This window comes from Rhabdobacter roseus, assembly GCF_014202275.1.
Lineage (GTDB): Bacteria > Bacteroidota > Bacteroidia > Cytophagales > Spirosomataceae > Rhabdobacter > Rhabdobacter roseus.
In genome coordinates, this window is record NZ_JACHGF010000002.1 from 688724 (window position 1) to 746031 (window position 57308).

Sequence of the window (57308 nt, forward strand, 5' to 3'; positions counted from 1 at the left end):
ACTGACACCCCTACCTTGGGTGGTATTGCCTTGTTTGCCTGTACGCTTATCGCTTTTTTTCTTTGGCCTCACGCCGAAGAAACCCAAGACTCCAATCTTACGAGTTTGTCGATGGTAGGTTTGACCATTCTGTTTTTTCTGGGATTGAAAGATGATATTTTAGCCCTGGATTCAGCCAAGAAGCTGATCGTACAGATAGGAGCCACTCTGACGCTCGTAGTCATGGGAAATTTCAAGGTAGATTATCTTTACGGAATTTTTGGCTGGCATTACATTCCTGACTTCGTCAGTATTCCCTTAACGATATTCATTTTTATTGCTCTGATCAACGCCATTAATCTCATTGATGGCATCGACGGGCTAGCTGCGGGCATCAGTCTTATTACGGGCTTAGGCTTGGGTACCTGGTTTATTATCAACCGTCACTTTACGTTTGGCTGCCTGGCTTTTTCCATGTCAGGAGCGCTACTAGGTTTCCTACGCTTTAATTTTTCCAAAACCAGCAAGATTTTCATGGGGGATACCGGTTCTCTCGTCATAGGCTTTTTACTCTCTTTTTTTACCATTGAATTTCTACGCCTCAACGTGGGTTACCGCAACGACCCCACCGTGTTTTTCAATGCCCCGATCATTGTTATGGTTATGCTCATCGTCCCGATTTTTGATACGCTGCGGGTCTTCATTGTTCGCTTGATTCAGGGTGGTTCCCCTTTTATAGCGGACCGCAATCACCTGCATCACATTCTGGTTGATAATGGCCTCAACCATTTCCAAGCTTCATTTACTTTGTGGATGGTCACCATTGTTAACATGATCCTCTTCTTCTCATTCCACGGGGACGTGTCCAACACCGATTCCCTCTACATATACATTGGCTTGTTTGTGCTGTATATGTTTGCGGCTTACTTACTAAAAAGACGCGCTACTTTTGTTAAAGAAAAAAAAGGGATGGTTAAAAGCCCTAGCTATTCAGGATCCAGCCTCTCTCCAACCAAAAAAATACTAAGAAATCTTTAAAGCATTTCTTCATAAAGCACAATATCTTCGCAATAAAATAAAAGTTTGGTTTCTTGTGTTCCTACTAATGTTTGTACCTTAGCGGCAAAACAGTCCCTAATACGTATGAACAAGAATATTCGCAAAGAAGACGCACTTCATTATCACTCAAAGGGAAGGCCTGGTAAAATTCAGGTCATTCCTACCAAAGAGACCAACACGCAGCGAGATCTTTCTCTGGCTTACTCGCCGGGCGTAGCCGAACCCTGCCTGGAAATTGCCGAAAATCCTGAAGATGTGTATCGATATACCGCCAAGGGAAATCTGGTGGCGGTGATCAGTAACGGTACCGCCGTACTGGGCCTTGGCGACATAGGTCCGGAGGCCTCCAAGCCCGTCATGGAAGGAAAAGGCCTTCTCTTTAAAATATACTCCGACATTGACGTCTTCGACATCGAGCTAAACACGAAGGATGTGGACGAATTTGTCCGTACGGTCAAAATCCTGGAGCCTACCTTCGGAGGAATTAACCTGGAAGATATCAAAGCGCCCGAGTGCTTTGAAATTGAAGCCCGGCTCAAAAAAGAGCTCAATATCCCCGTCATGCACGACGATCAGCACGGGACGGCTATCATCAGTGCGGCCGCCTTGCTCAACGCCCTGGAAATAGTAAAAAAGGATATTGGTTCCGTACGTGTGGTAGTATCGGGGGCAGGTGCTTCGGCCGTTTCCTGCACCAAGCTCTATCTTTCGCTGGGCGTGAAGCCCGAAAACGTAGCCATGTTCGACCGGAAAGGGCACATCCATACGGGCCGCACCGACCTGGACGAGCTCAAAAGTGGATTTGCTACCAACCACGCCTATGACTCCCTGGAACAAGCGCTGGAAGGCGCCGACGTATTCCTGGGGCTTTCGGTAGCGAACGTAGTATCACAGGATATGGTACGTTCTATGGCCAATGATCCAATCGTTTTTGCCATGGCCAATCCAGATCCCGAAATCGCTTATCCGGATGCCGTAGAAGCCCGCGCTGACATCATCATGGCGACGGGACGCTCCGACTATCCCAACCAGGTCAATAACGTACTTGGTTTTCCCTATATATTTCGCGGAGCCCTGGACGTACGCGCTACGGAAATCAACGAAGAAATGAAGCTGGCGGCTGTGCATGCCTTGGCAGACCTGGCCAAAAAACCAGTACCGGACATCGTTAACCTGGCGTACAACGAGCCTAACCTGGCCTTTGGTAAAAACTATATCATTCCCAAGCCCGTTGATCCACGCTTGCTTACCAGTGTGGCACCTGCCGTAGCCAAGGCCGCTATGGATACGGGCGTAGCGCGTACCATGATTACCGATTGGGATGCGTACGAGCAGGAACTGCACCGGAGGCTGGGCCGACACGAACAGCTCACGCGGGTACTCCTCAACAAAGCCAAAACAGATCCCAAAAGAGTGGTATTTGCCGACGCCGAAAATATCCAGGTACTTAAAGCAGCTCAGCAGGTTAGGGACGAAGGGATTGCCACACCAATTCTTCTTGGTGATAAAAAGGCCATACATGGGCTTATTTCTGAAAATAACCTGGACTTGAGCGAAGTCGTTATTCTTGACCCACGGGCCGACGAGAGCGAGGCCGCCATTGAGCGTTACACGCAGGTACTTTACGATAAAAGAAAGCGTAAAGGCGTTACGCCTAGTGAAGCCCGGCGGATGATGTATTACCGCAACTACTTCGGATCCATGATGGTAGAGACCGGAGAAGCCGATGCTTTTATTTCCGGCTTAACCCGCACCTATCCGGATACCATTCGTCCGGCCCTGCACGTCATAGGAAAAGAAGAAGGAGTGAGCCGGGTGGCCGGTATGTACATACTTCTCACGCCCCGAGGGCCACTTTTCTTCTCTGATACCACCGTCAACCTCGACCCATCGGTAGAAGACCTGGTCGAAATCACGGAGCTCACGGCTCAGGCTATCGAGCGTTTCAACATCAAGCCCCGCATTGCCATGGTAACGTACTCAAACTTTGGCAGCGCCCGCGGAAAAGATGCCGAGAAGATGAGCGAAGCAGTGGCAATTCTAAAGAAAAAGTACCCATCCATGATTATCGACGGGGAAATGCAAGCCCATTTGGCCTTCGATACGGATTTGTTAAAAAACAATCATCCGTTTAGTGACCTGATCGAGGAAGGTGCCAACACCCTAATTTTTCCAAACCTTTCGGCTAGTAACATTGCCTATAACTTATTAAAAGAAGCTGCTCAGCTCGAAACCATTGGGCCCATCCTCCTGGGTCTCAAAAAGCCGGTGCACGTACTACAGCTAGGTAGTTCCGTACGTGAGATCGTAAACATGGTAGCAATTGCCGTAGTGGAGGCTCAGATGAAAAACTAGCCGTGCTCTTTTATTGACTTTCAAGCGCTACAAAAACGGTCAGGAAAATTTCCTGACCGTTTTTGTAGCGCTTGAAAAAATAGTCATTTCCCCCCGGCTACTTCTACTTCCGAAAGGTCGATGGTAATCGATTTCTCGTTATAGCTGTTGATACGAAGAATCATTTCCTTGAGCAAGTCAGCGTGGGAAAAGGTAATCATGTGGCCCGCGTTGGGGAGCAGAATGAATTGCGTTTGAGTGCTGGCAATATGCTTCTTGGCAAAATCAATATTTTCCGGATCGGCAATCCAATCATTTCCCCCCTGAAGGACGGTGGTTGGTACCGTCACGTTTTTCCAGATGGGTAGCATCTGCCGTAGCTCTTCCGAGTGCGCGTATTTTTCGGCCGTAGCCGCGTTAAATTCACGGGGAAGGAATAACTGAACCAACCGATTTCGGCCCCACTTCGAAAACCAATAAAACTTTTCTTTTTCGGGATCAATGACCGGTGATACCAAAATAAGCTCCTTTACCTTGTCGGGTTGCATGGCAGCAATGGAAGCAGCAATGGGTGCTCCGTAGGATCTTCCCAAAATAATCGCTTTTTCGTTGGATTTATTTAAGCTCAATACCGCGCTTAGGCACTGTGCTTGCGTTTGGATGGACGTAATGAACTTCTTGTTCTTGAAGCGCGACTTACCGTATCCCAAACGATCCACGGATACAATATGAAATTTTTTCTGCAAGTCGGGATCATCCAGGATATTCATATATCCCCACCAAGCGCCCGGCGCACCGTGAATTAGCAAAAGTAAGGGAAGCGTATCGGCACCTGTGCTGGCTACCTGAATGTACAGGCTGTCATTCTGAATGCAACTGACAGTAGGTTTCACATCTACAGTAGCGTAGTGCCTCCTCACGTCGCGAGCCGTAGTTCGGTATTTTGAAAAACAGGAAGAAAGGGCCGTTGATAACAGTAGGATGATTAACCAATGACTGACAAAACTGAATGATCTCATAGATGAAAATTTTTCCCTTGACCGTCGGCGTTTTTCGTCCGAAAACTTTAAAATAATGGTTTTAATCATTAAAAGCAACGGAACTTGCACATTATTAGACTAATAACCGTGCCAGCATTTTTGAATTCCCTAGAAGCAGGGGAAAGCGGTAGGACAAAAAAATATTTCAAAAAAAGCACAAACTACAATTTTTTACACCATTACTTTGTTTCGGAATAGGTTAGCCTACTCGAGCACTCCAAATTAGCCACCAATGACCGCAGAACAGCAGGAGCTATTTTTTCAACGCTTATCCAAACAAAACGAAAAGTACCGGTACCGGCTTCCGTCGCGACAGGAAGGGGGTCGTTTTTTACAGCGTCTGATCAATTTTTTGTTCCCAATCAGTCAGGATTGTGGAAAAAGTACCCAGGCTGGTAGTCTGCCCGAGGTGTATCAGGAGTTACAACAACAATTGGATTGCCTGCTTAGCCCGCTTGGTCCTCAGCTTACTCGGGACCGTTCGGAAATAAGCAGCCATTTTTTTGAAGAGCTTCCCACCATTTATAATTTAATCCTGCTGGACGCCCAGGCAATTACAGAAAACGATCCTGCTTCGGTCGGGATCGAGGAGGTGATTGCGGTGTATCCGGGATTTATGGCCATTGCAACCTACCGAATCGCCCACCTACTGGCTCAGTGCGGGGTACCTTTACTTCCTCGTATGCTCACTGAGTTTGCCCACAGTCAAACCGGAATCGACATTCACCCTAACGCCGTGATCGGTCATTCTTTTTTTATTGACCACGGTACGGGGGTAGTTATCGGTGAAACGACGCACATTGGTAATAACGTAAAATTGTATCAGGGTGTTACCTTAGGGGCTACGCACGTGGCCAAATCCCTGGCCGCCAGCAAGCGCCATCCTACCATTGAAGACAATGTAGTAGTATATGCCAACGCCACCATTCTGGGCGGAAAAACGGTCATCGGCCATGACTCCGTGATCGGAGGCAATGCCTGGCTTACCTATAGCGTACTTCCCTACTCCCACGTATATCACCAAAGCGAGGTGGAAGTAAAAAGACAGATAGCCTAAATCATTGGCTAAATAAAGATTGCAAAAAAGGCCTGAGACGGTGTTGAGCAAACACCGTCTCAGGCCTTTTAACTTAATGTGCGTAAAGACATATTCTACAGAAAGCCGGGTACTTGCTAGGCTATCGTTGTTAAAGAACTAGCGTAAATGTTTATTCACTTAGAGAATATTTATTATTTAATACTGCGAATAAAACGTCTCACTCCTTCCATGTATACCGGCTCAGCATGTCTGAGGGCATAATGAGGCTGCGTGGTGATGGTAATGCTGATAAAGCCAAAAGTAAGGCACCACCATTCGTAGTAGGTCTTGGTCACCATCTCGCCGGCCTTTGGCCGTAAAAAGGCAATCATCTCCCATACCGGATTTCCTAAGATATTCATTTCCTGTACGTACACCTGCTTGGATTGGCAGTAGGCTCCTTCCAGGTTAAACATCACTTGAAATACCTCCGGCTGGCTCATGGCAAAATTCCAGATCGACTGCGCCACTTCGGCCAGCTGTTTCTCGGCATTTCGATACAGGTTTTTTATTCGTTCAAATTCTTCCCGCAGAAAAGTAAACCCCTCGGCCCGTATGGTCTCCAGGAGCTTGTCTTTGCTTTCAAAGTACTCGTAAAGGATGGGAGGGCTATACTCAATCACGTCGGCGATTTTGCGGATGGAAACGGCCTGCCAGCCATCTTCGCGGGCAATTTCCCTGGCCGTTTTGATAATGTCCGAACGTACCTGTTTCTTAAGCCGTTCGCGGCGTTCTACAATTCCCATTGAGCATGTATTGGTTAACGTTGGATTAGAGTAACAGCTTCCAAAATTAAAACTTTAGCCATGCTTTCCAAACGGTGTTAGGTATTAATTCACCCTTAAGCCCGTGCTGTTCCGAAAAGAAAACCCGCTTTAGGGACGGCTTTTTTCACCAACCTCCTCCCTATCAACCTCGTACAGGAACGCGCTATTTTTTTTCTTTTGCCCGTAATTTTTAGTAAGCGTAGTGTGCTTTTCAGTTCTGATCAGGTATTTGTAAGTTTAGGAGCCGAAAGAGGGTCCTACTACATTAAAAAACAGTACAATAGTAAACTTACAACTCATTTAACTAACTGATATGCAAACTTATTGGGGAATTGATCTGGGAGGTACCAAGGTGGAGGGAGTTATTCTTTCGGGTTCTTCGCCAGACTCGGTCGTGTTCCGCCATCGTATCGACACCGAAGCCGACCGGGGTTACCACCACATTATACAGCGCATAGCTACCCTCGTGGATACCATGAAAGCCGAAACGGGGTACTTGCCCGAAGCGCTGGGCATCGGGACACCCGGCACGCTGGATCCAACCCGCCAAACCATGAAAGGCTGCAACACTACCTGCCTGAACGGGATGCCTCTCCACCGCGACCTCGAAAGTACCTTAGGTACTTCGGTTATGATTGCCAACGATGCCAACTGTTTTGCATTGGCCGAAGCCCAAATGGGTGCCGTACAGGACATTGCTCCTAACTTCCGATCGGTATTTGGGGTCATTATGGGTACGGGCGTGGGCGGCGGCGTAGTGCTGCGCGGAAACGACGGCCAGGCCTTTGTATTAAACGGGATGCAGGGAATTGGAGGCGAATGGGGCCACAACGAGCTCGAAAAGGACGGGTACCCCTGCTACTGTGGCAAGTATGGCTGCGTGGAGCAGGTATTTTCCGGCCCCGCCCTACAGCGCTACTACCAGGAAATCAGTGGTACTTCTTTGAAACTACCCCAGATCGTGGAGCGCCACCAACAGGGCCATGACCCGCACGCCACGGCAACCGTGGAACGTCTGCTGGAAAACTTCGGGAAAGCCATTACCGTAATCGTCAACATCCTGGACCCCAACGCCATCGTGCTGGGCGGTGGCGTTGGGAATATAGACCTGCTGTATACCGAAGGCCCCAAACGGGCCGCCAAGTACGTATTTAACGATCGGTTCGATACGCCCATCGTGCGTCCAAAGCTGGGCGATTCCGCGGGTGTTTTTGGGGCGGCTATGCTCACCTTCAAATAAAATGCAGGTACTTTTCTTATCCAGTACCCTGAGCAAAAGCTACCTGCTTTCGGTTCAGGGTACTTCTTCAAGGTACTTTCACCGGATCGGGTAGGGCTTCTTCGGAAGCTGCGGGCTGAAATAAACTGGGCGTACGGTGCTCGAGCCGTTCGGCAAGCCGGTAGTTGGCTTCCTGAGCCCGTACTTTAGGCGCTGGTTGCTCCGAGTGAAGCTGTACGTTGTGTTGGTAGGTATCCAGCCGAACGGCTTTCTGATTGTCATTGAGGTAGTTTTTAAGTACCTGCTTCATCTGCGATTTGAGGTAGTCGTCCAGGATGGGGTACCCCACATCGATCCGTCGGTGGAAGTTCCGGTACGTCCAATCGCCCGACGACAGGTAGATTTCTTCTTTGCCCCGGTTGGAAAAGTAAAAAATACGGGTGTTCTCAAGGTACCTGTCTACCAGGCGCGTTACGGTAATATTGTCACTGATCGTGGGTAGTTCGGGGATTAAACAGCAGCAGTCGCTCACGATGATGTTGACCTCCACGCCCGCCCTACCAGCCTGGTACAGCTTGCTGATAAGTACCTGGTCCTGAAGCTGATTGATCTTGATGGAAATGGTGGCTTTGAGGCCGGCTTTGCTATTTTTGATTTCCCGGTCAATAAGCTCGATGATCTTCCTGGTGCCATTAAATTGCGATACGTGCAGGTAGTTAAAAGGCAGGTACCGGTACTTCTTGGGGTCTTCACGGGTACACAGGTACCCAAAGAGTAGCTCGAGCTCGTTGGTAAGCTCGCGGTGGCTAGTCAGCAGGGCGTGGTCCACAAACTCCCGGGACGTCAGGCGGTGGAAGCCCCCCGTACCCAGGTAGGCGTAGCGCTCCCACCCTTTTTTTACTTTGCGTTTCACCAGCGCTATTTTGGCGTGAACCTTCAGCCCCGGAATGCTGAAGATAATTTTCACCCCCGCTTCCTTCATCTTTTTAGCCCATTGCAGGTTTTCTTGGATGTCGTACTTCGGATTCAGATCCACGAAGGTAACGACCCGCTTCCCGTTGCGGGCGGCGCTTATCAGTGAATTGACTATGAATGAATTAGCACTTATTTTGTACAAAGAAACAAAAATTTCCCGTACGAAGGGGTCAACCGCCGCTTCGTTGAAAAACCGCACCACCGGATCGAACGAATGGTAGGGCAGGTGCAGAAGCTGGTCGCTCTTTTGCAGGGCATCAAAAATCGATTCCCCTTCCCGCAGCTCCACGTGGCCGATGGCTTTTTGGACGGGGTAGTCGAGCTTCCGGTGCAACGAAGGAAAATCGGCTAAGTCCTGGCAGTAGAGGTACCTACCCCGCTCGTGAAATTCATTCATGAGTATCCCCACCCGGCCCGAGAGGTACTCCCGCATTTCGAGGGGCATGCCCATCTCGCAAAAGAACTGGTGCGGCTGCACAAAATTGCGTTTTTCGAGCTGTTTATTGATTCTTTGGGCCATGGTGGCCGGGTAATCATCCTCAATGGAAAGCTCCGTGTCGCGCTCGGCCCGTACGGCAAAGCAGTCGATGGTTTCGTAGCCCGGGAAGAGGATCGACAGATTGTAGCGCACGATGTCGTCCAGAAAAGCGACTTGTTTCTGACCGCCGTGCTCTGGCAGCTCCACAAAACGACTCAGCTGCGCCGATGGTATGTTAACGTAGGCGTACCAAACCTCCCGGGGGTCGTTGCGGCGGAGTAGCCTGACCACAAAGTAAAGCCGGTTGGGCTCAAAAAAAGTCACTTTGGTACTTTTGCGGCCGTTCAGAAATACGGGCTGAAGGTACCTGAACACTTTGTCGACAAAGTACTTGCGCACAAAATCCTGGTGCTCAGGAATGAAGTTCTCTTTGAAGTACAGATGTACCCCAGACGCCGCCAGGTCGGGTAGCACGCGGTTCGAAAGGATGTCTCCAAATTCGGACAGCTGATTATCCACCGTTTCTTGAATGTGCTCCAGCAGCGGCTCCGGGTACAGGTTCAATTTTTCCAGAATATCCGGACCTACTTCTTTCATGGCCATCAGCGTAGGAATCCGCACCCGGTAAAACTCGTCGATGTGGTACGAGTACAGCGCTAGGAAACGGAGTCTTTCGCGGGGGGGCACGGACTCGTCCTTGGCTTCCAGTAATAACCGGTAGTTATACGAAAGCCAGCTCAGGTTGGTGTCGAAGTACGGATGCGATACGTCAATCATACGGGAATAGGTGAAAGGCAATCAAAATTTTATCCAAGGTAGCCACAAATGCCGGGGCAGGCAATATAACTTTATTTTTGAAAAAAGTACGCGCCGCCGAACCACTCCCCAAAGTACCTCGTTCTAGGACTAATGCAGTATCCAAGTACTTCTAACTACTTTCACGCTACTTATTATCATGCACTATCGACTATTGGGGCGCTCAGGCCTAAGGGTTTCAGAGCTTTGCCTGGGTACCATGACCTTCGGAACAGAATGGGGCTGGGGAGCCGATAAGCAGGAAAGTTACCGCCTCTTCGAGACCTTCGGAAAAGCCGGAGGGAATTTTCTGGACACCGCTAACCGCTACACCGAAGGTACTTCCGAACGCTTCCTGGGCGAATTTATTGAGGCCGACCGCGACCACTGGGTACTGGCCACCAAGTATACGCTCAAAGACCGCAACGGCGACCTGAACTTTGCCGGAAACCATCGGAAAAATCTTTTCAGGTCGGTTCAGGAAAGTTTAAAAAGACTCAAAACGGATTACATCGACCTCCTGTGGGTACATATGTGGGACGCTACCACGCCCGTAGAAGAAGTAATGCGCGGCCTGGACGACCTCGTGAGCCGGGGTATGGTCCATTACGTAGGTATTTCGGATACCCCCGCCTGGATCGTCTCGCAGGCTAATACCATCGCGGATTTTCGCGGCTGGTCGCCCTTTGTTGCACTGCAAATTGAATATTCGCTGATCCAGCGTACGCCCGAGCGGGATTTGCTCCCAATGGCCCGCGCGCTGGATCTGGCCGTGACGCCCTGGGGGGCCATTGCGGGCGGGGCGCTCACCGGTAAGTACCTGCGCGGCGAAAACGGCCGGGTACCTACGCACAGCATCCGCCGCAACGATAAAAGCATGACGATCGCGCAAGAGGTGGTCAATGTAGCCCAGGAGTTGGGCGTTACCCCTGCCCAGGTGGCCATCAACTGGACCCGCCAGCGCGATCAGGTGATGGTACCCATCGTAGGAGCTCGTACCACGCAGCAACTGCTGGACTCGCTGGGTTGCCTGGAATTCAGCATTCCGCCCGAGTACCTGGGGCGCCTCCAGGAGGTCAGCAAGATAGAACTCGGCTTCCCGCATGACTTCCTACGCTCCGACGGTGTCAAGGACGTTACTTTTGGCGGACTGTACAATCAGCTGCACAACCACCGCTCCTGAAGCGAGTCAGGTATTACCCAAGCTAGGTACTTCTAAAAGCAAAAAGTCGGGAAGGGTACTTTGAAGTACCCTTCCCGACTTTTTGCTTAACCTACCCTACCCCAGGTATCGGGTGCCTGCCGCCATTCGGTTAGCTTTTGGAGCTGGTCTTCCGAAACGTACCCCTGCTCCAGGGCCGCTTTTAGTAGTTCATTGTAGTGGCTAAGTACCTCCAGCTTGACGTTCTTTTCCTGAAAGTTGGTACGGGCTAGTTCAAAACCGTAACTAAAGATGGCAATCATACCCACTACCTCGATGCCCGCCGCCCGCAGCGCTTCCACTACTTTGAGTGAACTGCCCCCGGTCGAAATCAGATCCTCCACCACCACTACTTTTTGGCCCGGCTCCAGCCGACCTTCGATCTGGTTGCCCATGCCGTGTTTTTTGGGCTCGGGCCGTACGTAGGCAAAGGGTAGTTCGAGGGCGTCAGCCACCAGCGCACCCTGCGCGATGCCCGCCGTAGCTACTCCCACCACCGCTTCGGCTTCTGGAAAATCCGTTTGTACCAAATCCGCGAGGGCATGTTTGATGTAGGTGCGGGTACCTGGAAACGACAGCGCTACTCGGTTGTCACAATAAATGGGCGACAACCAGCCCGAGCTCCACTGAAAGGGGTCTTCGGGCCGGAGCTTAATGGCCTGCGCTTCTAACAACAATTCGGCTACTCTTTTGGCTACTGCCTCTTTTAATTCCGTACTCATTCGTTAGGGTTCTTTGCTTTATTAATGGTTACCAGTAATTTATCAATGCGGCTTTTATCCATATCAACCACTTCGAAATCAAAGTGTTTCCAGCTAAACGTCTCGCCCGTTTCGGGAATATCTTCCAGAACGTGCAGAACAAACCCGCCCAGCGTATTGAAACCAACCAGCTCCTTGCGCTCAGACTCGGGCAGGCTGACGTTAAAAACCTGAATGAAATCGTCGAAGGGTAGTTGAGCGTCGATCAGGAAGCTGCCGTCTTCGCGCTCGGTAATCTCCGTCTCAAACTCGTCGGCCTCGGAAATATCCCCCACCAGCGCGTCCATGATGTCGTACATGGTCACCACGCCAAGTACCCCGCCGTATTCATCCACGATGATCCCGAAGTACACGCGCTGTTCCTTGAATTTTTCCAGGGCCTGGTAGGCGCGGTTGCTCTCGGGCAGGTACACCGGCTCGCGCTTGATGGCGTTCAGGTTGGAAAGCTGCTGGTCGATGTCGTCACCGATGAGGTCTTTGATGTAAATCAGCCCCATGACGTTGTCGATGGTATCGCGGCAGAGCGGATAAATGGCGTGCTTGGAGGCGTACACCTTGGCTTTGTTGACCTCCACGGAATCCTCCACATCCAGCCACAGGATTTCCTGCCGGTTGGTCATGAGGGAAGTCACGCGGCGGTCGCCCAGCTGAAAAACGTTGTGTACTATTTCCTGCTCGATTTCCTCAAATACCCCGCCCGTGGTACCTTCCTGAATCAGACTTTTGATCTCTTCCTCGGTAACGGAGCTTTCGCTTTGCTTGATGTTCAGCAGCCGGATGATCAGATCACTGGAAAAGCTGAGCAGAACGATGAAGGGTGAGGTGAGGCGCGAAAGGAAGTTCATGGGCGTAGCCATGAACTTCGAAATGGCTTCGGGATTGGCCATGCCGATGCGCTTGGGTACGAGCTCGCCCAGTACCAGGGAAAGGTAGGTGATCAAAAGTACCACCAGCCCCACCGCCAGCGGATGGCTGTAAGGCTGAATAAAAGGTACCGGAACTGCCGCCAGGGTACTTTCCAGGTCGGCGGTGAGTTTATCGCCGCTGTATACCCCGGTTAAGATGCCGATCAGGGTAATGCCGATCTGGACGGTAGACAAAAAGCGGTTGGGTGAGTTAGCCAGGTCCAGGGCAGCCTGAGCTTGCTTGTCGCCGTTGCGGGCGGAGGATTCCAGGCGGGACTTTCGCGAAGAAACCAGCGCTATTTCGGACATAGAAAATATGCCATTCAATAGCACCAGTAGCAATATAATGAGCAGTTCCAAGTAACAGGTAATTGATGCGTCACAAATTTATCAATAATACCTACCCGCTAAAACAAAGTCTTTACTTAATTTTGCCCATTGACATTCTAACCAACTACATGATCATTTTCTTCGACGATCGACCGGTCACGGTTGTACGCACCAATGAGCTTTCTCAGTCGGACACCGCCCATTTCGATCACATCGTGGATCTGCGTCTCACCAAGCTTCGTACCATCCACCTGTCGGGGCACGTACTCCTCCTGAATGTCAACACCAGCACCGCCGAGTACGTCATTGGGATGCTCCAAAGCCAGCCGCCCGAAGAGCTTCTTTCCATTACCCTGGCCACGCGCGATAAGTCAGCCATCGTGGACAAAATCAAGGGGATGTTCAAAGTGATTAAGGCCGCGGGAGGGGTAGTTACCAAGAATCATAAATGGCTGCTGATGTACCGCCGCAAAAAATGGGACCTACCCAAGGGAAAGCTCGACAAGGGTGAGCGCTCCAAAACCGCCGCCCTGCGGGAAATTGAGGAAGAAACGGGCGTGAAAGCGGTACTGAGGGAGAAAATATGCACTACCTGGCATACCTATACTTTTAATAATAGCCGCATTCTGAAACGCACCAAATGGTACCTGCTGGACTGCGTCGACGACAGCCGGATGGCCCCCCAGGCCGAAGAGGAAATTGAGAAACTGGAGTGGCTCGACCCGCGCCAGGCGCAGGCGATCCTCGTCAACTCGTTCAGTTCCATCCGTTACGTGGTGGAATGCCTCCAGAATATGCAGAACCTGACCGAACGTTTGTGACATTCGTCACTGTGCGGAGGTACTTTCCTTTGCAACTTTGCGGAATAGTTTTTGTTACACCAGTAGGTACCACCAACTTGCGATCATGCTATGGGAAATTTCAAAGAGATTATTCAGTCGGAAGAGCCCGTGCTCGTGGATTTTTTTGCCGAGTGGTGCGGGCCTTGTAAAATGATGAAGCCCGTGCTGCAAGACCTGGCGCGTCAGTGGGGCGATAAGGTACGTATCCTGAAAGTCGATGTTGACAAAAATCCCAAAGCCGCCGCGCAATACCGCATCCAGGGGGTACCTACGCTCATAATTTTTCAGAAGGGCCAGATCAAATGGCGGCAGTCGGGCTTCGTCAATGCGCAGCAGCTTTCCAAGGTACTTCAGCAATACACCCAACAGCAAGCCTAGGTCAGCGAGGTACCTTATTTTGCTTTCATTAACCCGCGCACTTCCCTATGTTCAAAGGAACCAAGCTATACAGTATTTTTACGGGAAAATGCCCCAAGTGCCACGAAGGGAAATTTTTCAAAACCAGCAATCCGTACGATCTTAAGCGATTTGACAAGATCAACGACCGCTGTGAGCACTGTGGCGAGCCTTTTATGAAGGAACCAGGCTTTTACATTGGCTCCATGTACATCAGCTACGCCCTTTCGGTGGCTTTTATCGTGGTCACCTTTATGCTATTTGTGGTGTACCTGGGCCTGGATATTTACCCGGTACTTTACGCGCTCATTCCGGTTTTGCTGCTGCTGTTGCCGGTATTTTTCCGTCTGGCGCGCATTATTTGGCTGAATATCTTCGTCTCTTACGATCCCCAAAGGGCGAAGGTGGCGCAGCGCTCCGTGGAGGAAAAAAAAGGGTAAAGGCTCCCGGGGTACTTGGGGTAGTTGTTCTGCCTCTCCGTTTGCTTCCTTAGGTACCTCTTTAAGTACGTAAAGTACCTTCCCCAATTTCCCGATACCAAGCCAAACCTAATACCCCTGGCCCAAAGTACCCCCATAGGGCTACACCACGCTGTTGCTAAGGGAGTACGGGAGGAACTCGTCGACGTTCTGCCCGTAGCGGTGCAGGTCGCGGATGATGCTGGAGCTAATGGGCGCCAGGTGAGGGGACGTGATCAAAAACACGGTTTCGATCTCTTCGTACACAAAGCGGTTGACCTGCGAAATCCCGTTTTCGTACTCGAAGTCGGTGGTGTTACGCAGGCCCCGGAGCAGAAAAGTAGCGCCTACCTCGCGCGCAATGCGGGCCGTGAGGTCGTCGTAGGTGATTACTTTGACGTTATCTTCGGGCGAGAAACTACTCTGGATGTGCGCCTTAATGACCTCAATGGGAAAGTACCGCTTCTTGTTGGCGTTATTCCCGATCCCGATCACGATTTCGTCAAACAGCTTCAGCCCTCGCTGTACGATGTCCTGATGGCCCTTGGTGAAGGGATCGAAAGAGCCGGGAAATAAGGCGATGCGTTTCATACCAAATAGCGTAAATGACGAGTTAAGAGCGTACCAGGTAGGTATTCAAGAGTCCGAAGTACCGGTGCTCCGGAATATCCTCAAATTGATCAAAATAGTGAAGCCGACCGGGTACTTTACCAAAAAGTAGCTGGGGCAGAAACCGGGCGAGCTCGGTGTAGGTTTCGGCGTAGGGGGTAATTTCGCCGTAGAGGTACACTTTCACTTCCTCCGGGAGGTAGTTCAGGGCGTTGAGGGTGAAAAGGATCAGGTAGGTCAGCTCGCCCGGGTTTTTGTACTTGAAGCGGTTGCAGAAGACCAGCTGTTGGTCTTTGGAAAATACCAGCGTGAGGTAGTCTTCTTCGATGTACACGGACAGAATCCGGGAATCGCCGTACTCCTGATGGCTGGCCAAACCACCCGTAATAAGGGCACTGGTGAGGTGATAAAACGCGACATTTTGCAGCGGGTACTGCTCTTGTAGCCACTCCGACCAGGCCGTAGGGATGGTAAAAACATTGTAAGCCTCAACCGCCGGTAGGTAATGGTAAAGTACCCGGTCTTCGGGTAGCACACTCCGGCCCAAAGCAAGCCGCAGGTACTCGGCGGTGTACTCCTTCCGAAACATCGCCGCCGGAATCAGCGTGAAGGTGTTGGTATTGACGGCCACCCGGATGTTTTTCCAGCCGTCGGTACTCAGGAAGGGATGCTCGGCAGCGATTTGCTTCATTTTTTCAAGTACCTCACCGTCGTCCATGAACGTATCCGAGGCGTAGTCTTCCAGCCAGTGGCAGTGCGCGGTACCTTCTTCCACGACGCAAAACCGAAAACGAAGATCGTCAATTTCTATACAGAGCGTACACCGGGAGGTATCCTGAATACCAAACGATTCGTCCGCCACCTTTACGGTGGGTTGTAATTCCATAGTCATTGTTTCGTTCGCGGCCACGTGTGCTTTTTTAATATAACGGCTAAGGTACCTACTCCTGCTACCCTTGCGGCACTATTTCCATTTTATTGTCGTGCTGTAAGTACCCTTTGAGCCCGTAAATGTCTTCGATGGTGGAGCAGTACCGAAATAGCTGGTGTACTTCGTGCTCGGGAAACGACTTGATTTCCTCCATGGTCATGAGGCGCACTTCGTAAATAATCTGGTTGCCGTCGGTCATTTCCGGATCTATCCCCAGCAGTACCTCGCCACCAAGTACCTGCGTAGAGAAGAACAGCTCCATGGCGTGTAGCGGCGACTGCATGAATTCATTGACAAAGAGCATCTCCCTCGGCTCGATCACCAGGCCGGTTTCTTCCACAAACTCACGCCGGAGCGCGTCATGAGCGTTCTCACCAAACTGAATACCACCTCCCGGCGGGCACCAAAAGGTATCGGTAGGGCCGATGCCCTTGTGACGTACCATGACCAGCCGGTTGTCGATAACACAAATGCCACAGACCCGCACCCGCAGCCGATTGCCGTAGAGCTTTCGAACTTCTTCTCTTGCCTTTTCCAATGAATAACCAGGTTATTGATCCCGCAAATATAACCAAGGAAAAGGTTCAGGCGTTACGATTAGCCGGTATATTACGAATAAGGATTACCTGAAATGTAGCTTTCCAGGGATTGGATGTGGGCCTTTTGCTCCCAAATGATGGCCGACACAATGTCGTTGATGGAGATAATTCCTACCAGCGTTTGGTCGTTAACTACGGGCAAGTGCCGGATGTGCTTCTCGGACATGATTCCCATGCACTCCTCAATTTTGTGCTCCGTCGAGACGGTAATCACGCGGCTGGTCATCACGTCCTTAATCAGCGTATCTTTGGAAGCCCTTCCCTTCAAAATTCCCTTGCGGGCGTAGTCGCGTTCCGAAAATATCCCCACCAGTTCCTGGTTTTCCAGCACCAGGAGCGCCCCGATGTTGTGCTCAGCCATGATTTCCAGGGCTTCATACATGGAGGTGCCGGGTGAAACGTGCCAGATCGTGTCGATGGGTTTGTTGGCAAGGATTTGATGAACTCGCATAGGGTTAGGCGTTTAGAAGGGATTGCGTTTAGGAAATTAAATATAGAAGATTGCTTTCAAAAAAGCTATTGCCCGCTCTCCTCTACTCGAATGCCAGCCGGTACTTTTTTTTTCTGATCCATTGAAGTAGCTTCGTTGCCATGAAAACAGATGACACCCAACCGTCGCAGGGGTTAATAAAAAAGTTTCCTTTTAAGCCCACCCCCAGCCAGCTGCGGTTTTTCAACCAGATGGACGCCTTCCTGCTGGAAGAAGACGGACTGGAGCGCTACCGTGACTGTTTTTTGCTGCGGGGCTACGCCGGAACGGGCAAAACCACCATCATAAGTACCCTGATCAAGGTCATCAGGAAGTACGGCTACAAGTCGGTGCTGCTGGCCCCGACGGGCCGGGCCGCTAAGGTGATGTCCAACTACTCCAAGAAAGTAGCGCTCACCATTCATAAAAAAATCTACAAGCAAACGGCCGATTCCTACTCGGGGAATTTTGTTTTTGAACGCCAAAAAAACTACCACGAAGATACGCTCTTCATCGTGGACGAAGCCTCCATGATCAGCGACGAGTCCGACTTCGGCAACCGCAGCCTCCTGGCCGACCTCATTGAGTACATCTACGAAAATCCCGGCAATAAGCTCATGCTCGTGGGCGACGTAGCCCAGCTGCCCCCCGTGGGCCGCGAGCTCAGCCCCGCCCTGGAAAAAGCCTACCTCGAGAAAAACTACCTCATGTCGGTCTTTGAAGAAGAACTGACGGAGGTGATGCGGCAGGACGAGCAGTCGGGAATACTCTTTAACGCTACTGAGCTGCGCGAGCAGCTACGGGCCGAAGTACCTACCATCCGGCTGGTGACCAAGGCCTACCCGGACATCTACCGCATGACGGGTGAAAAGCTGGAAGACGGCCTCCGCTACGCCTACGACAAACACGGCACCGAGAACACCATCATCCTGACGCGCTCCAACAAGTCGGCCGTGCAGTACAACCAGTACATCCGCCGCACAATCCATTTTTGTGAAGAAGAGCTCGACGCCGGGGACCGGCTCATGGTGGTACGCAACAACTACTCCGTTCTGGACGAAGACTCTCCCGCGGGCTTCATCGCCAACGGCGACTTCGTGGAGCTTCTCAAAATTCGCCGGACCGAGGAAATCCACGGGTTTCGCTTTGCGGACGTAACCCTGCGCCTCACCGACTACGACGAGCAGCCGCACTTCGACGCCAAGATCATCCTGGACACGCTGCATTCGTCTACGCCTTCCCTACCCAACGACGACAACCGGATGCTCTACGAGAGTGTGCAGGAGGAGTATTTTTACATCAAATCCAAAAAGGAGCGGCTGGAAGCGCTTCGCAAAGACCCCTACCTCAACGCCCTGCAGGTGAAGTTTGCCTACGCGCTTACCTGCCATAAGTCGCAGGGTGGGCAGTGGAGCGCGGTCTTCATCGACCAGGGGTACTTGCCCGAAGAGCAGATCAACCCGGAGTTTATCCGCTGGCTCTACACGGCCATCACCCGCGCCACCGACGAGGTTTTTCTCATGAATTTTCACGCGCATTTTTACAAGTAGAAAGGTACTTTGTGTCAACAAAGGGGATGTAAGTACCCGTTGGTTTAAAGTACCGCTGCAAGGTACTTTACCGGGCCGCCGCGCGCCGGAGGCGGTCGTTGATGGCGCGGCCCAGGCCTGCGTCGGGTACAGGCTCGGCCCAGATGCGGCTCACGGGCAGGGCGTCCAGCTCGCGCAGGTAGGCAAAAAGGTGGTGAGCGGCCTCGCTGGGGTTTCCGCCTGGTGCAAGTACCCGCTGGTACTTGGCAGGTACTTCATCCAGGTAGGTATCAAAGAGCAAGTACCCGTCTTCAGGTACCTTTTCCATCGTTTCTTTCGCTACGAGAAAAAAGGGCTTGCGCGGCGCGTAGTGGCTCTTGAGCATACCCGGTGCCTGCGGATTGGAGGAAGAATGCGGCATGAGCTGCACCGGGCCCACTACCCGCTCGATGGCCTCGACCGACAAGCCGCCCAGTCGGTATATGGTAGGTTGTCCCTCTGGAAAGCCCACAATGGTGGACTCGATGCCCACGCCGCACTCGCCGCCGTCGAGGATGTAAGGTACCTGGGCACCAAGCTGCTCGGCTACGTGCCGGGCGGTGGTGGGGCTAATGTACCCAAAAGGATTGGCGCTCGGAGCCGCCAACGGAAACGCCAGCGAGCGCAGCAGCTCCAGCGTGAGCGGGTGAGCCGGTACGCGCAGAGCCACGGTGTCCAGCCCAGCCGTAACCAGGTCAGGAATAATAGCCCGCTTGGGAAGCAGCAACGTGAGGGGGCCGGGCCAGAAAGCCTCCGCCAGTTGCAAGGCCAGCGGGGGTACTTGGGCGGCCAACACAGGTACCTTCGCTACCGAGTCAATATGCACAATCAGCGGATCAAACGAGGGCCGGTTCTTGGTCTCAAAAATGGAGAGCACCGCTTTGGGGTCCAAGGCGTTGGCGGCCAGCCCGTAGACGGTCTCGGTGGGGATGCCCACTAACTCCCCATTTTCCAAAAATGCTTTTGCTTCCCTGAGGGAAGTACCTATACGCGCCACGACGGTTTGACTAGCTAGTTTTCGGCCGCAAAGGTAAGCAGAGTGCATAAAAAAAGGATAGAAAGCCTGTGGCTTTCTATCCCTTCGTTCAGAAATAATCAACTATTGCATTTTGTGTTCAAAATAAAGTAGTCGATTCTTTTCTCAACTTAACGACGCGACTCATCATCCTGATCGGGTTGGCGGCGTTGTTCATCCTGCTCTCTGAGCATATCTTCTTGTTGTCCTCTATTTTGGTCACCTTGGTCGCCCTGGTTCCGGTTGCCTTGCTGTCCGCCACCACGTTGCGATTGCTCCTCCTGGTGTCCCTGACGCTGGCTTCCTCCTTGTTGGCTACCACCTTGTTGTCCTTGTTGACGGCCGGCGTTTCCGCTCTGATCGCCTTTGTTCTGATCTTGTGACATGACGGTTAAAGTTTAGTTAATGGTTATTTGTTCGAAGTAGACAGCTTCGTGTCGTCTTCTGATACAGTTTGATAAAACATTTGTTCCAACACATTGGCACGAGCAGCCAAGCCATTTTTTGTTTTTTTTGCCCACATTGTCCGCATAGTCTGTCTACATCTCATGGTATTTTCTCACCAATGCTGAGTCAGGCATACTATTTATATGCCAATTTTTTATTAAAATTATTCAATAATTATTGTCTAGTGGCTTTCCATAGGTGAGGTACTTAGCTCCGTATTTTATTTAGACGGAGCGCTATCTGAAAATCTTTTCTGTTTTTTTACTTTAAATTGCTGCCAGCAGTAGTAACTTTTATAGGTTTAGGACTTATTATAGCTGGGTAGAAGGTCCCTCACTAACATTAACCCGTACTATGAGTTTTCAGATTAAAGAACAACCCGCTGTTTTTGACGTGTGCATCATTGGCTCAGGAGCAGGGGGGGGCATGGCCGCTTATCAACTTTCCAAAGCCGGAGCCAAGGTAGCTCTATTAGAAGCAGGCGGGTACTTTGATCCCGCTGATCCTAAATACATCACGCAGCTTAAGTGGCCTTGGGAGTCGCCCCGTCGGGGAGCCAGCACCACCCGCGCCTTTGGTGATTTTGACGCCGCCTGGGGTGGCTGGGAAATTGAAGGCGAGCCTTACACCCGTAAAAGTGGTACGCAGTTTGACTGGTTCCGGTCCCGGATGCTGGGTGGGCGTACCAACCACTGGGGACGAATTTCGCTCCGGTTTGGGCCCAATGATTTTCGCCGGAAAAGCATCGACGGCCTGGGTGAAGACTGGCCTATCACTTACGATGATGTAAAACCCTACTACGATCAGGTAGATAAGCTCATCGGCGTCTTTGGCTCGGTGGAAAACCTACCAAATGATCCCGACAGCATCTACCTGGCTCCTCCCAAGCCACGTCTGCACGAGCTGTTTATTAAAAAGGCCGGAAAAAGCGTCAACATTCCGGTGATTCCCTCGCGCTTATCGATCCTGACGCAGGCCATCAATAAAGATCGGGGGCAGTGCTTTTATTGCAGCCAGTGTAACCGTGCCTGCCAGGCCTACGCCGACTTCTCTTCCTCGTCGGTGCTGGTCATCCCGGCCATCAAAACCGGGAACGTTACCCTCATCACCGATGCCATGGCGCGGGAGGTACTTACAGACCCCGCCACCGGGCTGGCCACGGGCGTTTCTTACGTGGATAAAATTAAGCTCACGGAGCATACCATCAAGGCCAAGGTAGTGATACTGGCGGCCAGCGCGGCCGAAAGCGCGCGCTTACTGCTGAATTCCAAGTCGGCCCGCCACCCCGGCGGACTCGCTAACTCCAGCGGGGTAGTTGGCAAGTACCTCCACGACTCCACGGGTGCCTCACGCAGTGCCTTTTTGCCGCACCTCATGGACCGCAAGCGCTACAACGAAGATGGCGTAGGTGGAGCCCACGTATACACCCCCTGGTGGCTGGACAACAAAAAACTGGATTTCCCCCGCGGCTACCACATCGAATATGGCGGCGGTATGGGGATGCCGGGCTACGGATTTGGCTGGGGCATGGAAAATACCAACGGTAAGTACCCCGGCCCCGACGGCCAAATGAAACCCGCCGGGGGCTACGGCGCGTCCCTGAAAGACGACTACCGCCGCTTCTACGGAGCGTACATCGGCATGGCCGGGCGCGGTGAGGCCGTAGCTACCGCCGACAACTACTGCGAAATAGATCCTAACATGGTAGACCGTTACGGAATTCCGGTGTTGCGGTTCCATTACAAATGGTCGGATTACGAGCGGAAGCAAGCCAAACACATGCACGAAACCTTTGAGGAAATCATTCATGCCCTGGGTGGAGTGGCCAATGGCACCAAGCCAGGTCCTGAAAACGACTACGGCCTGGCCGCCCCCGGCCGGATCATCCACGAGGTAGGTACTTCACGCATGGGCAACGACCCCAAAACCTCTGCCTTAAACAAGTACTCGCAGGCTCACGACGCTAAGAATGTTTTCGTGGTAGACGGCGGAGCGTTCGTTTCGCAAGCCGACAAGAATCCTACCTGGACCATCCTGGCGCTTTCGTGGCGGGCTTCTGACTACATCATTGACCAGGTGAAGCAAAAGAACCTTTAACTTGCCGACTAATTGATTCATTTTTTAGAGAGAAATCATGAAACGCAGAGATACCCTTAAAGCCCTTACCCTTAGCTCCATGGGCATTGCGGCCATCAATCCGCAGGAGCTATTGGCCGAACGAAGAGCCCTTGAAACCGACTTGACCGATCCTGATGCTGCCCTGCTCGAGGATCCGATCAAGATTCCGGGCGGACGCCTGAAAGAGGAGGCCATCCGGGATGCACGCCTTATGAAGGAGAAATTTTTCACCCCAACGGAGCTGGCTACCCTTACGGTACTTTCTGACATCATCATCCCGGCGGATGCCAAGTCAGAGAGCGCTTCCAAAGCGGGAGTACCGGCTTTCATTGAGTTTATGGTGAAAGATCAGCCCAACTGGCAAACGCCTTTTCGCGGCGGCCTGCAGTGGCTGAACACCGAGTCGCGCAAGCGCTTCAATAAGGTATTTACCCAGCTCACCAAAGCCCAGCAAATTGAAATCGTAGATGACATTGCGTATCCCGAAAAGGCCAAACCCGAAATGAGCCAGGGGGTTGCTTTTTTTAATATCATGCGCAACTTCACCGCGACGGGCTTTTACACCAGCCAGATCGGCATCAAAGACTTGGGCTACATGGGCAATACGCCCAACCAGTGGAACGGCGTCCCCGACGAGGTACTTAAACAGTACAGCCTCAGCTACGAATAGGCAGGTACCCATTACGTATACGAAACAAATGGCGAGGGATGTACTTTCCTCGCTATTTTTGTTTTACCTTGCAGGTACTTACACGTACGATAGTCTATGATCGGTGACGTTTTTCCCAGGCGGAAAGAACCCCCACTGCTCCGCATGTTTGATCGGAGCTGGCTGCTTTTCTTTCTCCTGATTTTCCAAGTACCCTTTTTGCCTTCCTTCGGGCAATGTCCTCCCGGCAACGATACCCTGGCGCTGAAAGCGACCCTGCTAACGTGCAGCGACGGCAGCGCCAAGCTCATCTTCGACGCCCAACAGCCTACTGCCTACGACAAGCACTGGATCGACTGGGGCGACGGCAGCCTCGTAGAGCTACCCAGTACCGCCCGCTTTGGCACCCACACGTATCAGAATCCGGTATCGCGTACCGTGACTTTTTGGGGTATGCACACGGCGGGTTTCTGCCGAGGTGCCAAAGCCAGCCTGACGTACCAAACGGCCAAAATCACGGAGAAGCCCGTACTGCACCAGTTCAGCATGGAAAGTGCCGCTACCGCTGAGCTATCCTTTTCGAATCCGCTGAAATTAGAGGTGGAGCTGCTGCGCCTGACGGACGGGGGTACTTTCGAGTCCACCGGGCGCACCAGCAAGCAGGAAACGGAGCAAATTCGGGTACTGGTCGACAGCCTTAAAAGTACCTGCTTTAAAGTACAAGCGACCGAAAGTTGCCTGGCTCCCCTGTACCAGTCGGAGGTACTTTGCTCCGCGCCCCTGCAGCTCACGGCCCAGCCCACGGGCAACCAGCTGAGCTGGCGCATCGCTCAGCTTCCAGCCGGAGCCAAGGTGACCCTTGAAAAAGACCGAACTGCCTGGCGGGATGTAACGAGCCTGGGTGCCCAGGCCACGGCCCTTGACGACAACCTCACTTGCGGCCGCGAGCACTGCTACCGGATCAAAATCAGCACGGCGACGGGTACTTTCATGTCTCTGGAGCGCTGCCGACATACCCCCGCCGAGCTCTGCGGGGTACTTTCGCCGCTCTACATTCCCGATGCGTTCAGCCCCAACGGCGACGGCATCAATGACGTATTACAGCTGAAAGGTGAGGTAGGGAGCGATTTCCAAATGACCATTTTCGATAAGTGGGGAACCGTAGTATTCCATACCACTACCCTATCTGCTACCTGGGACGGAACATTGAATAACGTCAGCCTGCCGCCGGGTCAGTACCCCTACGTCATCAAGCTTCAAGATAGCCGGGGAAAAGTATCCCGCCGGACCGGCGCGGTCTTACTAATGCGCTGAAGGTACCTCCTGTTTGAAAGGCCATGTACTTCTGTTCGCGTTATAAACGCGTTTGCTCGGGCGTTCGCGTTACAAACGCGAACGAGCCTAACACGCGAACGAACTTAACACGCGAACGAACCTGAACCTAAAAAAAATCGCCCCGCCAAACGTAGTGGCCGGGGCGATAAAAGGATTTCAAGAATGTACTTAAAGTACCTTAAGCGGGTACGGCGTAGAGCGCCTGGCGCTGTTGCTTCACGGTTTCGTCCTGCAAGAATTCATCGTACGTCATCAGCTTGTCGAGCATGCCTTTGGGGCCGATCTCGATGATCCGGTTGGCTACGGTATGAATGAACTGGTGGTCATGGGAATAAAAGAGTACATTGCCCGAGAAATCGATCAGCCCGTTGTTCAGCGCCGTGATCGACTCCAGGTCCAGGTGGTTGGTTGGATCATCCATGACGAGCGCATTGGCTCCCGAAAGCATCATTTTAGAAAGCATACAACGTACTTTCTCGCCTCCCGAAAGTACCGTCGCTTTTTTCAGCGACTCTTCGCCCGAGAAAAGCATCCGGCCTAAAAACCCCCGGATAAAGCTTTCGTCCTTTTCGGTAGAGTACTGGCGGAGCCAATCCACCAGGTTGAGGTCTACGTTAAAAAACTCCGAGGGCTCCTTGGGAAAGTAGGATTTGGTGATGGTCACGCCCCAGGTAAATTTTCCGGAGTCGGCCTTCTGTTCCCCCATCAAGATGTCAAAAAAGGTACTTATGGCCATGACGTTGCGTCCCACAAAAGCAATTTTGTCGCCTTTGTTCATGGTAAACGACAGGTTATTGAAAAGTACCGTCCCGTCGTCGGCGCGTTTGGAAAGACCTTCTACGGTCAGGATCTGGTCTCCTACTTCACGCTCGGGCTTGAAGGCCACGTAGGGGTACTTGCGCGAGGAAGGCTTGATGTCGTCGATCGTGAGCTTTTCCAATAATTTTTGCCGCGAGGTAGCCTGCTTGGACTTGGAGGCATTGGCACTGAAGCGCCGGATAAATTCCTCCAGCTCTTTCTTCTTATCCTCCGACTTCTTGTTGGCATCCTGCCGCTGCTTTTGGGCCAGCTGGCTAGACTCGTACCAGAACGTATAGTTGCCGGAGTAGAGTTGTACTTTGCTAAAATCAATATCGACCACGTGCGTACATACCTCGTCGAGGAAGTGGCGGTCGTGGGACACTACGATGACGGTATTCTTGAAGTCGGCCAGGAAGTTTTCCAGCCAAAGTACTGTCTCGATGTCCAGGTTGTTGGTGGGCTCATCGAGGAGCAGCACGTCCGGGCTTCCAAACAGCGCCTGAGCCAAAAGTACCTTCACCTTGTCATTGGCGTTCAGATCGCCCATGATGGTGTAGTGGTACTCTTCACTGATGCCCAGTCCGCTTAGGAGCTGAGCAGCTTCGGTTTCGGCGTCCCAGCCGTTGAGGTCCGCAAATTCGGCCTCCAGGTTGGCTGCCTTTTCGCCGTCTTCGTCGGTAAAGTCGGCTTTTTCGTAGATTGCCTCGCGCTCTTTCATGATCTTGTAGAGACGCTCGTGGCCCAGAATTACCGTATCCAGTACGGTGTAGGTGTCAAACGAATATTGATCCTGCTTCAGCACTGCCATCCGCTCGCCGGGGTTCATCTGCACCGTGCCCGTCTGCGACTCAATCTCACCCGAAAGTATTTTAAGGAAAGTGGATTTTCCCGCTCCGTTGGCACCAATGACCCCATAGCAGTTACCGGGAACAAATTTTATATTTACTTCGTCAAAAAGTACACGTTTACCGTATCGGAGGGAAACGTTCTGAACCGTAATCATCGTATCGTATTTTTGGAAAATGAAAGAAAGCGCAAATTTACAAAAAATTTAGGGCTAATAATAGCCTACTTCCACTCTAATCCAGGAAATAGATGCCGGATTATCACTACTCTACTGCCCGCATTGCCCACTCAGCTTGAAGTACCTAGAAAGGGGTACTTTGTGGGGAAGTATGCTTCAGGTACCTGTTTTAAAAACGCTAACGCCCGCAACCAATGGGGCTGCGGGCGTTAGGCATATGGTACTGTACCAGGAGGTACCTATATTTAAAATCAAGGAATGACCCGGATGGTATGGCAGCCACGCTCCACACTGATTCTTCCGGCTTGTTTTTTCAAACTAGGAGAATCGCCTTTGGCTACACTCCAGAATTCAATACCACCGGTGCGATTGCCGTAGTCGAGGTATTCGTATACCGCCACGGCCAGGTTGGAGCCGTCTTTGTCAAAGGCTACACTTTGCGGCAGGATGCCCTCAAAGGGGTAGTCTTGTACTTTGCTTAGGACGCCGTCGCCACCTACTTTAAGTAAGGTGAGGGTACTTCCGTTGCCACCCTCGGGTCCTTCCCAGGGCATGGCACTTTTGCCCGCACTGGCCGTCACGATGAGAGTACCGTCGGGGCTGATCGAAAACGCGCCGGGGTTGAGGCCCACGGGCGTCTGGCTGGCTAGCTTGTGCTCGCCCGAGCCTTCGAGGGCAAAATCAATTACCATTAGCTCCCCGTCACCCGTTGCTTTTCCTAACGCACCTTTGGTATCTACTACAAAGTAATGCTTGCCGTCGGCCGAGAACTTACCCGAAGCCGGAGACTCGCCCGCCAGCAACGGCTTGCCCACCATTTCAATATTTCTAAGCTTGCCGCCTTCACGAATAATTTTGTACAAAGCTACTTCTTTGGTTTGTTCCAGGGTAGCCGCCAGGTAGTTACCGGTGGGGTGCCAAGTCAAGTCGATGATGCGGTTGGTACTATCCAGCGTAGATGGCAGGTACAAGGCGCGCGTCGGCTTGCCCGCGTCGTCTACTTCGTAGAATACTAATTCTTTGCCGGGAGCGCTGGTAGCGATCATCAGCTCGTTTTTGTACACATCAACCGCCGTGGGGTTCTTCCCTACCGGAAACGAGAACTTCACTTTTGGAGCCGCCAGATTTACGATATCAACCACGTATAGCTTCTGACCGGCCGGAAATTCTTCCATTACGTTTTTGTACTCATTGACGGCATCTTCCGGGCGCATCCGCGCTTCTAGTACGTAGGCCAGGCCACCCGTGGTGGGCACGGCCATGCCTTTGGTGTAGGTTAGGGCCGAGTTAGGAACCGGGATTTCACCAAAGGTTTTTCCGCCCCGAACCAACGGAAATTTTATGGAGGTTAATTTGTCTTTTACGGCAGCATCACGGAGTAACTTGCCATCAGCAAATGCAGAAGCCGCCATGTCAGCGTCCGAAATAGCTACCAGGCCACGGGCATTAAAGGTAATGGGTGAAGTTTGAGCAGCCGCCGGAAGAGCTCCCATGGCTACCAAACCTGCAAACAATGCGATTTTTTTCATACTAAGGTTAGGTTTGATTTTAGATGGTACTTGATTTATTTTTCTTAATTAGCTACCCAAAAGAAGCCTTGTGGCCCATCAGACCACAAGGCTTCTTTTTTGCAATCTACTAAAAATATGGCTAAGGGCCAAAGACTAATCGTATTTCATGTCCCAGCGGTCCTTGTCCAGGACGCTTCGGCCCTGGCTCATCCAGCTGGGTAGCGGAGCGTCTTTGAGGTAGTGATCAAAGAATTGGTACATCCGTACGCTCAGGTCTTTCATGTTGGGGCGCTTCGTCAGGTTGTGGTCTTCGTCGTTATAAACGAGCATCCAGGCGGGCTTGTTCAGGCGGCGCAGCGCCGTAAAAAACTCAATACCCTGGTACCAGGGTACGGAGCCGTCGGCGTCGTTGTGCATCATCAGCAGGGGAGTCTGAACGCGGTCAGCGTAGAACAGCGGCGAGTTTTCGAGGTAGTACATGGGTTTTTCCCACAAAGTACCCCCAATGCGGCTTTGCGTTTTTTCGTATTGAAACATGCGGCTCATGCCCGTTCCCCAGCGAATGCCGCCATAGGCACTGGTCATGTTGGAAACAATGGCCCCGGCCATCGCGGCCCGAAACAGGTTGGTCTGGGTTATGAGGTAGGCTGTTTGGTACCCACCCCAGCTTTGGCCCTGAATCCCGATGCGCGCTTGATCCACGTACCCTTTCCGGACCAGATCCAGCACGCCCGTCACGATGCAGTCGTAGGCATTTTTGCCGGGGGTACCTCCTCCGTACACAATGTCGGGCACAAACACCAGGTACCCATTGGAAACGCAATACGGAATATTGATCGTAGAGCGGCTGGGCGCGGGCGTGCGGGGTAGATGCAGCGTTTCGGCATTGCGCTCGTAGTAATAGACCAGCATGGGGTACTTTTGCGTGGGATCGAAGCCTTCGGGCTTGAACAGCAAGCCTTCCAGGCGCACTCCCTGGGCGTTCATCCAGGAAACCAACTCCACGTTGCCCCAGCGGATGCTGTCCATTTGGGCACTCAGGTTCGTCAGCTTTTGGGGAGTCTTCCAGGCTTGGTCGGTACTGTAATAAAGCTCGTTGGCCTGCGTATAATTGCCTTTTTGAAAAATATAGGCTTCGGCTTTTTCGGCTTTCGAAAGTGCGCGCGCCGAGTAGTAGGCGGCTTCTTTTACCAGCACCACGGGTACTTTGCCGCGTGCCGCCCCGGTCAAGCGTAGCAGCCCCGACTCTTTGTCTCTCTCCCAATGCCCGGTGAGGAGCAGCTCTTTTTCAGGGTGAATAAACGGATCTTCCTCGTCGAGCTCCACGTAGCGGAGGGCTACTTTTTCCTGACGGCCGTAGCCTTGCGTCACTACCAGGGGTTTTTCTTTGCCGGTAGGGTCTAGCTGCCAAATGTCGTAGCGATCGTACACCCAGAAATACCGGTCGTCGGCCGTCCAGCCCGCGGAGCCGTAGGCATTGGCGTAGTCGGGTGTGTCGTGTTCTTCGTTGTGGAAAGCCACGGGCAGCCCCTTGGTCAGCTCCACAATCCGGGTACCTTTGATATCATACGCCCTCCAGGCGGTGTCTCGCTCGTCAAACCAGGTAACGTACTTGCCACCCGGCGACATTTCCGCCCGGCCCACGACGTCCCGTGCGATCGGTGTTTTAGCCCCGGTAGTAGCATTGATGAGGTAAAAATCACTATGCCCCAGCTCCCACGAGCTCATGCGCTGGTAGTCCTGGTCGTTGGTACCCAGCAGCTGGGCGTGGTTGGCTTTGTAGTTGGGAGACACGTAAGGTACCTCCTCCCCGCCCAGCAGCACTTTCTTTTGGGTAGCAATGTCGTAGAGAGCCAGGTAGTTGCGTTCACGCTCGTTTTTCTTTTGCTTGTCCTGCATGGGTTGCAGCTTACGGTCGGTCCAGCTCCAGACGTCCAGCCGGGGTAGTTCGTCGTCCAGCCGGGTGGTGTCTTTGAGCGAAAGCGCTGCCAAAGGCGAGGTACCAAAGTACAGCCGTCGGCCGTCGTCCGAGAAGCGGGGCGTGCGGTACTCCGACACCGACCAGCCCTGCGGATACAGCGCTGTGGTGGTAGTGTCGGCCACCAGGCGGTTGTCTTTGTCTTTGATTTTTCGGTAGTAGAGCGCAAATTTCTTCACCTCCGCTTTGGTACTATCGGCCGAGGCCATCCACACCGCCTGCTCTCCTTTTTTGTCCAGCCCCAGGTTGAGGTACTGCTGGATGCGCGAGCTGGTGTCCAATTGCATGGTTTTCTGGCTGCTGGTCTCGAAGGCAAATACCCCCCGCACTTCCGACGAATCGTGCAGCGCCTCCCGCGACAGCAGCACCAAAGTACCTTCGTCGGCCATTTTGTAGTTATTCACGTAGCTGATCGTCACACTCGTGCCCTCTTTGAGGTTGAGTAAGGTCAGCCGATCGCCTTTGGGCTGTTTCTTGCCTTTAGGTACTTTGGGGGTAGTCCGGGTCGAGTCTTTCGCGGCCGGTGTAGAAGCCTTGGCATCCGTCAGAATGGCCAGCCAATCGCCTTTCTCTTTGGGAAGACCAAAGGATTTTACCTGCGCAAAGTACTTACGGGTATTGTTTTCGAGTTGAATCACCACCAGGCTGTCTTTTGGCATCTGTTCGGCCTTCAGCTTTTTCTTTTTAGCCGCGCGTACCGCTTCCAGCGGGGGTTTTATTTTGGCCACGACGTAGGCACCATCCGCCGAAAAAGTTGCTGCGTACCCTCGGTTCAGCGTAAGTTTTCGGTTTGTGGCAGGTGCTTCGATCACCAGCGTGCCATCTCCTTCCTGCGGATTTATTTCATAAAGTACCCACTTCCCATCCCGGGAAATATGGGTACTTTGTACCGTCTTCCAGCCGTCGTAATCATCGTGGGTGAGGGGCCTTTTGCCGGGGATCTGGGCGTTGGATAAAAAAGGGAATAATAAAAAAGGAAGTAGGTAAGCTATTCTCATCGGTTTGTATTTAGTGGGTACTGACGATAAAAATAAAAAAACCTCGGCAGCTTTCGCTACCGAGGCATTGATTTCTTTGGTAAAGCTGTAACTAAGCAGCCAGTGCGCCAACAAATTTGGCCAGTTTGGATTTCTGATTAGCCGCCTTATTCTTATGAATAACGTTTTTCTTAGCTAAACGATCCAACATGGACGATACCGTTTTGTACAATACCGTAGCTTCCGCTTTATCGTGCGATCCACGCAATTTCTTGATATACGAACGGGTCGTTTTGTGTTGGTAACGATTACGCAAACGCTTCGTTTCGTTGGCACGGATTCTTTTTAATGCAGACTTATGATTTGCCATTTTTATAAAATAATGTTTTTCTTTTCCTGAAAAGGTCTGCAAAGCTATAAAAAGCCCGTCAATATGCCAAATATTGCTATAAATTAATTAACTAGAAAGGCCTAACTTTTGGCCGGAGGGCGCTGAATATCGGCCGAAAGGTACTCCCGCAACCGCAACTCCAGCTCCGACGGCGGAATATTGCTGTAGAGCTCGCCCTCAACGGACAACGAAATCCGACCCGTTTGCTCGGAGATTACGATCACGGCGGCGTCGGTGGCTTCGCTCATGCCAATGGCGGCCCGGTGCCGAAAGCCCAGATCGGACGGAACGTCGATGCCGTCGGCCACGGGAAGTACGCAACGCGCGGCCTGTACCCGCCCATCCATCACAATCACCGCTCCATCGTGGAGCGCACTGTATTGGTTGAAGAGGGAGGTGATCAGGGGTTTCGAGACCTTGGCGTCCAGAATTTCACCCGTCTGTACGTACTTTTCCAGGTTATCTTTTTTTTCCAGCACAATGAGCGCCCCGTTGAAGTCAGAAGCGATTCCCCGGCAGGCATCCACCACAATCCGAAGCGTTTCTTCTTTTATTTTGGCCGAAGGCTGCCCAAACCACTTATCCAGAAAACGGTTGTTGGTGAAGACAGTGGACTTACCAATAATAAGCAGGAAGCGGCGGATCTCCTGCTGAAAAATGACGATGAGCGCTACGGCCCCGACCCCCATAAAGTACTGCAAAATGGACGTCACGAGCTCCAGACCCAGCCCTTTTACCAGCAGATAGAATATGTACACCAGCAAGTACCCCAGAAAAACCCGGCTGGCAATGCTGCCCCGAACCAGGTAGTAGATTTGATAAAGTAGAATGGATACGAGCAGTGCATCCAGGATGTCTGTCCAATGGACCGTCAAGAAACCAATGCGCATAAAAAGCCAGGGTGAAATTCGGGGCTAAATTACCAATTTTCTAATCCACTCCCATCGTAGCCCGCCATAGTTTAATCGCCTCCACGGCCGGACGCACATCGTGTACCCGCAAAATGGAAGCGCCCGCCTGTAGCGCGAGGGTATTCAGGACGGTGGTACCATTCAGCGCTTCGTCGGGCGTGATGCCCAGCGTCCGCCAGATGGTGGTCTTCCGCGAGATCCCCACCAGCAAAGGACAGCCCAGCGACTGAAAAGCCGCGAGGTTTCGGACTAGCTCAAAATTTTGAGGGATGGTTTTGGCAAAGCCGAAGCCGGGGTCAATCAGGACGTCGGCCACGCCACGCTGGCGCAGCTGGATTAGCTTCTGCCGTAGCTCCCGCATCACGTCAGGTACCAGGTGGTCGTAGTGCGTAAGTTGAGCCATGGTTTGGGGGGTACCTCGCATGTGCATGAGGACGTAGGGTACCTTCAGGCGGGCCACGGTGTCGAGCATGGCTTCGTCCAAAGTACCTCCCGACACGTCGTTGATCAGGTGCGCGCCCCGCTCCACCGCCCACCGGGCCACCTCCGCCCGAAAAGTATCGACCGAAATCAGCGCTTCGGGAAAGTACCTACGAATGGCCTCGACTACCGGCTCCACGCGCTCCCACTCTTCTTCCAAGCCAACGGGTACTGCCCCCGGCCGCGTAGAGTACCCGCCCACATCCAGCATCGTGGCTCCTTCGGCCAGCATCTGACCTACTTTCTGAATGACTTCGTCGGTACGGGCGGCTACCCGGCTCCCGGCGTAAAAGGAATCAGGCGTGACGTTGACGATCCCCATCACCCGGGGTATCGAAAGGTCCAGGAGTTGTCCCCCCAGGTTGAGTGTTTTTTTACTATCTTGCGGCACTTTTAATTGCATGGCAGCTCGCTGAGCTTTTATTTAGAAGGTGAAAAGAAAAGGTCTTGCCGAATGGACCACAACCCGTACCACATTGACTACCGTGAAACCAACCGAAGCGGAATATCAGGAGATCATCCGACATTGCCAAGCGCTCTTTGAAAAGAAAAACCAGGACTACGGTACTTCGTGGCGTATCCTGCGCCTGCCGTCCATCACGGACCAGGTCTTTATTAAAGCGCAGCGCATCCGGACTATCCAGGAAAAAGGCGTCCAAAAAGTAAGCGACGAGGTGTCTACGGAGTTTGTGGGCATCATCAACTACTGCGTGATGGCGCTCATCCAAATTTCGCTCGAAGGCCAGTCTGACGCGTCGTCGGCCTCGCTAAGTGCCCTTTACGAGCAGCAGATCCAGGACGTGATGCAGCTGCTCTTTGCCAAAAACCACGATTACGGCGAAGCCTGGCGCGATATGCGCGTGAGCTCCATGACGGACATCATCCTGATGAAACTCCTGCGTATCAAGCAAATTGAAGACAATCAGGGCCAGACCTTGGTTTCTGAAGGGGTGAAGGCGGGCTACCAGGACATCATCAACTACGCCGTTTTTTGTCTTATAAAATCCAATGCCCTCGCTACCAACGATTGATAAAACACCGGGCCGTTTTAAAGGCGCTCGTGTTTCAGCAACCTATCCTCATACACTATGAAAATTTTCGCTCAATTCGCCCGATTCATCGTGGGTGTGCTCTTCATCTTTTCGGGCCTCATTAAGCTTAACGACCCCGTAGGTACCCAGATCAAGCTGGAAGAGTACTTTGAAGTCTTTGCCACGGATCTTCCCGCCTTGCACGATTTGTTCGTGGCGCTTATTCCCTACGCGCTGTACCTATCGGTGTTTTTATGTACCGCTGAGGTAGTTCTGGGCGTAGCGCTCCTGGTGCGCTACAAGCCCAAAGCTACTTCCTGGCTTCTGCTGGCCATTATTCTTTTCTTTACCTTCCTTACTTTCTACTCCGCTTACTTTAATAAAGTAACCGACTGTGGCTGTTTTGGCGATGCCATCAAGCTCAAGCCCTGGACCTCGTTTGGAAAAGATGTTTTCCTGCTGGTACTTATTATATTCATTATTTACCGCCGCCGCGATTTCCGCTCGCTACCCACCGGCATGGTGGTGGCCGTGGCTACCGTGCTGTCGCTGGGCATTGCTTTTTACGCCATCCGTCACCTCCCCATCCTGGACCTGCTGCCTTACCGGGTAGGTGCGAACATTCCGCAGCAAATGCAGCCCTCGGAGCCGATCCGGTACCAGTATGTGTTTGAGAAAGACGGCAAAACCCAAAAGTACGAGCAGTACCCCTCCGACACCACCCTGGTTTTTAAGGAAATGGTGGTACTCAATGAAGACGCCAAACCCAAGATCACCGACTACCGCGCCTGGAACGACGAGGGCGATTTTACGCAGGAAAGCTTTCAGGGAAAAAAATTGATTTTGATTATTAAGAACCTCAAAGACCTAAATACCGCCGCTTTTCCGGCTATTCGGAAGCTGGTGGATGAGCTCAAAACCCAGGGCGTGGAGCCGCTGATCTTTACCTCGGTATCCAGTACCCAGATCGAACAGTTACGTCGGGAGCAGCAGCTCAATATTCCCTACTACTACGCCGACGCTACCGTCCTCAAAACCATTTCGCGCTCCAATCCTGGGCTGTGGCTTTTGCAGGAAGGTAGCGTGCGGGGTAAGTGGCACTACAACGACACCCCCACCGCCGAAGAGGTACTTACACTCCTCCAAAGGTAGTTTACCGTGGCTATGAAGAATATCTTTCTGGTAGGAATGCCTTCTTCGGGGAAATCGACGCTGGGAAAAAAGCTCGCCCGAAGACTGGGGTACCGCTTCGTGGACCTGGATGAGTACATCGTGCGCGACCAAAAACGCAGCATTACGGATATCTTCAGCCAGGATGGAGAAGGGTACTTTCGCGAAGTAGAGAGCCGGGTACTTAAGACCATCGTGCCCAACCGCGCCCTGGTCGTAGCGACGGGCGGCGGTGCGCCCTGTTTCTTCGACAACATGGATTATATCAAGGCTTCCGGATTGAGCGTTTTTTTGGATGTGCCTCCGGCGGCCCTGGCCCGGCGTATTCAAAGCCACGGCCAGGACGACCGCCCGCTGCTGTCGGGAGCCACGGCGCTGGAAAAAGAACTGACCCGCAAGTACCTACTCCGGCGTCCTTACTACTCCAGGGCTGACCTCATTCTGAGCGGCGAAATGAACGTAGAGCAGTTGGTAGAGCAACTCAAACCGCTGCTTTAAAGTGCGAAGGAGCAGGTACCTGGTACCTGCTCCTTCGTGGATAACCTCCATTTTTTCTTTCCTTAAAAGAAAGTACCCACCGTAATCATGGCATTCACCATCCGGTTCTGGATCGAGGCCGAGGCGTAGTCGCCTGGGTTGTTGAGCACGTAGGGCGTAAAAGCGGATTTGAAGGTATTGTAGGTACCCGTTAAATCGGCAAAAAAGCGCTCACCCCGGACTCCTACCCCCGCCGAATACAGTAATTTGCTCCGGTTGATGCCATCCAGCCGCTCCTGGTACGGATCGCCCAGAAAGGCTAGCCCGGCCCGCGCCCGAAACAAGCCCGAGCGGAATTCGCCCCCTAGCCGCAGGTTGACGGTATTTTTAAAGGTATTCTGGATTTCGCGCCGGGTGTCGTTCCGGAAGGAGGTGTTATCCGACGCACTCAGCATTGTAGTCCGCACATTCATGCCCTGGTACCCTACGTACTCCACCGAGCCGGTAAGAAAACCGTTGGTACCCAGAAAGTAGGTAGCCCCACCCGAAGCCCGAAGCGGGCTGGTAATGCGGTAGTCAAAATCATTGGGTATCATCAGGATGCGCGTTACGTCCGGCACAAACACCTGGTTATTGCCCGTTGGAATTCCGATCACGTCCGCACTAACTTCTTCGTAGAAAGTCTCGCGGATGGAAGAAAACGTAGGCGAGGTAATGGAGGCCCCCAACTGCAAATCCGGCGATGCTTTGTAGATCAGACCCAAAGTACCATTGAAGCCGTTACCCCGGACATTCAAATCCTCAATGTGGGTAGATCCCCGGAATACAGTACCGTTAACAAACCGATCTTCCAAAGTATTGGTGTAATTGTAATTAATGCGGTTGAATCCAAGCGACAAGCCTACGTAGAGCCGATCGTCGTAATTGCCCGCGTAGGCAAAGGTCCACTGGGTATTTGCGCCCGTCGATTCAAAAGTACCCATTTGGTCCGTAGGTCTATCGCGATCGTACCGGAAATAGGGTGGCCCTAGTGCCGTCGAAGGGTTGATCATGTACAACTGGTAGTAGGCTCCCTCGGTGGTAAAGGCTTCCTGGGTATTGGGATCATAGTCCAGATCCAGTTGCTCAGCGGAAATGTTTCGGTTATTGGCCCGTTCCACGGCATAATCGGCATAGGCACTTCGGTTGTTTCTCCCCGAATAAGAAAACACATTCTGAAACGATTGCTGGCGGGAGAACGAAATACCAATGGAGGTACGTTTCCACTTACGGTATTGGCTCTGAGCGCTACCAGCAATGACCAGCGAAGCATGGGCCAGGTTGGGGGTCGTCTTGCCGTCGGTCGTGAGGCGATCGATGTAGGTACTTTGGGTATTGATGTTGGTGAAGGCCGGGCTTAGGCTCAGCTCGGAGCGGTTATAAAATCCCAGCCCGGCCGGGTTGCCGTTGATCGAGCTGGCGTCGCCGCCCAGGGCGGTATGGTTTCCTCCTACGGCTTGAAAACGAGCGGTCCCCGTTTGATTAATCTCCGAAAAGCGTAAGGCGTCGTAGGCATATTGTCCGCTGGCGGGCAGGGATAGCAAGGCCACGGACGCCACGCCTATCCATTGGGTTATATTATTTTTCATGGATGTTTATAAGGTAGGCTAGTTGTAAATGAATGTGTCTATTAAACGAAAGGCCCCGCAAAATAGACATTTTACGGGGCCAATTGTTTTATGGAATACACTCAAATTTTCAAAAATCTAGGATCAACGAGGTCCGCGTGAGCTAGGAGCACTTGGCCGACTCGCCGGAGCGGGGCTGCTGCTACCACGGCTAGGCGCGCTGTAGGATGGCGTGCTCGTCCGCCCGCTGTTGCTATTGTTGTTATTGTACGATGGGGTGCTGTTGTTGCTATTGCCCCACGATGACCGCGACTGCGAAGGTGCCTGGTAGGTTTGGTTGCTACGGCTGCCCGAGTTAGTCGAGTTGGTCTCGCTGTACGTACGCGTGGCCCGGTTGGAACTACCCGTTGAGTAGCTGGAACTGCTGTTAGCCCGAGGACGAGCGTAGTAGTAGTTGCCCTGCGAGGAAGTACCCTGTACAGATTCAGCGCTCGTCCGGCCCGAGCTGCTGCGGTCACTGCTGTAGTAAGTTCCGCTGCTGTTGGCTCTTGGGCGGGCGTAGTAGGCGTCATTGCTGGTAGTACCTCGGCCTGCCGACTCATAGTTGGCTCTACCCGGCGAGTTGCTAGCTGTACCACGGGCATTGTTCACGAAGCCGTTGTTGTAGGTCTGGTTGCTACGAACAGCCGAGCCCCGGCTGGTACCCGCGTTAGTGCCCCGGGGGCCGTAGGTGCGGTTGTGGAGGTTACTTCCCTCGTAGTTGTTCACTACTAAGATCGGACGGTTGAAGCCCCAGGGGCTGTAGCCGTACATGCCGCCCCAGCCGCCCATTCCCATACCATACATTCCACCCATGCCGTACATGCCTCCCATTCCTCCAAAGCCAAAGGGACTGAAAAAAGGATCGTAGAAGCCCATTCCCATACCGCCGAAGCCCATACCACCCATGAAGGGGTCGTAGAAGCCATTGAAGCCCCAGGGAGAATACGCGAAGGAGTTAAAACCCCAGCCCATCCCCATGAACGGGCTAAAGCCCATGCGCATGGAACGGTTAATTCCCATTTGGAAGCCCATGTTGAATGCACCGGTAGTAGCTCCGGGCCAAAATGAACCCATTCGCATGGAGTTCATGAAGAAAGGATCAAAGGCCGCATTACGGCCGGCAAAGTACCCTTCCTGAAAACCGGCGTTGTAGCCGGGTTGGTCAGAAATGTTCCGACGAACATTGCGGGCCGATAGATATGTTTCGTCGTAGTAGTCCGCGTTGGAGCCTTCCATTTCCATCCCGTCGATCGGGGCATAATCAGGATTGCTATACCGGTTTATTTCCTGGGTGGACCTTGTCCTCGCGGCTACTTCAACGCTAGTAGGATTTCCGTAAAGATCATCGTATACCACCCCAGAGCGCGATGCGAATTGATTGGAGGAACATCCCCAAATTCCGGCAAGAGCAACCACCGACAAGTATTTCACTGTTTTTAAGGTAGTCATGGCACAAAAGGGTTAGATGCTATAAATTGTATTTTTTCTTTGTAAATGAAGTTAAAAACTCTGTTCCACTATGTACTAAAAACGTCAAAAGGACTTCATTAAGTACAAATATAACATAAAAAACTATCTTTGCAACCTTACTTTACCTAAGAATACTGACAATACGTCATTCGTCTTCATTATCAATACAATACGTCATGAGTAAAGCATTACCTTCTCGCAGTGAGAACTATTCCGAATGGTACAATGAGCTAGTGAAGAGGGCCGACCTGGCCGAAAACTCCGCGGTGCGTGGCTGCATGGTGATCAAGCCCTACGGCTATTCTATTTGGGAAAAAATGCAGCGGGCCCTGGACGATATGTTTAAGGAAACCGGCCATTCCAACGCCTACTTCCCGCTTTTCATCCCCAAGTCATACCTGAGCAAGGAGGCCGCCCACGTGGAAGGTTTCGCCAAGGAATGCGCCGTCGTGACCCACTACCGCCTCAAGCAGGACGAAAACGGAAAAGGAATAGTGGTAGACCCGGCGGCCAAGCTGGAAGAGGAGCTCATTGTACGGCCTACTTCCGAAACCGTGATTTGGAGTACCTACAAAAACTGGATTCAGTCGTACCGGGATCTGCCGCTACTCATCAACCAATGGGCTAACGTGGTGCGGTGGGAAATGCGCACCCGGCTTTTTCTGCGTACCGCCGAGTTTCTGTGGCAGGAAGGCCACACCGCCCACGCTACGGCCGGGGAAGCCATTGCCGAAACCAAACAAATGCTGGAGGTCTACGCTACCTTCGCCGAAGAGTGGATGGCTCTGCCGGTACTTCGGGGCGTCAAAACGCCCAACGAGCGCTTTGCCGGCGCGATCGACACCTACTGCATCGAGGCTCTGATGCAGGATGGCAAAGCCCTGCAAGCGGGTACTTCGCACTTCCTGGGGCAAAATTTTGCCAAAGCTTTTGACGTCAAATTCCAGGATCGGGACGGCAAGCTCGAACACGTGTGGGGTACTTCGTGGGGCGTAAGTACCCGTCTGATGGGCGCCCTAATCATGGCCCATTCCGACGACAGCGGCCTGGTGCTTCCTCCCAAGCTCGCACCGATTCAGGTGGTCATTGTGCCTATTTTCAAGAATGAAGAGCAACTTGAGCAGCTGAGAGCACGCGTCAGTGATATCGTAAAAGAGCTAAAAAAGCGGGGCATCAGCGTAAAATTTGACGACAGCGACGCCAACAAGCCCGGCTGGAAATTTGCCGAATACGAACTCCGTGGGGTACCCGTGCGGCTGGCCCTGGGGATGCGCGACCTCGAAAACGGTACCGTGGAAGTGGCCCGTCGGGATACCAAAACCAAGGAAACCGTACCACTGGAGGGAATCGTGGAGCACCTAAGTACCTTGCTGGACGACATCCAGCAGGCCATTTACGACAAAGCCTTCGCCTTTCGGGAAGCCAATACGACGCCCGTAAATAGTTACGAGGAATTCAAAGAAGTGCTGGACGGAAAAGGAGGCTTTGTGCTGGCCCACTGGGATGGTACTTCCGAAACCGAAGACAAAATCAAGGAAGAAACCAAAGCTACCATTCGCTGTGTGCCGCTGAACGCTCCGGAAGAACCAGGTACCTGCGTGTACTCGGGGGCACCTTCGGCACGGCGGGTCGTTTTTGCCCGCTCCTACTAGCGGTTATTGCCCCCTGCCTGAACGATTCCGACGGCCAATGACGTTATGGTATCTTTACATTTCTAAAAAAAGCATTTTTGATCGTATGAAAAAAGCACAATCCGGAGACACTGTACAAGTACACTACAAAGGTACGCTGCCCGATGGCCAACTGTTCGATTCGTCCGCTGGCCGTGAGCCATTGTCTTTTCAGCTAGGTAGCGGCCAGGTGATCCCAGGCTTCGACGAAGGCGTAACCGGCATGGAAGTGGGTGATAAAAAAACCATCCAGATTCCCTCGGAGAACGCCTACGGGGCGGTTAATGAAGACCTGGTCATTCATTTTGACCGCAGCCAGATCCCGTCCGATATCCCTTTGGAGATCGGTACTACGCTCAACATGCACCAGGAAGGCAACGGCCAGGTGATTCAGGTGGTCGTGAAGGAAGTTCAGGAAGCGCACGTCATTCTGGACGCCAATCACCCCTTGGCCGGTCAGGATTTGATTTTCGAACTCGAATTGGTGGGCATTGAGTAGCCAGCCAGTGCTATAAGCCACTAAGTACCCCATGGCCCCGGTAAGATTTTTACTTACCGGGGCCATGTTTTTTAAGGTACCCAACAGCAACGCTTCCGGCGGTTTTACTGCACCAACTTCAGGCTGTACGCAATGGGCTTTCCGCGTTCAATTTTTAAAAGTACCTGCTTATCACTAAGGTCATTGAGTAATCTGGTGGCTCTTTTTTCGGAGATGTTGATCATGTGAGAAAGTACCTTGGCCGTGATCATGTCGTGCTGTTTCAGGTACTGGATCAGGATTTTGACGGGCTTCAACGCCAGGAGTTTTTCCGTTTCGGCGTCCCGCTCGCCGGCTAGCATCAGCCGGTTGGTAGGAATGGTTTTGTCCTTGGTTCTGACGTAGATGATTCGCTCCCCTTTTTCGTTGAGGGCGTAGTGCGGTTTATCCTCGCTCTCATCTACCTCAATGTGAAGGATTTTCTTACTACCCAATAAAATAGCCTGGTAGCGAATCAACAACGGCTTCTCGACCAAAAAGCTACTCGCCTTTTCAATTTTCTGCATTTCGCGCAGCTCCGAAAGTACCCCGATCACGTCCCGGTTGTCGGCCACGCCCACCAGCAGCACCCCCCCGGAGGTATTGGCAAACGAAGAAAGGGTACGGGCTATTTTGTAGGGACTGTCGATGGTACGCTTAAACTCCACGGTGAGCCCCTCTCCTTTCAGAATCAAATCAAGTGTATTGGTCAGGGATGAGGTCATAGGCTACACCAACGCATATTTTTTGCCCGGCAAGGAGCGCACCATGCCCTGAAACTCCAGGTTGAGTAGCAGCGTGGCCAGTTTGCTCAAATGAATCCCGCTTTGCCAGCTCAGCTCGTCCACCTGCATATCTCCCTGGCGCTTCAACAAAGCAAGTACCTGGCCTTCGTCCTGCGTAAATCCATCGAAGGAAATCTCGGCGGGGGTACTTCCGGGCTTCGTACTTTGCTGCTTATCGTGCCAGCCAATGGCCTCAGCCAGGTCGGCCACGCTGGTAAAAATAGACGCTTTATGGTCCCGGATGAGCGCGTGACAGCCTTCCGACTGCGGGCTATGAAGGCTACCCGGCACGGCAAATACTTCCCGGTGGTAGTTTTGGGCGTACTCAACGGTGATCAAACTACCTCCCCGTTTGGCCGATTCCACCACGATAGTCACGTCACTAAGCCCGGCAATGATCCGGTTGCGGGCCGGGAACCGGCGAAAATCGGGCTTGGCACCCAGCGGATTTTCGGTGATGATGCCACCGAGCTGCTGCATTTCCTGCGAGCTCCGTAAGTGTACCGCCGGGTAAATCACGTCCAGCCCGCTGGCCATCACGCCTACCGTCGGGAGTTGGGTTTTCAGGCAGGCCCGGTGTGCCGTAATGTCCACCCCGTAAGCCAGGCCACTGACTACTACGGGCGCGTAAGGTACCAGCTCCCGGATGATGGCTTCGGTAATACTCTTGCCGTAGTCGGTTACCTGGCGGGTACCCACAATCCCCACCGTGCGGCTGGCGTTGTAGTCCACCTGGCCCCGCGCGTAAAGTACCAAGGGCGAGTCGTAGAGGGGTTTGAGGCGCTGGGGGTAGTGCGGGTCCGAGAAAAAGAGAAGCTGATGCCCCGCTTGCTGGCACACGCGCCACTCCTTTTCGGCGTACGCCAGCCCTTCTTTTTTCAGGATAATGCGTGCTACTTTTTCGCCTATTCCAGGAATTTTAGTAAGCTTTTTTAGATCGGCCTTGAATACCCCCACGGCTCCGCCGCAGTAGCTCATGAGCTGGCGTGTGGTCACCGAGCCAATACCGGGGGTATGAACCAACGCTAAAATATGTATTTTTTCTTCCTCCGTCGGAGCCTGCATACCGATTCGCTGCTACAAATTAAGGCGGCAAATTAGGAAAAAAACCGTAAAATGTAGTGGATTATCCGTAGCAATTGATGAGTCCCGCTTTCCAAAGTAGCCTATTGGATCACCCTGAATAGGCGGTTCCAGCGGATTTTGTTCAGGAAATTGGTGGGGGCCGGGTCGATGGACATCCACACCAATACGGCCTTGCCCACAATGTGGTCTTTGGGCACAAAGCCCCAGTAGCGCGAGTCGGCGGAGTTATGGCGGTTGTCTCCCATCATGAAGTAATAATCCTGCTTGAAGGTATACTGCTCCACGGCTTTGCCATCAATCGTTATGTTATCCTGTTGGATAAGTACCCCTGGCAGGCCTTCGTGGCTCTGGATTATATCTCCGTAGAGCGCTATATTTTCGGGTGTGAGCGCAACAGTCTTTCCTTGGGAAGGTACCACCAGGGGGCCGTAGCTGTCGCGGTTCCAGCCCAGCAGGGGCGAATTGGGGTACAGGCCGGGCTCGGAGGTACCTTGCTCTTGACGCACGACCCGCACTTCCTTTATAAAGTCGTACTCGCGCAGGCGGGCGGCCGTGGGTTCGGTGGTATGGACCAAGTACCCCCGCTCGTTTTGGCTTGTGCTCGAATCGGTGAGGAATTCGGTGTAGCTACTAAAGGCCGAAATGCCATTTTCACGAAATACCCGGTTCTCATTGACGGGAGCAGCCGTAACCACCAAGTACCCATGCTGCAACCGGGGCTGGTTAGGTACTTGTACGCCGTTGATGTACAGCTGGCTATCCCGGAGCTGCAGGGTATCGCCCGGCTGCCCTACGCAGCGTTTGACGTAGTTGGTGCGGAGGTCCAGGGGGTGGGGCGTTAGGTTGGGCAAGACGGCGGCGTAGGTACCTACCAGCTGGGGATGCTCCACGGGCAGATTGAACACCACCACATCGCCCCGCTTTACCTCCGAAAAACCCGGCAACCGAAACTGCGGCATCCTGATCCAGTCCAGGTAGGCCGGCAGCGAAGTACCCCAGATGTTCTGGTGCGTGAGGGGTACCTGAAGCGGCGTGGTGGGCGTGCGGGAGCCGTAGTGCATCTTGCTCACAAAGAGGTAGTCGCCCACCAGCAGGCTGTTCTCCATGGAAGGCGTGGGAATCATGAAGGGTTCAAAAAATAGAAAGCGGATGAGCGTAGCTGCTACCACGGCAAAGACAACCGAATCGAGCCAATCACGCGTGGCTGACTTCTTTTTCTTTTTTACAGAAACGGGCGGAGGTACTTTCTCTTGAACGTGCATGGCTTCAGGCGCTTTAGGTTGAAGCCCCAATATTAAAGGTATTTTTAATAAATCTAAATATTTAATATATAATTTTATTAAATATAATACAAAGAAAAAGCTGCGCGAGGCAGCTTTTTAGAAATGAAGTATCTGGCTAGGGGTACTCTGATCGCCGAGGGTACTTTATTCGATAATGCGGAATAAGCGGTTCCAGCGGATTTTGTTCAGAGCACTCGTCGGATTCGGGTCAATGGACATCCACACAAACACGGCCTTGCCCACGATGTGGTCTTTGGGTACAAAGCCCCAGTAGCGCGAGTCGGCGGAGTTATGACGGTTGTCGCCCATCATGAAGTAATAATCCTGCTTAAAGGTATATTGCTCCACGGCTTTGCCGTCTATGGTCACTTTATTTCCCTCAATCACTACATTCTCGTTATTTTCGTAACGCTTGATTACCTCACCGTACATGGCTACGTTTTCGGGTGTCAGCTGCACGGTTTTTCCCTCGGCCGGGATAGTCACCGGCCCGTAGTTATCCCGATTCCATCGAAACAGGGGCGAATTGGGATAGAGCGAAGGCTCACTGATTTCCTTGGTAGCCTTCACCGTGCGCACGTCTTTCACAAAATCGTACTCTTTCAGCCGGGCGGCAATGGCCTCGGTGGTGTACACCAGGTACCCCGACTCGTCGTTGGACGGGATGGTGTCGTTGTACGTTTCGGTGTAGCCACTAAACTCCGATACACCATTTTCCCTAAAGACCTTCTCTTCGTTGACGGCCGTAGTGGTAGAAACAAAGTACTCGTTTTCCATCCGGACGGGGTTCTCAAGGGCCTGGCCGTTGGCAAACACCTGCATGTCGCGTACTTCGAGCTGGTCGCCGGGGAGCCCCACGCAGCGCTTGATGTAGTTGGTTCGGAGGTCTACGGGGTGCTGGAGCTCCGGGGGGTAGTTAAAGACCACCACGTCGCCCCGCTTCACGTCCGAGAAGCCCGGCAGGCGGTACTGGGGTAGTTGGATCCAGTCCAGGTAAGACGGAATGGAAGTACCCCAGATGGTTTGGTGCGTCAGAGGTACCTGCAGGGGTGTTTTGGGCGTGCGGGTACCGTAGTGTAGCTTACTCACAAAGAGAAAATCTCCCACCAGCAGGCTATTTTCCATGGAGGGAGTAGGAATGGTGAAGGCTTCAAAAAATAGCCAACGGATGAGCGTAGCGGCCACAACCGCAAAAACGATCGAATCCAGCCACTCACGCGCAGCTGACTTGGGTTTGGAAGACTTGGCAGTGCTTCGGTTTATTTCTTTTTCGAGGGCCATATGGGATGATAATCAGATTTTGGTGCAAAGTAAGCGGTAAAAAGTACTTGTTGGGTACGGGTCGTACCGTTATTTCAAACTCAATGGGTCTTCGAGCAGGTCATCCATTCCGTAAACGCCCTGCTTTCCCACTAGCCATTCGGCCGACACCACCGCGCCCAGCGCAAAGCCCTGGCGGCTGTGAGCCATATGACTTATCTCGATGGTATCCACCTCGGACTCGTAGCGGACGATGTGCGTGCCGGGCACTTCCCCTTCCCGCTCAGACGTAATGGGCAGGTACCCTTCCCGCCGGTCGGGAGCCAGGGTCCAGCCTTGAACGGCGGCGTTTTCGGCCTGAATGCCCTCGGCCAGGGTAATAGCCGTACCGCTGGGGGCATCCAGCTTGTGTATGTGGTGGATTTCTGTGAGGGCGAGCTCGTACGGCTGCCCCTGCATGAGGCGCGCCAGCTGTCGGTTCAGCCGGAAGAAAAGATTAACCCCAATGCTGTAATTGGACGCGTAAAAAAAGGCTCCTTGTTTTTGCTGACAAAGCAGCTCAATCTCGGCACGGTGCGCCAGCCAGCCCGTGGTACCACTCACTACGGGCCACCCTTTTTGCAGGCAAGTGGTAATATTGGCATAAGCCGCCTCGGGAGCACTGAACTCGATGGCCACGTCTACGTGCGAGCGGTGGAAATTTTCAAGATCGGCACGGTTCTGAACGTCGATTTTCCCCACAATGGTGTGGCCTCTGTCCACGGCGATCTGTTCGATGGCGCGTCCCATTTTACCGTAGCCTACCAACAAAATATTCATAGTATGTACTTTGTGATCAAATCCGTATAAATCTATTTTTTCATTTAAAAGCCAGCCGTCAGCGAAAAGTCAGTACCAGGCGCAGGCCCGTCATGGGTGCAGGAAGCCCTGGTTGAAAAAGGGCGGGCTCGGCCCGGAGCGTCAGGTCTTCGGAAATATCGAACGTCTTCATGTGGGCAGCTACGTTGGCCTCAATGATGGAGAGTGCGTAGGTAAGGCCCGCCACCACGTACGCGTAGTCGCGCCAGCGGCGGTACTGGTCTTTGCCGCGCCGGGCTATGTCTACGGTAATTTCGGGCGTAGTAAATTTTCCGTTGAGGTCATAAAAAAAATCCAGGTACTTTACTGGCACTCGATCTACTCCTGGTTTTAGCGCCCCGGTTTCTAAATTATAGAAAGAGTAGTAGGCATCCAGGAAGTTGTTGTAACGGACAATGTTCCAGTATACCGAGTAGCCCGCCCCGGCCAGAGCGGCGTACACAAAGGGTAGTTTCCAGTAATCGCGGTTGTAGATCTGCCCGCCGCCCGGAATCATGATGGCCCGCATGGCCGCCTTACGGGGAATGGGTTTAAACGTAGCGTCAGCGACCGATCCCAGCGAATCCAGAGACAGGGTACGGTTGAGGGTATCCATTCGGATGCCCGGCCCTACTACCTTCCCCACACTATCAATTCTGATTTGCTGGGCCTGCGCCCATTCCAAAGATCCCAGCGCTAGGATTCCTATTAAAAACCATTTTTTCAAGCCTTCCCTTCAAATTTCAGCGTTTCCAATATCCGGTCGAGCTCCTCCTGCGTCGTAAAAGGTATCTTAATTTCTCCTTTGTGATTTTCATCACTCTTGATGGATACCTTGGCTCCAAAAAAGGAAGACAACCGGAACTGTAACGATCTGATTTCCTGCTTAATTGTTTGAGTCCGGCGTTCTTTCGCGCCCGGCTCGGGGATGAGCGTCAGCTTGCGTACTTCTTCTTCAACCTTCCGCACCGACCAGCCCTCCTCGATAATTTTTTTGAAAATCTTCAGCTGTACCTCGCTGCTGTCGATGGTGATGATGGCCCGGGCGTGGCCCATGCTGATCTGGTTGTCGCGCAGGGCGGCCTGGATCACCGGGGGTAGCTTCAGGAGCCGAATGTAATTGTTAACCGTGGTCCGGTTTTTCCCTACCCTTTCGCCGAGTTCTTCCTGCTTGAGGCTACACTCGTGCATCAGCCGCTGGTAGCTCAGGGCAATTTCGATGGCGTTGAGGTTCTCGCGCTGGATGTTTTCGATGAGCGCCATTTCCAGCATCTGCTGGTCGTTGGCAGTCCGGATGTAGGCGGGGATATTCGCCATCCCAATCGACTTGGAAGCCTGTAAACGGCGCTCGCCCGATATAAGCTGGTACTTGTCTTTACTGATTTGCCGTACCGTAATGGGCTGGATGATCCCCTGCACCCGGATCGAGTCGGCGAGCTCCTGCAGGGCTTCCTGGTCAAACCGGGAGCGGGGCTGGAAAGGGTTGGCTTCAATGAGATTGACATCGATCTCATTCATGGAGCTGATCGCCTCGTAGGGCGAGGTACGCTGATTGCTTTGCCGACTGGCATTTACGGAATCAGAATCTTGTAAAAGCGCTCCCAAGCCACGCCCCAAACCCACCATTTTTTTATTTTTATTTTCCATACTGCACCGTAGTAATTCTTCTCAGAGTAAAGTAGATTAACAGAAAGGCTGACGTAACTTTTTCTTACCCAATCCGGGACCTAACCGGAATCCCCCGACCTTTCCGCTATGATGATCTCATCGAGCTGCTGCCAGGGCAGCTCAACGACCAAGTTGATGAAGACTTGTAGTCGCTTTTTCTAGCTTACCCCTACTGAATGATCCTGCGAAAGCAGGCCGTTTTTGGTTAGGATTTCACGGGCTAGATTCAGGTAGCTGATGGCCCCTTTGCTGTCGGCATCCTGGGCCAGAACCGGTACGCCGTAGCTAGGCGACTCACTAAGCCTGACGTTACGCGGGATGATCGTATCAAAGACCAGCGACTGGAAGTGGGTAGTTACTTCGTTGACGACCTGGTTGGATAAACGCAGCCTTAGATCGTACATCGTCAGGAGAATACCCTCAATGGCCAAGTTGGTATTGAGCCGCGACTGGATGATGGTGATCGTATTCAGTAATTTGCCCAGTCCTTCCAGGGCAAAATACTCGCACTGCACGGGAATGATGACCGAGTCGGCCGCCGTGAGGCTGTTGATGGTGATTAACCCCAGGGAAGGCGAACAATCGATGATGACAAAATCGTAGTCGTCCCGGATGGTATCCATCGAGTCTTTCATCCGATCTTCCCGGTTCTTGAGATTAATCATCTCGATCTCCGCCCCTACCAGGTCGATGTGCGACGGCAGCAGGTCCAGGTTAGGGAAATCCGTCTGGATGATGATGTCCCGGGTCCGGATGCCCTCTACCATACACTCGTAGATGCTGTACTCGATTTCTTTCGGATTAAAACCCAGACCGGAGGTTGAATTGGCCTGAGGATCAGCGTCGATAATAAGGGTGCGGAATTCAAGAGCCGCCAGACTCGCGGCCAGGTTTATGGCCGTGGTAGTTTTCCCGACTCCTCCTTTTTGATTTGCAATCGCAATGACTTTGCCCATTTGTTTTTGAGTTACCGGATTCAAATTTCAGGTATTCGGGGCAAATAGCCAAAAAATGTTCCACGGACTTTTAGTACTTATCTGTTAAGCTTTATCTATCAAGCCGTTGTAATGCATTATTTTTTGTGCAAAGAAAACAAAATGCTTGTTTTGGCAGGTGTTTCACGCCCAAACCTTCGTTCCCTCAGTGCAATTCTTGCACATCTCGATTTCGGAACGGGACCGAATGAGGGTTTCGCGGAAAGTACCGTACTCCGGGCTGCGCCATAATTCACGGAAGGTCTGCCGCTTCATATCGCCCAGCCGGTGGTGCGCATCTTTGTCAAAGCAGCAGGGTACCACCAGGCCGTCCCAGGTGATTACGCAGGAGTGCCACATTTTCCAGCAGTGGTCCACCAGCGCGTTTTTGATGGAATAGGTACCATCGGCTTCGGGCCGGTAGCGCGAGTACTCATCCAAGGTAGGAATGAGCGCGGAGCCTTGCTCGTACTCGTAAATTTGGGCCGTTTTAAGCCCTACCTCATCCACGCCCAGCTCCCGGGCCAGCTGCCGTACCTCCCCGATCTGGTGCTCGTTGGGCCGCACTACCAAAAACTGAAAGATCACGTGCGGGGTACTTGATTTGAGGGCTTTTTTCCACTTAATGATATTCCGGGTACCTTCCAGTACCTTCTCCAGCTTGCCCCCCACCCGGTACTGCTCGTAGACCTCCTGCGATGTACCATCAATGGAAATGATCAGCCGGTCCAGTCCTGACTCCACCGTCAGGCGGGCTTTCTCGTCGGTGAGGTAATGGGCGTTCGTTGAGGTAGCAGTATAAATCCCTTTTTGGTGCGCGTAGCCCACGAGCTCCAGGAATTTGGGGTGTAGGTAGGGCTCTCCCTGGAAGTAAAAAATCAGGTAGAGCAGCGTGTCGGCCAGCTCGTCGATGGTTTTTCGGAACAGGTCCGCTTCCATCATGCCCGTGGGCCGCGTAAACGACCGAAGGCCGCTGGGGCACTCCGGGCAACGCAGGTTACAGGAGGTAGTCGGCTCAAACGATATGGCGATGGGCATTCCCCGGTGGGTATTCCGGCCCGTGTACTTTGAATAAAAATAGCTCCCAACTACCTGTAGCGCGTTCCAGGCCCGCCGGGGAGTCACTTTCGACAGTAGGTTGAGGCCATCTTTCCAGTTTCGATTCATGGGTGCAAATTACACGATTCTTCGCAAAATACACCGGTTGGGTAAATAGTATGCCGGAGAATCTAACCATTAGGGCTCGAATCCGTTTAAATCAGATCAGCCAAGCAATATTGTTTCCCAACCCTCCTATGCAAACCTAATTCTACCTGTGTATGAAGTACCCTATCCTCATCGCGGGCGGCGGCCTGGCCGGATTGGTCTGTAGCATCGAGTTGGCGCAGGCTGGTCTGAGGGTGATCCTGATCGAGCGTAAGAAGTACCCCCACCACAAGGTCTGTGGCGAATACGTTTCTAACGAAGTGAGGCCTTACCTGGAAAAACTCCGCCTGGACCTGAAGGCACTGGGGGCCGTTGAGATCCAACGCTTCCGGCTCACTTCTCCCCGTGGCAACGTGCTGGATACCCGCCTGGACCTGGGCGGCTTTGGCATTAGCCGGTACCGGCTCGACGCCGCGCTTTATGAGCTGGCGCTGCAAGCGGGCGTGGAGGTAGTACTCAATACCACCATCACGGATATTCAGTGGAAGGCGGACGGCTTTGAGGTGCAAACGCCCGAAGCGTGTTATCAAGCCGAAATCGTGGTGGGAGCCTACGGAAAGCGCGCCCGGCTTGACCGGCAGCTGGAACGGCCCTTCATGCAGCAGCCTTCGCCCTACTTGGGTGTAAAGTACCATGTGCGCTACGATTTCCCCGACGACCTCATTGCGCTGCACAACTTCAAGGGTGGGTACTGTGGTATTTCAGCCGTTGAGGAGGGTAAATTCTGTTTTTGCTACCTCATCGAGCGCGCCGCCCTCAAGGCCTTTGGAAGTATTCCGGTGATGGAGAAAAAAGTACTGGCCCGCAATCCACACCTGTATTCCATTTTGCACGAGGCGGAGTTTCTGTACGATAAGCCGGAGGTCATCAATGAAATATCCTTTGCTCCCAAAAAAGCCATCGAAAATCACATCCTGATGGCGGGCGACGCCGCCGGGCTCATTACGCCCCTCTGCGGCAACGGCATGGCCATGGCGATCCGGGCCGGAAGTATGGCCGCTCACGAAATCACGGGGTACTTTAACCACCACCACAACCGGGCCCAACTGGAAGAGAAGTACGCCCAGCGCTGGCAAAATGAGTTTTCTACCCGCCTCTGGGTAGGCAGAAAAATACAGCGCCTCTTCGGCAGTGAAGCCCTGTCCGAAATGGCGCTGCATTTTTTTGGAATGGTACCACCCGCCATGCGGCTCGTGATCCGGCGTACGCACGGCAGTCCGTTCTAAAGAAGAAGAGGTACCTACCCTACTACTAAGGCTAAGTACCTCTACTGAAACAAGCCGAAGGTACCTTGTAGGGGGTACTTTGTAAGTACCCCCTACAAGGTACCTGTGCCGGCCTGATCAGGTACCTCCGTAGGCGGGTTTATTTATATCGGGTTTATCCGTATTTCTGTTTTGGTGTAGTACGTGTACTACGCTCGGGTCAGGCTCCCCGTTTTCGTCGGCGTAGGTGTCCTCGATGTCGTTTAGCCGCTCCCGCTCGTCGCTGTTGAGCTCTTTCACTTCCGATTTATCTTTTTCCGTCTGGGTAGGTCCTGCTTTGGTCGCCCCGCCCGGTTGTTTGCTTTTATAAGGCATGTCCGTGGTCGTTTGGTTGATGAATACGTTTAGATTCGATTTTCCAAAAAGGCTAAAAAAGCATACCACTTTGCCGAAGCCTTGCCTACTCAAGGGGTAGTTCGGTGGTACTTTTGACCTGGGACATCACAAAAAAACTACTGATGTGCAGCACACTTTTAAGGACCGAAAGATTTTGCTGGTAAAACTGATTATAGGCCTCGACGTCGTCTACCACGATTTTCAATAGGTAGTCGAAACTACCCGACACCACGCAGCACTCCAGTACTTCGGGCATTTGACCTACCGCCTCGTTGAACTCCTCAAAGCTTTCTTTGCGTTGCTTGTCGAGCGTTATGTTACAATATACCAATAGATTCTTCCCCAGCTTACGGCGGTTCAGCAGGCACACATACCGCTCAATGTACCCTTCTTTCTCGAGCTTGCGAATGCGGTCGTGGACGGGCGTGACGGAGAGATTGACCCGCGCGGCCATTTCTTTGATGGTAAGCTGGGCGTTTTGCTGGAGCAGCTTCATTAGCTGGCGGTCCGTGGCGTCTGGGTTCATCAACAGAAATATTTTTGGGTGACAGCTTTTATATTTGTCCTGGCAAAGAAAAATAGTAACTATTCTGCCTGAATAATAGAAATTTTTTCTGTAATTATTGGTACATAAAGTACCATTTCCTATTATTAGTACTTTTGCAAAAGAAATAGCGAAGGTATTCTCGCTTTAACTTTTCTTCTATATATGATCATTGGTGTTCCGCAAGAAATAAAGAACAACGAAAACCGGGTGGCTTTAACACCCGCCGGAGTCACTGAATTTGTGAAGCAGGGACATTCCGTATACGTACAGCAGGGTGCGGGTGCCAGCAGCGGCTTCACCGACCAAGAGTACCGCGAAGCCGGGGCTACACTCCTGGCTACCATTGAGGAAGTATACGGGATCGCCGAAATGATCATTAAAGTAAAGGAGCCCATTGCGTCGGAGTACCCGCTCATTAAAGAAAATCAACTCCTGTTTACCTACTTTCATTTCGCCTCGTCACAGCCTCTCACCCAGGCCATGATCGAGCGTAAAGCCGTGTGTCTGGCTTACGAAACGGTGGAAAAAACCGATCGAAGCCTGCCGTTGCTGGTGCCGATGAGCGAGGTAGCCGGCCGCATGGCGGTGCAGGAAGGCGCCAAGTACCTCGAAAAACCTATGGGCGGACGGGGTATTTTGCTGGGCGGCGTAGCGGGAGTAAAACCCGCTAACGTACTGGTGCTGGGCGGCGGTATTGTAGGTACCCAGTCGGCCAAGATGGCTGCGGGGCTCGGTGCCAACGTCACGATCGTGGACATCAGCTTGCCGCGCTTGCGGTATTTGGAAGACATCATGCCTGCCAACGTAGATACCGTGATGTCCAATGAATACACGATTCGCCAGCTGGTACAACAGGCCGACCTCATCATTGGCGGGGTACTTATCCCCGGTGCCAAGGCCCCTTCGCTCATCACCCGGGACATGCTTAAGCTCATGCGTCCCGGTACGGTGATGGTCGACGTAGCCATCGATCAGGGCGGTTGTTTTGAAACATCTCACGCTACCACGCATCAGGATCCAATCTATGTCGTGGATGACATTATACATTATTGCGTAGCGAACATGCCCGGAGCCGTACCGTATACGTCTACGCTGGCGCTAACCAACGCAACCCTCCCCTACGCTTTGCAACTGGCTGGCCAGGGCTGGCAAAAAGCCTGCTCGCAAAACGAAGAGCTGCGGAAGGGACTCAACATTGTACACGGAAAAGTGGTATACCGGGGCGTGTCTGATGCCTTTGACTTGCCCTTTACCGAGGTGAGCGAAGTACTGGGCCACGTAGCCCACGTGTAGGATTGAGTAAAAAGTAATTAAGGTGGAGTAGTATGGAAAGCGACCCGGAATTTGATGGGTCGCTTTTTTATTTTCTAAAAATATTACAATTATTTAGACCGAGTACGCACAGTATTCAAATATTATTCTTACTTTTGCAAAAAATAAAACGAACATCCGTTCGCACTTCTGCTTCTACTCCGGTTTGGGTGATTTGAACTACCATTAACTTTTCCGTTCAGATCTTAATGCCGTAATTATCTTGCAGAGCCACACGGATGACTCGTGGTGGGCTTTGCGTTATCCCCTGTTAGTACACATACCAGTACCCTTTTAGCGTTGATCAGATCGATCGAGGCAAAGCACGTTTCCGTGTGGGCACTAACCTGTTTATACTCTCTCCCACCTATCTCATCCTAGTTTTATAATCTACAATTTACAAGAAAATGACAATTGAAACTTTTGCCGACCTGGGGTTATCCGAAAACATCCTTAAGGCCGTCAACGAAATGGGCTTCGAGAAGCCTTCCCCCATTCAGGAGCAAGGTATACCGCCCGTGATGCAGGGCTACGACGTAATCGGCCAGGCCCAAACGGGTACCGGAAAAACGGCGGCCTTTGGCATTCCCGTGCTGGAAAAGATAGATCCTACCAATAATGCCGTACAAGCCCTGATTCTGTGCCCCACGCGGGAATTAGCCGTGCAGGTGTCCGAAGAAATTAGCCGCCTGGGCAAGTACATGCGCGGCATTCGGATTGAGACCATCTACGGTGGTGACTCGATCGAACGCCAGATCCGTTCCCTAAAAAAAGGGGTTCATATCGTGGTAGGTACCCCCGGCCGCGTCATGGATCACATGCAGCGCCGGACGCTTCACTTCAACGAAGTACAAATGATGGTACTTGACGAAGCCGATGAAATGCTCGACATGGGCTTTCGCGAGGATATCGAGAGCATTTTGAAAGAAATGCCCGAAGAGCGCCAAACGATCTTGTTTTCGGCTACCATGTCCAAGCCGATCATGTCCATCACCAAGCGCTTTCAGAACGACCCCGTTCTGATCAAGGTAGTTCGGAACGAGCTGACCAACCAGAACATTGAGCAGGTTTACTTCGAAGTAAAGCCGCAGGCCAAAGTAGAGGTGATGACCCGCCTTATCGACATGTACCACCTGCAGTCGCTGCTGGTATTTTGTAATACCAAACGCAAAGTAGACGAGATCGTGGAAGAGCTGCAGCTTCGCGGCTACGCTTCGGAAGGCCTGCACGGTGACCTGCGCCAGCAGCAGCGTACCAACGTCATGAGCAAGTTCAAAGCGGGCGTAACGACCATCCTGGTGGCTACCGACGTGGCCGCTCGTGGTATTGACGTAAGCGGTCTGGACGCGGTCATCAACTACGATGTACCCCTGGACGAAGAGTACTACGTACACCGGATTGGCCGGACGGGCCGGGCAGGTATGTCGGGCCGGGCGTTCTCGCTGGTTGCCCGCGACGAAAAGTACCGTTTGCGCCAAATCGAAGGCTATACTAAAGTGAAAATCGAGAAGGGCGTTATTCCTTCCTTTGAAGATATTGTGGGAATCCGGAAAGCCCGCTTTGTGGATAGCATCGCGGCCGCCATCCAGGAAGGCGATACGGATCTTTACGAAGACGTGCTGGAGATGCTTCGGCATAGCGGCTACTCCACCGAGCAAATCGTGGGAGCCATGGCCAAGCAAATCATGGGAGTCCAAAAAGACAACTACGCCAATGGCAACCTGGCTTGGGAAGAAAAACGCAACGACCGGATGGGAAGCGACCGTCGGGAACGTGGCGGCGACCGCTTTGACGCCGGAGACCGCCGCGGCCGCTTTGACCGCGACGACCGCCGGGGCGACCGTGCCCCCAGCAGAAGCGATCGTCCGGCCAGTCGCAACAGCAGCCCTACGACCGCCGAACCCGGCATGACGCGTCTTTTCCTAAGTGTAGGCCGTAAGGATAACATCCAACCGCGCGACATCGTAGGAGCCATTGCCGGTGAAGCCAAAATTCCTGGCAAAGCCATTGGAGCCATCGACATCTTCGATAAGTTTACCTTTGTGGACGTACCCGAGCGCGACGCTCGTTCCGTGGTTCGGGCCATGGATGGCAACACCATCAAAGGCAAGCAGGTACAAATTGACATCGCCAAGTAATTCCTTTTTCTGGCAAAAATAAAAGGGGCCTATCTCACACGAGATAGCGCCCCTTTTACTTGATTAACCACTTGACTTTTATTTTACAGCATCCCGAACCGACTGTGCTTTTTCGAGGTGTTGCTTCAAGGTAGGTACTTTGTTAGCCGCCCACGATTTCAGATCAGGATCATTACCGTTGTCGGCTTGTTTCTGAAATTTATCGATATCATCCTTGTGGTCATCCACCATGTGGCTCATGTAGTCTTTGTCAAAGTCTTTGCCCGTTTTTTTGGACAAATCGTCGTACATTTTCTGGCTCTTATCACTTAGCGTCGTAGGCAGCGTGATGTTCTTCTGCTGAGCCAGCGCTTTTAGCTCGGTGTTGGCTTTGCCGTGGTCATCGGCCATCATTTTTCCAAAATCTTTGACCGCCTGCGAAGAACCTTTAGACTGAGCCAGCTCACCGAGCTGTACTTCCATCATTCCGCCGTCGGCTGCTGCTACCGCAAACTCGGCGTCATCTTCCATATTCGAATCGTCAAAAGTAGCTTCATTTTGTTCTTCGGCCGCGTCTTTGCTATCGTTGTCGCTCGAAGTATTACAGCTTACCGCGGCAAACATACACGCCAACAATAGGGCATTCCAAGTCATCTTTTTCATAGTAGTTTCAAGTTTAGTGATGTTTGAACTACCTATAACTATATAAAAACACGTGCCAACTGCCAGAGCCACCGCAGGCGTTGAAGCCTATACTACGTATAGGGAAGAAGATCCTCGCTTGGTAGGGGTGCTTTTGGGGAGCGCTAATGGGTAAGAAGTGGGGAAAACAACCACTAAAGGTATTCCTGGGGTACTTACTTTGGAGAAAGAAAGTACTACCTCGCCTCCTAGAAACGCAGGGTAAAATCTTCCTTCGCTTGTTCCTTCCGGAAAAATACCAGTCCAATCCAGAATAAATCAACGGTAAGACGTACTTGCGGATGATCCTTGATATACGCCCAGGCCCGCACCATTTCGTCGGACCAATAGATGTCGTCAAAGATAAACAGGGTGTCGTTGTGCACGTAGGGCAGGCAGGTCTCAAAGTACCTTACGGTGGGTTCGTACCGATGGTTGGCATCGAAAAACACCAAGTCCACTTTACCGTTCAGGCTTTGAAGGGTACCAGGTAGCGTCGTGTCGATATTTCCCAGTATCACCTCGACGTTCTCTACGCCCAGTGCCGCAAAATTCTCCTGTGCAATGCGGGCCGTTTCCGGGCACCCTTCCAGGGTCAGGACGCGCCCTGACGGGTATCCTTTGGCAAAGTACATCGTCGTGACGCCCAGCGAAGTACCTAGCTCCAAGGTAGTGGTAGGTTGGTACCTGCGTACCAGTCGGTGAAACAGTTTGCCGAATTTGGCGGGTTTCTCGGCATTCCGGGCTATGCGGCTTACTTGGCGCCGATCGGAGCCATCAACCCGGGAGCCCGCGCCCAGATCCAGTACCCGGATCGTTTCCCTGGAGCGCAGCAGCTGCCGCCGGAGCCGCTGGATTGGCGTATAATCCGGGTGCTGGTCTTTTTGCCGGGGACGAATCACCTGGGTGTACAATTCAAAAAGAAAAGGAGAATGGATGGCGTGCTCGTTGCCCGAGCGCAGAAGGTACTTGAGGTAATGAAGAATCAATTCGGAAAGTTCTTTAAAGTAATCAATCTGATCACCCTCTTTTTTCTCCTTCTCCTAGCAAGAGAAGGGCTAGGGATGAGGTTAATTCAACCGGTAAGGTACAATCAGCGTAAACTCGGGGATGACCACCCGAAACTGCCGCCCGTCCAACACCCGCTCCATCAGGTAGGTACCAGCCATCTTACCCAGGTTGGTCCGCAAATTACAGCCCGATACGTACTCGTGTACTTCACCCGGCTCCAGTACCGGCTGCTGCCCTACCACGCCTTCGCCTTCCACCTCACGCACGCTTCCGTTGGAGTCGTAGATATGCCAGTGCCGTCGCAGGAGTTTCACGGTATTCTCGCTGTGATTTTCGATCACAACCTTGTAGGTAAATACAAAATGCGCCTGCCTGGGATTGGAATAATCCGGCTGGTATTCCGTCAGGACGGTCACTTTTACACCTTCTGTCACTTCAGAAACCATACAGGTATCAGGGGGTATGCCTTTTGTTGGTTAAACGAAATTAAGAAGGCTATGTTTATAAATTCCACAATCAAAAAAATA

The 57308-nt window shown here is 52.4% G+C and carries 53 protein-coding genes (1 of these 53 cut by a window edge); 20 read left to right on the top strand and 33 right to left on the bottom strand.

The features are described from left to right. Together HNQ92_RS07995 and HNQ92_RS08000 are read left to right on the top strand one after the other, a co-directional pair. Positions 1–1017, top strand: the 3' portion of a protein-coding gene (locus tag HNQ92_RS07995; protein WP_184172937.1) for an MraY family glycosyltransferase. It extends 192 nt beyond the left edge of the window; 1017 of the gene's 1209 nt are visible here — the last part of the coding sequence; its start codon lies beyond the left edge, outside the window; the stop codon is at positions 1015–1017. Positions 1018–1122: 105 nt separating this feature from the next. Then, positions 1123–3393, top strand: a complete 2271-nt coding sequence (locus tag HNQ92_RS08000; protein ID WP_184172939.1) for an NADP-dependent malic enzyme — start codon at positions 1123–1125, stop codon at positions 3391–3393. A gap of 83 nt (positions 3394–3476) precedes the next feature. Here HNQ92_RS08000 and HNQ92_RS08005 read toward each other — a convergent pair whose 3' ends face one another. Continuing rightward, positions 3477–4265, bottom strand: coding sequence for an alpha/beta fold hydrolase (locus HNQ92_RS08005; RefSeq protein ID WP_343062974.1), 789 nt, complete (start codon positions 4263–4265; stop codon positions 3477–3479). Between the two features lie 379 nt (positions 4266–4644). Here HNQ92_RS08005 and epsC point away from each other — a divergent pair, with 379 nt between their 5' ends. Beyond that, a complete protein-coding gene (gene epsC / locus HNQ92_RS08010; protein WP_184172941.1) occupies positions 4645–5469 on the top strand; it encodes a serine O-acetyltransferase EpsC in 825 nt (274 codons plus the stop codon). Positions 5470–5642: 173 nt separating this feature from the next. Here the strand turns inward: epsC and HNQ92_RS08015 are convergent, their stop codons facing one another. Next, a complete protein-coding gene (locus HNQ92_RS08015) occupies positions 5643–6236 on the bottom strand; it encodes a TetR/AcrR family transcriptional regulator (protein WP_184172943.1) in 594 nt (197 codons plus the stop codon). Positions 6237–6570: 334 nt separating this feature from the next. On the opposite strand from HNQ92_RS08015, the gene HNQ92_RS08020 reads away from it, so the two are divergent. Further along, positions 6571–7497 (top strand): ROK family protein, encoded by a 927-nt coding sequence (locus HNQ92_RS08020; RefSeq protein ID WP_184172945.1) that lies wholly within the window; start codon positions 6571–6573, stop codon positions 7495–7497. A 67-nt stretch (positions 7498–7564) separates the two neighbouring features. Here HNQ92_RS08020 and ppk1 read toward each other — a convergent pair whose 3' ends face one another. After that, positions 7565–9706, bottom strand: a complete 2142-nt coding sequence (gene ppk1 / locus HNQ92_RS08025) for a polyphosphate kinase 1 (RefSeq protein WP_184172947.1) — start codon at positions 9704–9706, stop codon at positions 7565–7567. Between the two features lie 178 nt (positions 9707–9884). Here ppk1 and HNQ92_RS08030 point away from each other — a divergent pair, with 178 nt between their 5' ends. Beyond that, positions 9885–10907, top strand: a complete 1023-nt coding sequence (locus tag HNQ92_RS08030) for an aldo/keto reductase (protein ID WP_184172949.1) — start codon at positions 9885–9887, stop codon at positions 10905–10907. An 86-nt stretch (positions 10908–10993) separates the two neighbouring features. On the opposite strand, the gene pyrE is transcribed toward HNQ92_RS08030, so the two are convergent. Together pyrE and HNQ92_RS08040 are read right to left on the bottom strand one after the other, a co-directional pair. After that, a complete protein-coding gene (pyrE, locus tag HNQ92_RS08035; RefSeq protein WP_184172951.1) occupies positions 10994–11647 on the bottom strand; it encodes an orotate phosphoribosyltransferase in 654 nt (217 codons plus the stop codon). Beyond that, positions 11644–12951: a hemolysin family protein gene (locus tag HNQ92_RS08040; protein ID WP_184172953.1), complete on the bottom strand. Its 1308-nt coding sequence runs from the start codon at positions 12949–12951 to the stop codon at positions 11644–11646. The genes pyrE and HNQ92_RS08040 overlap by 4 nt, the downstream gene beginning before the upstream one ends. 14 nt (positions 12952–12965) lie before the next feature. Here HNQ92_RS08040 and HNQ92_RS08045 point away from each other — a divergent pair, with 14 nt between their 5' ends. The 3 genes from HNQ92_RS08045 to HNQ92_RS08055 all read left to right on the top strand — a co-directional run bounded on the left by HNQ92_RS08045 (position 12966) and on the right by HNQ92_RS08055 (position 14599). After that, a complete protein-coding gene (locus tag HNQ92_RS08045; protein WP_343062975.1) occupies positions 12966–13742 on the top strand; it encodes an NUDIX hydrolase in 777 nt (258 codons plus the stop codon). A 90-nt stretch (positions 13743–13832) separates the two neighbouring features. Then, complete coding sequence (trxA, locus tag HNQ92_RS08050) at positions 13833–14141, top strand: thioredoxin (protein ID WP_184172955.1); 309 nt, start codon at positions 13833–13835, stop codon at positions 14139–14141. A gap of 47 nt (positions 14142–14188) precedes the next feature. Then, complete coding sequence (locus HNQ92_RS08055; RefSeq protein WP_184172957.1) at positions 14189–14599, top strand: DUF983 domain-containing protein; 411 nt, start codon at positions 14189–14191, stop codon at positions 14597–14599. 141 nt (positions 14600–14740) lie between these two features. Here the strand turns inward: HNQ92_RS08055 and coaD are convergent, their stop codons facing one another. The 4 genes from coaD to HNQ92_RS08075 all read right to left on the bottom strand — a co-directional run bounded on the left by coaD (position 14741) and on the right by HNQ92_RS08075 (position 17207). Beyond that, positions 14741–15208 (bottom strand): pantetheine-phosphate adenylyltransferase, encoded by a 468-nt coding sequence (gene coaD / locus HNQ92_RS08060; protein WP_184172959.1) that lies wholly within the window; start codon positions 15206–15208, stop codon positions 14741–14743. Between the two features lie 22 nt (positions 15209–15230). Continuing rightward, positions 15231–16112 carry a DUF3822 family protein gene (locus HNQ92_RS08065; RefSeq protein WP_184172961.1) on the bottom strand — a complete coding sequence of 294 codons (882 nt, stop codon included), beginning with the start codon at positions 16110–16112 and terminating at the stop codon, positions 15231–15233. Between the two features lie 64 nt (positions 16113–16176). After that, complete coding sequence (locus tag HNQ92_RS08070) at positions 16177–16695, bottom strand: NUDIX domain-containing protein (RefSeq protein WP_184172963.1); 519 nt, start codon at positions 16693–16695, stop codon at positions 16177–16179. 71 nt (positions 16696–16766) lie between these two features. Continuing rightward, the gene (locus HNQ92_RS08075; protein ID WP_184172965.1) at positions 16767–17207 is read right to left on the bottom strand and encodes a CBS domain-containing protein; all 441 of its coding nucleotides are present in this window, start codon (positions 17205–17207) and stop codon (positions 16767–16769) included. Positions 17208–17347: 140 nt separating this feature from the next. On the opposite strand from HNQ92_RS08075, the gene HNQ92_RS08080 reads away from it, so the two are divergent. Beyond that, positions 17348–18775, top strand: a complete 1428-nt coding sequence (locus tag HNQ92_RS08080) for an ATP-dependent DNA helicase (protein WP_184172967.1) — start codon at positions 17348–17350, stop codon at positions 18773–18775. 67 nt (positions 18776–18842) lie between these two features. Here the strand turns inward: HNQ92_RS08080 and HNQ92_RS08085 are convergent, their stop codons facing one another. Both HNQ92_RS08085 and HNQ92_RS08090 read right to left on the bottom strand, forming a co-directional pair. Continuing rightward, on the bottom strand, positions 18843–19838 hold the full coding sequence (locus HNQ92_RS08085; RefSeq protein WP_221307402.1) for an L-threonylcarbamoyladenylate synthase: 996 nt from the start codon (positions 19836–19838) through the stop codon (positions 18843–18845). A gap of 101 nt (positions 19839–19939) precedes the next feature. Further along, positions 19940–20194: a hypothetical protein gene (locus HNQ92_RS08090; RefSeq protein ID WP_184172969.1), complete on the bottom strand. Its 255-nt coding sequence runs from the start codon at positions 20192–20194 to the stop codon at positions 19940–19942. 415 nt (positions 20195–20609) lie between these two features. On the opposite strand from HNQ92_RS08090, the gene HNQ92_RS08095 reads away from it, so the two are divergent. The 3 genes from HNQ92_RS08095 to HNQ92_RS08105 all read left to right on the top strand — a co-directional run bounded on the left by HNQ92_RS08095 (position 20610) and on the right by HNQ92_RS08105 (position 24336). Then, positions 20610–22352 (top strand): GMC family oxidoreductase, encoded by a 1743-nt coding sequence (locus tag HNQ92_RS08095; protein ID WP_184172971.1) that lies wholly within the window; start codon positions 20610–20612, stop codon positions 22350–22352. Positions 22353–22389: 37 nt separating this feature from the next. Beyond that, positions 22390–23043: a gluconate 2-dehydrogenase subunit 3 family protein gene (locus HNQ92_RS08100; RefSeq protein ID WP_184172973.1), complete on the top strand. Its 654-nt coding sequence runs from the start codon at positions 22390–22392 to the stop codon at positions 23041–23043. Positions 23044–23187: 144 nt separating this feature from the next. Beyond that, positions 23188–24336, top strand: coding sequence for a T9SS type B sorting domain-containing protein (locus HNQ92_RS08105; RefSeq protein WP_184172974.1), 1149 nt, complete (start codon positions 23188–23190; stop codon positions 24334–24336). Positions 24337–24535: 199 nt separating this feature from the next. On the opposite strand, the gene HNQ92_RS08110 is transcribed toward HNQ92_RS08105, so the two are convergent. The 6 genes from HNQ92_RS08110 to folP all read right to left on the bottom strand — a co-directional run bounded on the left by HNQ92_RS08110 (position 24536) and on the right by folP (position 32821). Beyond that, complete coding sequence (locus HNQ92_RS08110; RefSeq protein WP_184172976.1) at positions 24536–26161, bottom strand: ABC-F family ATP-binding cassette domain-containing protein; 1626 nt, start codon at positions 26159–26161, stop codon at positions 24536–24538. A 272-nt stretch (positions 26162–26433) separates the two neighbouring features. Further along, complete coding sequence (locus tag HNQ92_RS08115) at positions 26434–27711, bottom strand: lactonase family protein (protein WP_184172978.1); 1278 nt, start codon at positions 27709–27711, stop codon at positions 26434–26436. Between the two features lie 135 nt (positions 27712–27846). Beyond that, the gene (locus HNQ92_RS08120; RefSeq protein ID WP_184172980.1) at positions 27847–30669 is read right to left on the bottom strand and encodes a S9 family peptidase; all 2823 of its coding nucleotides are present in this window, start codon (positions 30667–30669) and stop codon (positions 27847–27849) included. Between the two features lie 91 nt (positions 30670–30760). Next, a complete protein-coding gene (gene rpsT, locus HNQ92_RS08125; protein WP_184173767.1) occupies positions 30761–31018 on the bottom strand; it encodes a 30S ribosomal protein S20 in 258 nt (85 codons plus the stop codon). 101 nt (positions 31019–31119) lie between these two features. After that, complete coding sequence (cdaA, locus tag HNQ92_RS08130) at positions 31120–31929, bottom strand: diadenylate cyclase CdaA (RefSeq protein WP_184172982.1); 810 nt, start codon at positions 31927–31929, stop codon at positions 31120–31122. Between the two features lie 40 nt (positions 31930–31969). Then, positions 31970–32821: a dihydropteroate synthase gene (folP, locus tag HNQ92_RS08135; protein WP_184173769.1), complete on the bottom strand. Its 852-nt coding sequence runs from the start codon at positions 32819–32821 to the stop codon at positions 31970–31972. 94 nt (positions 32822–32915) lie between these two features. On the opposite strand from folP, the gene HNQ92_RS08140 reads away from it, so the two are divergent. Genes HNQ92_RS08140 through HNQ92_RS08150 form a run of 3 tightly spaced genes read left to right on the top strand, consistent with a single transcriptional unit; the run spans position 32916 to position 35129 of the window. Continuing rightward, entirely contained in the window at positions 32916–33461 is a 546-nt protein-coding gene (locus HNQ92_RS08140) for a nucleotide modification associated domain-containing protein (RefSeq protein ID WP_184172984.1), read from the top strand. 57 nt (positions 33462–33518) lie between these two features. Further along, complete coding sequence (locus tag HNQ92_RS08145) at positions 33519–34613, top strand: BT_3928 family protein (protein ID WP_184172986.1); 1095 nt, start codon at positions 33519–33521, stop codon at positions 34611–34613. 12 nt (positions 34614–34625) lie between these two features. Next, the gene (locus tag HNQ92_RS08150) at positions 34626–35129 is read left to right on the top strand and encodes a shikimate kinase (protein ID WP_184172988.1); all 504 of its coding nucleotides are present in this window, start codon (positions 34626–34628) and stop codon (positions 35127–35129) included. 62 nt (positions 35130–35191) lie between these two features. On the opposite strand, the gene HNQ92_RS08155 is transcribed toward HNQ92_RS08150, so the two are convergent. Beyond that, on the bottom strand, positions 35192–36736 hold the full coding sequence (locus HNQ92_RS08155; protein ID WP_184172990.1) for a hypothetical protein: 1545 nt from the start codon (positions 36734–36736) through the stop codon (positions 35192–35194). 123 nt (positions 36737–36859) lie between these two features. Beyond that, entirely contained in the window at positions 36860–37993 is a 1134-nt protein-coding gene (locus HNQ92_RS08160) for a hypothetical protein (protein WP_184172992.1), read from the bottom strand. A gap of 410 nt (positions 37994–38403) precedes the next feature. Between HNQ92_RS08160 and proS the strand changes: the two genes are divergently transcribed. Both proS and HNQ92_RS08170 read left to right on the top strand, forming a co-directional pair. Further along, entirely contained in the window at positions 38404–39879 is a 1476-nt protein-coding gene (gene proS, locus HNQ92_RS08165) for a proline--tRNA ligase (RefSeq protein ID WP_184172994.1), read from the top strand. An 85-nt stretch (positions 39880–39964) separates the two neighbouring features. Further along, positions 39965–40396, top strand: a complete 432-nt coding sequence (locus tag HNQ92_RS08170) for an FKBP-type peptidyl-prolyl cis-trans isomerase (protein WP_184172996.1) — start codon at positions 39965–39967, stop codon at positions 40394–40396. A gap of 104 nt (positions 40397–40500) precedes the next feature. Here HNQ92_RS08170 and HNQ92_RS08175 read toward each other — a convergent pair whose 3' ends face one another. From HNQ92_RS08175 to HNQ92_RS08215, 9 genes are all read right to left on the bottom strand, one after another. Next, positions 40501–41139, bottom strand: coding sequence for an AlbA family DNA-binding domain-containing protein (locus HNQ92_RS08175; RefSeq protein ID WP_184172998.1), 639 nt, complete (start codon positions 41137–41139; stop codon positions 40501–40503). A gap of 3 nt (positions 41140–41142) precedes the next feature. Next, positions 41143–42264 (bottom strand): DNA-processing protein DprA, encoded by a 1122-nt coding sequence (dprA, locus tag HNQ92_RS08180; RefSeq protein ID WP_184173000.1) that lies wholly within the window; start codon positions 42262–42264, stop codon positions 41143–41145. Between the two features lie 101 nt (positions 42265–42365). Then, the gene (gene lepB / locus HNQ92_RS08185) at positions 42366–43547 is read right to left on the bottom strand and encodes a signal peptidase I (RefSeq protein WP_184173002.1); all 1182 of its coding nucleotides are present in this window, start codon (positions 43545–43547) and stop codon (positions 42366–42368) included. 165 nt (positions 43548–43712) lie between these two features. Further along, positions 43713–44849: a signal peptidase I gene (gene lepB, locus HNQ92_RS08190; RefSeq protein WP_184173004.1), complete on the bottom strand. Its 1137-nt coding sequence runs from the start codon at positions 44847–44849 to the stop codon at positions 43713–43715. A gap of 69 nt (positions 44850–44918) precedes the next feature. Next, on the bottom strand, positions 44919–45647 hold the full coding sequence (gene dapB / locus HNQ92_RS08195; protein ID WP_184173006.1) for a 4-hydroxy-tetrahydrodipicolinate reductase: 729 nt from the start codon (positions 45645–45647) through the stop codon (positions 44919–44921). 58 nt (positions 45648–45705) lie between these two features. After that, positions 45706–46392, bottom strand: coding sequence for a DUF5683 domain-containing protein (locus tag HNQ92_RS08200; RefSeq protein WP_184173008.1), 687 nt, complete (start codon positions 46390–46392; stop codon positions 45706–45708). Continuing rightward, positions 46389–47312, bottom strand: coding sequence for a ParB/RepB/Spo0J family partition protein (locus HNQ92_RS08205; protein WP_184173010.1), 924 nt, complete (start codon positions 47310–47312; stop codon positions 46389–46391). The genes HNQ92_RS08200 and HNQ92_RS08205 overlap by 4 nt, the downstream gene beginning before the upstream one ends. 179 nt (positions 47313–47491) lie before the next feature. After that, positions 47492–48289: a ParA family protein gene (locus HNQ92_RS08210; protein ID WP_184173012.1), complete on the bottom strand. Its 798-nt coding sequence runs from the start codon at positions 48287–48289 to the stop codon at positions 47492–47494. 162 nt (positions 48290–48451) lie between these two features. Next, entirely contained in the window at positions 48452–49474 is a 1023-nt protein-coding gene (locus HNQ92_RS08215; protein WP_184173013.1) for an SPASM domain-containing protein, read from the bottom strand. 152 nt (positions 49475–49626) lie between these two features. Here HNQ92_RS08215 and HNQ92_RS08220 point away from each other — a divergent pair, with 152 nt between their 5' ends. Next, positions 49627–50739: an NAD(P)/FAD-dependent oxidoreductase gene (locus HNQ92_RS08220; protein WP_184173015.1), complete on the top strand. Its 1113-nt coding sequence runs from the start codon at positions 49627–49629 to the stop codon at positions 50737–50739. Between the two features lie 117 nt (positions 50740–50856). Here HNQ92_RS08220 and HNQ92_RS08225 read toward each other — a convergent pair whose 3' ends face one another. Both HNQ92_RS08225 and HNQ92_RS08230 read right to left on the bottom strand, forming a co-directional pair. After that, entirely contained in the window at positions 50857–51093 is a 237-nt protein-coding gene (locus HNQ92_RS08225) for a hypothetical protein (RefSeq protein WP_184173017.1), read from the bottom strand. 85 nt (positions 51094–51178) lie between these two features. Next, the gene (locus tag HNQ92_RS08230; protein ID WP_184173019.1) at positions 51179–51640 is read right to left on the bottom strand and encodes an Lrp/AsnC family transcriptional regulator; all 462 of its coding nucleotides are present in this window, start codon (positions 51638–51640) and stop codon (positions 51179–51181) included. Positions 51641–51823: 183 nt separating this feature from the next. Here HNQ92_RS08230 and ald point away from each other — a divergent pair, with 183 nt between their 5' ends. Continuing rightward, positions 51824–52954 (top strand): alanine dehydrogenase, encoded by a 1131-nt coding sequence (gene ald / locus HNQ92_RS08235; protein ID WP_184173020.1) that lies wholly within the window; start codon positions 51824–51826, stop codon positions 52952–52954. A 425-nt stretch (positions 52955–53379) separates the two neighbouring features. Continuing rightward, positions 53380–55110: a DEAD/DEAH box helicase gene (locus tag HNQ92_RS08240; protein WP_184173022.1), complete on the top strand. Its 1731-nt coding sequence runs from the start codon at positions 53380–53382 to the stop codon at positions 55108–55110. A 78-nt stretch (positions 55111–55188) separates the two neighbouring features. On the opposite strand, the gene HNQ92_RS08245 is transcribed toward HNQ92_RS08240, so the two are convergent. The 3 genes from HNQ92_RS08245 to apaG form a co-directional block, all read right to left on the bottom strand. Then, positions 55189–55752, bottom strand: coding sequence for a DUF4142 domain-containing protein (locus tag HNQ92_RS08245; RefSeq protein WP_184173024.1), 564 nt, complete (start codon positions 55750–55752; stop codon positions 55189–55191). Positions 55753–55979: 227 nt separating this feature from the next. Continuing rightward, a complete protein-coding gene (locus tag HNQ92_RS08250; protein WP_184173026.1) occupies positions 55980–56759 on the bottom strand; it encodes an O-methyltransferase in 780 nt (259 codons plus the stop codon). Between the two features lie 81 nt (positions 56760–56840). Further along, positions 56841–57227, bottom strand: coding sequence for a Co2+/Mg2+ efflux protein ApaG (gene apaG / locus HNQ92_RS08255; RefSeq protein WP_184173028.1), 387 nt, complete (start codon positions 57225–57227; stop codon positions 56841–56843). Positions 57228–57308: the final 81 nt, after the last annotated feature.

Bases quoted from the DNA above. Each gene is read 5' to 3' on its own strand.
- HNQ92_RS08115 (WP_184172978.1), bottom strand. From the start codon at position 27,711: ATGAAAAAAATCGCATTGTTTGCAGGTTTGGTAGCCATGGGAGCTCTT.
- HNQ92_RS08030 (WP_184172949.1), top strand. From the start codon at position 9,885: ATGCACTATCGACTATTGGGGCGCTCAGGCCTAAGGGTTTCAGAGCTT.
- HNQ92_RS08150 (WP_184172988.1), top strand. From the start codon at position 34,626: ATGAAGAATATCTTTCTGGTAGGAATGCCTTCTTCGGGGAAATCGACG.
- HNQ92_RS08085 (WP_221307402.1), bottom strand. From the start codon at position 19,838: ATGCACTCTGCTTACCTTTGCGGCCGAAAACTAGCTAGTCAAACCGTC.
- dprA (WP_184173000.1), bottom strand. From the start codon at position 42,264: ATGCAGGCTCCGACGGAGGAAGAAAAAATACATATTTTAGCGTTGGTT.
- ppk1 (WP_184172947.1), bottom strand. From the start codon at position 9,706: ATGATTGACGTATCGCATCCGTACTTCGACACCAACCTGAGCTGGCTT.
- HNQ92_RS08175 (WP_184172998.1), bottom strand. From the start codon at position 41,139: ATGACCTCATCCCTGACCAATACACTTGATTTGATTCTGAAAGGAGAG.
- HNQ92_RS08015 (WP_184172943.1), bottom strand. From the start codon at position 6,236: ATGGGAATTGTAGAACGCCGCGAACGGCTTAAGAAACAGGTACGTTCG.
- pyrE (WP_184172951.1), bottom strand. From the start codon at position 11,647: ATGAGTACGGAATTAAAAGAGGCAGTAGCCAAAAGAGTAGCCGAATTG.
- HNQ92_RS08225 (WP_184173017.1), bottom strand. From the start codon at position 51,093: ATGCCTTATAAAAGCAAACAACCGGGCGGGGCGACCAAAGCAGGACCT.
- ald (WP_184173020.1), top strand. From the start codon at position 51,824: ATGATCATTGGTGTTCCGCAAGAAATAAAGAACAACGAAAACCGGGTG.
- lepB (WP_184173002.1), bottom strand. From the start codon at position 43,547: ATGCACGTTCAAGAGAAAGTACCTCCGCCCGTTTCTGTAAAAAAGAAA.
- cdaA (WP_184172982.1), bottom strand. From the start codon at position 31,929: ATGCGCATTGGTTTCTTGACGGTCCATTGGACAGACATCCTGGATGCA.
- HNQ92_RS08065 (WP_184172961.1), bottom strand. From the start codon at position 16,112: ATGGAATTACAACCCACCGTAAAGGTGGCGGACGAATCGTTTGGTATT.
- HNQ92_RS08230 (WP_184173019.1), bottom strand. From the start codon at position 51,640: ATGAACCCAGACGCCACGGACCGCCAGCTAATGAAGCTGCTCCAGCAA.
- HNQ92_RS08205 (WP_184173010.1), bottom strand. From the start codon at position 47,312: ATGGAAAATAAAAATAAAAAAATGGTGGGTTTGGGGCGTGGCTTGGGA.
- HNQ92_RS08095 (WP_184172971.1), top strand. From the start codon at position 20,610: ATGAGTTTTCAGATTAAAGAACAACCCGCTGTTTTTGACGTGTGCATC.
- HNQ92_RS08220 (WP_184173015.1), top strand. From the start codon at position 49,627: ATGAAGTACCCTATCCTCATCGCGGGCGGCGGCCTGGCCGGATTGGTC.
- HNQ92_RS08145 (WP_184172986.1), top strand. From the start codon at position 33,519: ATGAAAATTTTCGCTCAATTCGCCCGATTCATCGTGGGTGTGCTCTTC.
- HNQ92_RS08100 (WP_184172973.1), top strand. From the start codon at position 22,390: ATGAAACGCAGAGATACCCTTAAAGCCCTTACCCTTAGCTCCATGGGC.
- HNQ92_RS08245 (WP_184173024.1), bottom strand. From the start codon at position 55,752: ATGAAAAAGATGACTTGGAATGCCCTATTGTTGGCGTGTATGTTTGCC.
- HNQ92_RS08210 (WP_184173012.1), bottom strand. From the start codon at position 48,289: ATGGGCAAAGTCATTGCGATTGCAAATCAAAAAGGAGGAGTCGGGAAA.
- HNQ92_RS08240 (WP_184173022.1), top strand. From the start codon at position 53,380: ATGACAATTGAAACTTTTGCCGACCTGGGGTTATCCGAAAACATCCTT.
- HNQ92_RS08105 (WP_184172974.1), top strand. From the start codon at position 23,188: ATGTTTGATCGGAGCTGGCTGCTTTTCTTTCTCCTGATTTTCCAAGTA.
- coaD (WP_184172959.1), bottom strand. From the start codon at position 15,208: ATGAAACGCATCGCCTTATTTCCCGGCTCTTTCGATCCCTTCACCAAG.
- epsC (WP_184172941.1), top strand. From the start codon at position 4,645: ATGACCGCAGAACAGCAGGAGCTATTTTTTCAACGCTTATCCAAACAA.
- HNQ92_RS08080 (WP_184172967.1), top strand. From the start codon at position 17,348: ATGAAAACAGATGACACCCAACCGTCGCAGGGGTTAATAAAAAAGTTT.
- HNQ92_RS08215 (WP_184173013.1), bottom strand. From the start codon at position 49,474: ATGAATCGAAACTGGAAAGATGGCCTCAACCTACTGTCGAAAGTGACT.
- dapB (WP_184173006.1), bottom strand. From the start codon at position 45,647: ATGAATATTTTGTTGGTAGGCTACGGTAAAATGGGACGCGCCATCGAA.
- HNQ92_RS08110 (WP_184172976.1), bottom strand. From the start codon at position 26,161: ATGATTACGGTTCAGAACGTTTCCCTCCGATACGGTAAACGTGTACTT.
- HNQ92_RS08155 (WP_184172990.1), bottom strand. From the start codon at position 36,736: ATGAAAAATAATATAACCCAATGGATAGGCGTGGCGTCCGTGGCCTTG.
- lepB (WP_184173004.1), bottom strand. From the start codon at position 44,849: ATGGCCCTCGAAAAAGAAATAAACCGAAGCACTGCCAAGTCTTCCAAA.
- trxA (WP_184172955.1), top strand. From the start codon at position 13,833: ATGGGAAATTTCAAAGAGATTATTCAGTCGGAAGAGCCCGTGCTCGTG.
- apaG (WP_184173028.1), bottom strand. From the start codon at position 57,227: ATGGTTTCTGAAGTGACAGAAGGTGTAAAAGTGACCGTCCTGACGGAA.
- proS (WP_184172994.1), top strand. From the start codon at position 38,404: ATGAGTAAAGCATTACCTTCTCGCAGTGAGAACTATTCCGAATGGTAC.
- rpsT (WP_184173767.1), bottom strand. From the start codon at position 31,018: ATGGCAAATCATAAGTCTGCATTAAAAAGAATCCGTGCCAACGAAACG.
- HNQ92_RS08055 (WP_184172957.1), top strand. From the start codon at position 14,189: ATGTTCAAAGGAACCAAGCTATACAGTATTTTTACGGGAAAATGCCCC.
- HNQ92_RS08020 (WP_184172945.1), top strand. From the start codon at position 6,571: ATGCAAACTTATTGGGGAATTGATCTGGGAGGTACCAAGGTGGAGGGA.
- HNQ92_RS08000 (WP_184172939.1), top strand. From the start codon at position 1,123: ATGAACAAGAATATTCGCAAAGAAGACGCACTTCATTATCACTCAAAG.
- HNQ92_RS08090 (WP_184172969.1), bottom strand. From the start codon at position 20,194: ATGTCACAAGATCAGAACAAAGGCGATCAGAGCGGAAACGCCGGCCGT.
- HNQ92_RS08160 (WP_184172992.1), bottom strand. From the start codon at position 37,993: ATGGAAGGCTCCAACGCGGACTACTACGACGAAACATATCTATCGGCC.
- HNQ92_RS08120 (WP_184172980.1), bottom strand. From the start codon at position 30,669: ATGAGAATAGCTTACCTACTTCCTTTTTTATTATTCCCTTTTTTATCC.
- HNQ92_RS08075 (WP_184172965.1), bottom strand. From the start codon at position 17,207: ATGCGAGTTCATCAAATCCTTGCCAACAAACCCATCGACACGATCTGG.
- HNQ92_RS08045 (WP_343062975.1), top strand. From the start codon at position 12,966: ATGCGTCACAAATTTATCAATAATACCTACCCGCTAAAACAAAGTCTT.
- HNQ92_RS08170 (WP_184172996.1), top strand. From the start codon at position 39,965: ATGAAAAAAGCACAATCCGGAGACACTGTACAAGTACACTACAAAGGT.